Source organism: Nonomuraea sp. NPDC005501 (assembly GCF_040605905.1).
GTDB lineage: Bacteria > Actinomycetota > Actinomycetes > Streptosporangiales > Streptosporangiaceae > Nonomuraea.
Genome location: NZ_JBEXDT010000018.1, coordinates 1 through 57,671, shown reverse-complemented (window position 1 = coordinate 57,671; position 57,671 = coordinate 1). Strand labels below are relative to the sequence as shown.

At 71.8% G+C, this 57,671-nt stretch carries 45 protein-coding genes, 1 tRNA gene and 2 pseudogenes (1 of these 48 running past the window's edge); 35 read left to right on the top strand and 13 right to left on the bottom strand.

The features are described from left to right. The 3 genes in view from ABZS51_RS12600 to ABZS51_RS12590 are tightly spaced (at most 51 nt apart) and all read left to right on the top strand, a layout consistent with a single transcriptional unit that may run on beyond the window. On the top strand, window positions 1–638 hold the 3' portion of the coding sequence (locus tag ABZS51_RS12600; RefSeq protein ID WP_355439260.1) for a PIG-L family deacetylase. 181 nt of this gene lie to the left of the window's left edge; 638 of the gene's 819 nt are visible here — the last part of the coding sequence; the start codon falls outside the window, past its left edge; it ends in the stop codon at window positions 636–638. 49 nt (window positions 639–687) lie between these two features. Next, complete coding sequence (locus tag ABZS51_RS12595) at window positions 688–1,749, top strand: lysylphosphatidylglycerol synthase domain-containing protein (protein ID WP_355439257.1); 1,062 nt, start codon at window positions 688–690, stop codon at window positions 1,747–1,749. Window positions 1,750–1,800: 51 nt separating this feature from the next. Beyond that, entirely contained in the window at window positions 1,801–5,235 is a 3,435-nt protein-coding gene (locus ABZS51_RS12590; RefSeq protein WP_355439254.1) for a BTAD domain-containing putative transcriptional regulator, read from the top strand. Between the two features lie 8 nt (window positions 5,236–5,243). Here ABZS51_RS12590 and ABZS51_RS12585 read toward each other — a convergent pair whose 3' ends face one another. Beyond that, window positions 5,244–5,489, bottom strand: a complete 246-nt coding sequence (locus tag ABZS51_RS12585; RefSeq protein ID WP_355439251.1) for a hypothetical protein — start codon at window positions 5,487–5,489, stop codon at window positions 5,244–5,246. Window positions 5,490–5,719: 230 nt separating this feature from the next. Here ABZS51_RS12585 and ABZS51_RS12580 point away from each other — a divergent pair, with 230 nt between their 5' ends. Next, window positions 5,720–6,238, top strand: a complete 519-nt coding sequence (locus tag ABZS51_RS12580) for a VTT domain-containing protein (RefSeq protein ID WP_310717060.1) — start codon at window positions 5,720–5,722, stop codon at window positions 6,236–6,238. Between the two features lie 74 nt (window positions 6,239–6,312). Here the strand turns inward: ABZS51_RS12580 and ABZS51_RS12575 are convergent, their stop codons facing one another. Continuing rightward, window positions 6,313–6,504 carry a DUF1508 domain-containing protein gene (locus ABZS51_RS12575; RefSeq protein ID WP_355439247.1) on the bottom strand — a complete coding sequence of 64 codons (192 nt, stop codon included), beginning with the start codon at window positions 6,502–6,504 and terminating at the stop codon, window positions 6,313–6,315. A gap of 116 nt (window positions 6,505–6,620) precedes the next feature. Between ABZS51_RS12575 and ABZS51_RS12570 the strand changes: the two genes are divergently transcribed. From ABZS51_RS12570 to ABZS51_RS12555, 4 genes are all read left to right on the top strand, one after another. Next, complete coding sequence (locus ABZS51_RS12570; protein WP_355439244.1) at window positions 6,621–7,511, top strand: serine hydrolase; 891 nt, start codon at window positions 6,621–6,623, stop codon at window positions 7,509–7,511. A 108-nt stretch (window positions 7,512–7,619) separates the two neighbouring features. After that, window positions 7,620–9,008 (top strand): ATP-binding protein, encoded by a 1,389-nt coding sequence (locus ABZS51_RS12565; RefSeq protein ID WP_355439241.1) that lies wholly within the window; start codon window positions 7,620–7,622, stop codon window positions 9,006–9,008. Then, entirely contained in the window at window positions 9,005–10,201 is a 1,197-nt protein-coding gene (locus ABZS51_RS12560) for a tetratricopeptide repeat protein (RefSeq protein WP_355439238.1), read from the top strand. The genes ABZS51_RS12565 and ABZS51_RS12560 overlap by 4 nt, the downstream gene beginning before the upstream one ends. A gap of 309 nt (window positions 10,202–10,510) precedes the next feature. Further along, window positions 10,511–11,350, top strand: a complete 840-nt coding sequence (locus ABZS51_RS12555; RefSeq protein ID WP_355439235.1) for a hypothetical protein — start codon at window positions 10,511–10,513, stop codon at window positions 11,348–11,350. Window positions 11,351–11,410: 60 nt separating this feature from the next. On the opposite strand, the gene ABZS51_RS12550 is transcribed toward ABZS51_RS12555, so the two are convergent. Continuing rightward, window positions 11,411–11,668: a DUF4235 domain-containing protein gene (locus ABZS51_RS12550; protein ID WP_355439232.1), complete on the bottom strand. Its 258-nt coding sequence runs from the start codon at window positions 11,666–11,668 to the stop codon at window positions 11,411–11,413. Between the two features lie 361 nt (window positions 11,669–12,029). Here ABZS51_RS12550 and ABZS51_RS12545 point away from each other — a divergent pair, with 361 nt between their 5' ends. The 3 genes from ABZS51_RS12545 to ABZS51_RS12535 all read left to right on the top strand — a co-directional run bounded on the left by ABZS51_RS12545 (window position 12,030) and on the right by ABZS51_RS12535 (window position 15,851). After that, a complete protein-coding gene (locus ABZS51_RS12545; protein WP_355439229.1) occupies window positions 12,030–13,493 on the top strand; it encodes a multicopper oxidase family protein in 1,464 nt (487 codons plus the stop codon). A 43-nt stretch (window positions 13,494–13,536) separates the two neighbouring features. Then, window positions 13,537–14,151, top strand: a complete 615-nt coding sequence (locus tag ABZS51_RS12540; RefSeq protein ID WP_355439226.1) for an NAD(P)-binding oxidoreductase — start codon at window positions 13,537–13,539, stop codon at window positions 14,149–14,151. A gap of 89 nt (window positions 14,152–14,240) precedes the next feature. After that, window positions 14,241–15,851 (top strand): hypothetical protein, encoded by a 1,611-nt coding sequence (locus tag ABZS51_RS12535; RefSeq protein ID WP_355439223.1) that lies wholly within the window; start codon window positions 14,241–14,243, stop codon window positions 15,849–15,851. A gap of 83 nt (window positions 15,852–15,934) precedes the next feature. Here the strand turns inward: ABZS51_RS12535 and ABZS51_RS12530 are convergent, their stop codons facing one another. Further along, the gene (locus ABZS51_RS12530) at window positions 15,935–16,882 is read right to left on the bottom strand and encodes a helix-turn-helix domain-containing protein (RefSeq protein WP_355439220.1); all 948 of its coding nucleotides are present in this window, start codon (window positions 16,880–16,882) and stop codon (window positions 15,935–15,937) included. A 102-nt stretch (window positions 16,883–16,984) separates the two neighbouring features. On the opposite strand from ABZS51_RS12530, the gene ABZS51_RS12525 reads away from it, so the two are divergent. Further along, on the top strand, window positions 16,985–18,028 hold the full coding sequence (locus ABZS51_RS12525; RefSeq protein ID WP_355439217.1) for a saccharopine dehydrogenase NADP-binding domain-containing protein: 1,044 nt from the start codon (window positions 16,985–16,987) through the stop codon (window positions 18,026–18,028). A 341-nt stretch (window positions 18,029–18,369) separates the two neighbouring features. Next, window positions 18,370–19,077 (top strand): carbonic anhydrase, encoded by a 708-nt coding sequence (locus tag ABZS51_RS12520; RefSeq protein WP_355439214.1) that lies wholly within the window; start codon window positions 18,370–18,372, stop codon window positions 19,075–19,077. A 116-nt stretch (window positions 19,078–19,193) separates the two neighbouring features. On the opposite strand, the pseudogene ABZS51_RS12515 reads toward ABZS51_RS12520, so the two are convergent. Then, window positions 19,194–19,616, bottom strand: a pseudogene (locus tag ABZS51_RS12515) (RNA methyltransferase); the annotation flags it as partial. A gap of 37 nt (window positions 19,617–19,653) precedes the next feature. Then, the gene (gene fxsT, locus ABZS51_RS12510; protein ID WP_355439211.1) at window positions 19,654–21,960 is read right to left on the bottom strand and encodes an FxSxx-COOH system tetratricopeptide repeat protein; all 2,307 of its coding nucleotides are present in this window, start codon (window positions 21,958–21,960) and stop codon (window positions 19,654–19,656) included. A 754-nt stretch (window positions 21,961–22,714) separates the two neighbouring features. Between fxsT and ABZS51_RS12505 the strand changes: the two genes are divergently transcribed. Continuing rightward, on the top strand, window positions 22,715–23,215 hold the full coding sequence (locus tag ABZS51_RS12505) for a hypothetical protein (protein WP_355439207.1): 501 nt from the start codon (window positions 22,715–22,717) through the stop codon (window positions 23,213–23,215). A gap of 251 nt (window positions 23,216–23,466) precedes the next feature. Here ABZS51_RS12505 and ABZS51_RS12500 read toward each other — a convergent pair whose 3' ends face one another. Both ABZS51_RS12500 and ABZS51_RS12495 read right to left on the bottom strand, forming a co-directional pair. Then, window positions 23,467–24,363 (bottom strand): RNA methyltransferase, encoded by an 897-nt coding sequence (locus ABZS51_RS12500; RefSeq protein WP_355439204.1) that lies wholly within the window; start codon window positions 24,361–24,363, stop codon window positions 23,467–23,469. Beyond that, window positions 24,356–25,132: a DUF4184 family protein gene (locus ABZS51_RS12495; protein ID WP_355439201.1), complete on the bottom strand. Its 777-nt coding sequence runs from the start codon at window positions 25,130–25,132 to the stop codon at window positions 24,356–24,358. Before ABZS51_RS12495 ends, ABZS51_RS12500 begins: the two co-directional genes overlap by 8 nt. A 273-nt stretch (window positions 25,133–25,405) precedes the next feature. Here ABZS51_RS12495 and ABZS51_RS12490 point away from each other — a divergent pair, with 273 nt between their 5' ends. The 11 genes from ABZS51_RS12490 (at window position 25,406) to ABZS51_RS12440 (ending at window position 40,060) form a co-directional block, all read left to right on the top strand. Beyond that, entirely contained in the window at window positions 25,406–26,041 is a 636-nt protein-coding gene (locus tag ABZS51_RS12490; protein WP_355439198.1) for a hypothetical protein, read from the top strand. A gap of 133 nt (window positions 26,042–26,174) precedes the next feature. After that, window positions 26,175–27,950, top strand: coding sequence for a substrate-binding domain-containing protein (locus ABZS51_RS12485; protein ID WP_355439196.1), 1,776 nt, complete (start codon window positions 26,175–26,177; stop codon window positions 27,948–27,950). 140 nt (window positions 27,951–28,090) lie between these two features. After that, window positions 28,091–29,719, top strand: coding sequence for a sigma factor (locus ABZS51_RS12480; RefSeq protein ID WP_355439193.1), 1,629 nt, complete (start codon window positions 28,091–28,093; stop codon window positions 29,717–29,719). A gap of 295 nt (window positions 29,720–30,014) precedes the next feature. After that, window positions 30,015–30,383, top strand: coding sequence for a hypothetical protein (locus ABZS51_RS12475; protein ID WP_310716445.1), 369 nt, complete (start codon window positions 30,015–30,017; stop codon window positions 30,381–30,383). Next, window positions 30,380–31,507: a GNAT family N-acetyltransferase gene (locus tag ABZS51_RS12470; RefSeq protein ID WP_355439190.1), complete on the top strand. Its 1,128-nt coding sequence runs from the start codon at window positions 30,380–30,382 to the stop codon at window positions 31,505–31,507. Before ABZS51_RS12475 ends, ABZS51_RS12470 begins: the two co-directional genes overlap by 4 nt. Window positions 31,508–31,734: 227 nt before the next feature. Beyond that, entirely contained in the window at window positions 31,735–32,568 is an 834-nt protein-coding gene (locus tag ABZS51_RS12465; RefSeq protein ID WP_310716442.1) for a glycosyltransferase family 2 protein, read from the top strand. 17 nt (window positions 32,569–32,585) lie between these two features. Next, on the top strand, window positions 32,586–33,533 hold the full coding sequence (locus tag ABZS51_RS12460) for a glycosyltransferase family 2 protein (RefSeq protein WP_310716440.1): 948 nt from the start codon (window positions 32,586–32,588) through the stop codon (window positions 33,531–33,533). Continuing rightward, window positions 33,530–34,327 (top strand): polysaccharide deacetylase family protein, encoded by a 798-nt coding sequence (locus tag ABZS51_RS12455; RefSeq protein WP_310716438.1) that lies wholly within the window; start codon window positions 33,530–33,532, stop codon window positions 34,325–34,327. Before ABZS51_RS12460 ends, ABZS51_RS12455 begins: the two co-directional genes overlap by 4 nt. Then, window positions 34,320–35,636, top strand: coding sequence for a hypothetical protein (locus ABZS51_RS12450; RefSeq protein ID WP_355439185.1), 1,317 nt, complete (start codon window positions 34,320–34,322; stop codon window positions 35,634–35,636). Before ABZS51_RS12455 ends, ABZS51_RS12450 begins: the two co-directional genes overlap by 8 nt. A gap of 32 nt (window positions 35,637–35,668) precedes the next feature. After that, entirely contained in the window at window positions 35,669–38,785 is a 3,117-nt protein-coding gene (locus tag ABZS51_RS12445; protein WP_355439182.1) for a hypothetical protein, read from the top strand. Between the two features lie 42 nt (window positions 38,786–38,827). Next, window positions 38,828–40,060, top strand: coding sequence for a DUF418 domain-containing protein (locus ABZS51_RS12440; RefSeq protein WP_355439179.1), 1,233 nt, complete (start codon window positions 38,828–38,830; stop codon window positions 40,058–40,060). Here ABZS51_RS12440 and ABZS51_RS12435 read toward each other — a convergent pair. The 3 genes from ABZS51_RS12435 to ABZS51_RS12425 all read right to left on the bottom strand — a co-directional run bounded on the left by ABZS51_RS12435 (window position 40,051) and on the right by ABZS51_RS12425 (window position 43,304). Further along, window positions 40,051–41,367 (bottom strand): xylan 1,4-beta-xylosidase, encoded by a 1,317-nt coding sequence (locus ABZS51_RS12435; RefSeq protein ID WP_355439176.1) that lies wholly within the window; start codon window positions 41,365–41,367, stop codon window positions 40,051–40,053. The genes ABZS51_RS12440 and ABZS51_RS12435 overlap by 10 nt on opposite strands. Window positions 41,368–41,532: 165 nt before the next feature. Next, window positions 41,533–42,279, bottom strand: a complete 747-nt coding sequence (locus ABZS51_RS12430) for an SDR family oxidoreductase (RefSeq protein WP_355439173.1) — start codon at window positions 42,277–42,279, stop codon at window positions 41,533–41,535. Next, on the bottom strand, window positions 42,276–43,304 hold the full coding sequence (locus ABZS51_RS12425) for a phosphotransferase family protein (RefSeq protein WP_355439170.1): 1,029 nt from the start codon (window positions 43,302–43,304) through the stop codon (window positions 42,276–42,278). The genes ABZS51_RS12430 and ABZS51_RS12425 overlap by 4 nt, the downstream gene beginning before the upstream one ends. A 159-nt stretch (window positions 43,305–43,463) precedes the next feature. Here ABZS51_RS12425 and ABZS51_RS12420 point away from each other — a divergent pair, with 159 nt between their 5' ends. Together ABZS51_RS12420 and ABZS51_RS12415 are read left to right on the top strand one after the other, a co-directional pair. Next, a complete protein-coding gene (locus ABZS51_RS12420) occupies window positions 43,464–44,546 on the top strand; it encodes a GNAT family N-acetyltransferase (RefSeq protein WP_310716426.1) in 1,083 nt (360 codons plus the stop codon). After that, window positions 44,543–45,664 carry a DegT/DnrJ/EryC1/StrS family aminotransferase gene (locus ABZS51_RS12415; protein WP_355439166.1) on the top strand — a complete coding sequence of 374 codons (1,122 nt, stop codon included), beginning with the start codon at window positions 44,543–44,545 and terminating at the stop codon, window positions 45,662–45,664. Before ABZS51_RS12420 ends, ABZS51_RS12415 begins: the two co-directional genes overlap by 4 nt. A gap of 27 nt (window positions 45,665–45,691) precedes the next feature. Here ABZS51_RS12415 and ABZS51_RS12410 read toward each other — a convergent pair whose 3' ends face one another. Next, the gene (locus ABZS51_RS12410) at window positions 45,692–47,089 is read right to left on the bottom strand and encodes a PLP-dependent aminotransferase family protein (RefSeq protein WP_355439163.1); all 1,398 of its coding nucleotides are present in this window, start codon (window positions 47,087–47,089) and stop codon (window positions 45,692–45,694) included. A gap of 72 nt (window positions 47,090–47,161) precedes the next feature. Between ABZS51_RS12410 and ABZS51_RS12405 the strand changes: the two genes are divergently transcribed. From ABZS51_RS12405 to ABZS51_RS12370, 8 genes are all read left to right on the top strand, one after another. After that, window positions 47,162–47,800 (top strand): pyridoxamine 5'-phosphate oxidase family protein, encoded by a 639-nt coding sequence (locus ABZS51_RS12405; RefSeq protein ID WP_310716421.1) that lies wholly within the window; start codon window positions 47,162–47,164, stop codon window positions 47,798–47,800. A gap of 86 nt (window positions 47,801–47,886) precedes the next feature. Continuing rightward, window positions 47,887–50,361: a protein kinase gene (locus tag ABZS51_RS12400; protein ID WP_355439159.1), complete on the top strand. Its 2,475-nt coding sequence runs from the start codon at window positions 47,887–47,889 to the stop codon at window positions 50,359–50,361. Window positions 50,362–50,581: 220 nt separating this feature from the next. Beyond that, the gene (locus ABZS51_RS12395) at window positions 50,582–52,366 is read left to right on the top strand and encodes a serine/threonine-protein kinase (protein WP_355439156.1); all 1,785 of its coding nucleotides are present in this window, start codon (window positions 50,582–50,584) and stop codon (window positions 52,364–52,366) included. A 20-nt stretch (window positions 52,367–52,386) separates the two neighbouring features. Continuing rightward, the gene (locus ABZS51_RS12390) at window positions 52,387–53,766 is read left to right on the top strand and encodes a hypothetical protein (protein ID WP_355439153.1); all 1,380 of its coding nucleotides are present in this window, start codon (window positions 52,387–52,389) and stop codon (window positions 53,764–53,766) included. 64 nt (window positions 53,767–53,830) lie between these two features. Beyond that, window positions 53,831–55,033, top strand: coding sequence for an APA family fibronectin-binding glycoprotein (locus ABZS51_RS12385; RefSeq protein WP_355439150.1), 1,203 nt, complete (start codon window positions 53,831–53,833; stop codon window positions 55,031–55,033). Window positions 55,034–55,102: 69 nt separating this feature from the next. Then, window positions 55,103–55,696, top strand: coding sequence for an oligoribonuclease (gene orn, locus ABZS51_RS12380; RefSeq protein WP_310716412.1), 594 nt, complete (start codon window positions 55,103–55,105; stop codon window positions 55,694–55,696). 147 nt (window positions 55,697–55,843) lie between these two features. Beyond that, a tRNA-His gene (locus tag ABZS51_RS12375) sits at window positions 55,844–55,916 on the top strand. Window positions 55,917–56,073: 157 nt separating this feature from the next. Next, the gene (locus tag ABZS51_RS12370) at window positions 56,074–56,298 is read left to right on the top strand and encodes a helix-turn-helix transcriptional regulator (protein WP_310716411.1); all 225 of its coding nucleotides are present in this window, start codon (window positions 56,074–56,076) and stop codon (window positions 56,296–56,298) included. A 1,285-nt stretch (window positions 56,299–57,583) separates the two neighbouring features. Here the strand turns inward: ABZS51_RS12370 and ABZS51_RS12365 are convergent. Then, a pseudogene (locus ABZS51_RS12365) lies at window positions 57,584–57,671 on the bottom strand ((Fe-S)-binding protein); the annotation flags it as partial.

Here is a 57,671-nt window from a genome sequence, read left to right as displayed (position 1 = left end):
AGGAGCTGTACGAGTCCGCCGCGCTGCTCGGGTGCGCCCGCGTGGAGTGCCTGGGCTACGGCGACTCGGGCCTCAGCCCCAAGGGCGGCGTGGCCGACGAGCGGCCCGACAACGCCTTCATCGACGCCGACTCCGAGGAGGCCGCCGGCAAGCTCGCCGCCATCCTCCGGGAGGAGGAGGCCGAGCTGCTGTCGATCTACGACCCGGCGGGCGGCTACGGCCATCCCGACCACGTGCAGGTCCACCGGGTGGGGCGGCGGGCCGCGGAGATCGCGGGCACGCGGATCGTGCTGGAGGCGACGGTCAACCGCGACCCGCTGGTCAGGCTGCTGCGCCTGGCGGGCAAGGTCTACCGGTTCCCGCCGGAGTTCGACGTGCGCACGTTCGAGAGCGCGTACTCGCCCGGCGAGGCCATCACCCACCGGGTCAACGTCCGGAAGTACACGAGACAGAAGCGGGCGGCCATGGCCGCGCACGCCTCCCAGGCGAGCGGCGGCGACGGCGACCGCACCCTGGCCGTGCTGCTGAAGGTCCCCGGCCCGCTCTACCGCCTCGTGTTCGGCACGGAGTGGTACGTCCGCCGCGACGTCCCGGCCGGCACCCGCCTGCGTCATCCTCTGGACCCGTGGCCGAGTTGACACCTGCGGATGATCCGGGTCGCGTCCCCTACCGGCAGACTGGGGTGCGATGAAGAACAAGTGGCTCCAGATCGCCCTGTCCACGCTCTCGCTGGCGCTGGCCGTGGTGCTCGTCGTGTACCTCCCGCAGATCGTCCGCGCGCTGACCGGCAAGCCGGTGTCCTGGCACGAGATCGGCGCGCTGTTCGCCACGCTCGGCCCCGGCATGATCGCGCTGATGACCGCGCTGTGGCTGCTGAGCCTGCTCGCCTACACGTTCGTGCTGACCAACTCGCTGCCCGGCCTCGGCCACACGCGGGCGCTCACGCTGAACGCGGCCGGGAGCGCGGTGAGCAACCTGCTGCCGTTCGGCGGCGCGGCCGGGGTGGCGCTGACCTTCGCGATGACCCGCGGCTGGGGGTTCGCCAACCGCCCGATCGTGGTGATGACGCTGGTCAGCGGCATCTGGAACACCTTGTTCAGGTTCATCCTGCCGGCGGTCGGCATCATCGCGCTGCTCATGGCGGGCGAGGTGCCCAACCACACCGTGGCGCGGGCCGGCTGGGTGGGCGCGGTGTCGATCCTGGTGCTGTGCGCGGTCGTGGCGGCGGCCCTCTACTGGGACCGCGCCGCCGACCTGCTCGGGCGCGGCCTGGACGCGCTGGTCCGCCTGCTGCGGCTGCGCTTCCACGCCTCCGAGGCGCTGCATCGGCTGCGCGCCGACACCGCGGACATCGTCCGCACCCGCTGGCTCGGCCTGTCGGTGGGCATGGTGTTCTTCCTCGGGTTCCAGTGGGCGATCATGGCCGTGTGCATGCTGGCCACCGGCGCCTACCCCGGCCTGGCCCAGTCGATCGCCGTCTTCGCCCTGTCGCGCGTGCTCACCAGCGCCCTGATCACCCCCAGCGGGGCGGGCATCATGGAGGGCGGCGTGGTGCTCCTGCTCACCAGTGCCTTCGGGGTGGATGCGGCTCCGGCCACCGCGACCGCACTGCTGTTCGGCTTCTGGACTTACACTGTCGAGATCCCGTTCGGCGGTCTCGCCCTGGGCGCGTGGGCGCTGCTGCGCAGGCGTGACGGCCGAGGCACCGCCACGGAGCCCCCGTCCACGATCTCGAAGGCCTCCCCGTGACCATCCGAAACGAAACAAAGACCTTGTGCGTGATTCGGAAGCATGCATAGCGTGGCGGCTGACATGGTGGCGTTCCGGGTTCTGGGGCCAGTCGAGGCGTACGAAGACGACGAACTCGACCTCGGCGGGTTGCGGCAGCGGGCCGTCCTCGCCCGGCTTCTCGTGGCCAGAGGTCAGGTCGTCCCCGTCGACACGTTGCTGTACGACCTCTGGGATGACGACACGGCCAAGGGAGCCCAGTCAGGGCTCCAGGTCTACATCTCGCGGCTGCGCCGCGTGCTGGAGCCGGGCCGTCCCCGTGGCGGACCCAACCGGCTGCTGGTCACCGTCGCCTCCGGCTACGCGCTGCGGGTGGCGCCCGACCAGGTGGACGCGCTCACGTTCGAGCAGCTCGTCCGCGCCGCCGGCGAGCACCTGGAGGAGGCCGACCCGCAGTCGGCGCGCGGCCGGCTGCAGAAGGCCCTCGGACTGTGGCGCGGCACCCCCTACTCCGACTTCGCCGACCAGCCGTGGGCCGAGGCCGAGGTCCACCGGCTGACCGAGCTGCGCCTGGTGGCCCGCGAGCGCCACGCCGACACCGGCCTGCGCCTCGGCCTGCACGCCGAGACCGTGCCCGACCTGGAGGCGCTCACCACCGAGCACCCGCTGCGCGAGGAGGGCTGGCGGCTGCTCGCCCTCGGCCTCTACCGCTGCGGCCGGCAGGGCGACGCGCTCGCGGCTCTGCGCCGGGCCCGCGGCATCCTGGCCGACGAGCTGGGCATCGACCCGGGGCCGGCGCTGCGCAAGCTGGAGTCCGACATCCTCGCCCAGTCCCCCGAGCTGGAGCTCGCCACGGTGGCCCGGCCGCCGCGGCCCGTGCCGGTCGGCGACACCTGGCCGCCCCGGCCCGCCGCCGCGGTCGAGCCTCCGCCGCTGGAGCCCGAGCCGTTCGTCGGCCGCGACGCCGAGCTGGCCCGGCTGACCACCGCCGCCGGCCGTACGGGCCGGTTCCAGGTGGCGATCGTCACCGGCGTCGCGGGGGCGGGCAAGACGACGCTGCTGCGCCAGCTGGAGAGCCGGCTCGCCGGCGACGGCTGGATGACGGCCTCGGGCGCCTGCCCCGACTCCAGCGCGACGCCGCCCGGCTGGGCGTGGGTGGAGATCCTGCGCTCGCTGGTCGGCCGCACCGGCGCGGGTGAGTACTCCCAGCTTCTCGCCCCGCTGCTCGACGACGCCGCGCCCGATCCCGACGACGACGAGGTGTCCGGCGGCTTCCGCCTGCACCGGGCGGTCGGCGGTTACCTCGCCGGGGTGGCGCGGCGCGCGCCGATGCTGCTGACGCTGGAGGACCTGCACTGGGCCGACGACCAGACGCTCGCCCTGCTGCGCGCGCTGCCCAGCCTCCTGGCCACCAGCCGGGTGATGCTGGTCGTGACGTGCCGTGAGAGCGAGCTCGACGACGGGCAGTCCGACGTGCTGGCCTCGCTGGCCCGGCTGGGCCCGCTGCGCGTGCAGCTCTCGGGGCTCGACCCGAAGGCCGTGGCCGAGCTGGTGAGGGCGACGTGCGTACGCGAGATCGACGAGGACGCGGTCGAGTCGATCGTGGAGCGCACCGCCGGCAACCCCTTCTTCGTCCGCGAGACCGTCCGGCTGCTCGACTCCGAGGCCGCCGCCGACCGGGCCAGCGCGACCGAGGTGCTGTCGCGCGTGCCGTCCGGCGTGCGCGACGTGCTGCGGCGGCGCATCTCGCGTCTGCCCGCCGGGGCGCAGCAGATCCTGCTGCAGGCCGCGGTGATCGGCCGGGACGTGGACGTCGATGTGCTGGTCGACGTGGCCGGCGACATCGAGCGCAGGAGCTCGCGAGGAGAGGGCGACGGAGGAGCCGGCGACGAGCGCGGCGGGCGCGGTGACAGCACCGACGCCGTCGTGGAGGCCGTCGAGGCGGCGTTGCTCGCCGGGCTGGTCACCGAGCCGGGCCCGGGGCTGCTGCGGTTCGACCACGACCTCGTACGCGACACGATCTACTCCGACGCGTCGCGGCTGCGCCGCACCCGGCTGCACGCGGCGGTCGCGGCCGTCATCGAGCGGCGGACGCCGTCCGACGTGGCCGCGCTCGCCCATCACTACTTCCTGGCCGACGCCTCGGAGAAGGCCGTGCACTACGCCGGGCTGGCCGCCGAGCAGGCCGAGCGCCGCTTCGCCCACCGGGAGGCGGCGACGCTGTGGGAGCAGGCCATCGCCGCCTTCAACCGCACCGGCGGTGACACGCGCGACCGGCTGCTGCTCATGCTCCACCGGATCAAGGCGCTGGCGCTGTGCGGCGACATGACGGCCGCCCGGCTGCTGCGCCGCGAGGCCATGGACGCCGCGCTGCCGCTGGGCGATCTGGAGATCACCGCCCGGGTGGCGGCCTCGCTGGCCGTCCCCCACAAGGGCATGGCGCGCGACTTCACGCGCACCGCGTGGGAGATCGTGGACGTCACCGAGAAGGCGCTCATGGAGCTGCCCGAAGGTGAGCAGACCCTGCGCGCCAGCCTCCTCACGACCCTCGCGCTGGAGCTGGAGGGGTCCTCCTCGCCCGAGCGCGGGCGGCAGGCGTCGCTGGAGGCGCTGGAGCTGGCCCGCCAGAGCGGGGACCCGGTGCTGCTGGCCGCCGCGCTGAGCGGGCGGCTGCGCCAGTCGTACGACATCCCGGCGGTCGACACCCGCGAGAGCATCGGCAGGGAGCTGCTGGAGGTGGCCCAGCGCTCCGGCCAGATGGCCACGCAGGCGCTCGCCCACCTGGTGCTGCTGGAGTGCGCGGCGGCGCGCGGCGAGTTCGCCGTGGCCGACGAGCACGCCGCCGCCGCCGACCGGCTGGCGCGGCAGTACGACCTGTCGGCGCCCGCCGCGGTGTGCGCCTGGTACTCCGGGCAGCGGATGATGATCGCCGGCGACTACGCGGGGGCCGAGCGGACCTACCGCGAGGCGGCCCGCATGACGGCGCGCGCCGGCATGCTGGAGGGCCGCCAGGACCTGCCGCTGATCACCACGTTCTGCCTGCACCTGGTCGACGGCCGCGCGGCCGAGACCGTCGAGCTGCTGTCCGAGGCACACCAGCGGGGCGCCAAGTGGACGCTCGACGCGTACGCGCTGGCGCTCGCCTCCGCCGGGCACCAGGCCGACGCCAAGGCGGTGGCCGCCGTCCGGCCGCCGGTCCGGCCGGACTTCCTGTACGAGCTGGCGATGACGTGGCGGGCGCTGGCCGGGATGCTGCTCGACGACCGGGAGCGGATGGTCGACTGCTACGACAAGCTCGTGCCGTTCGCCGACCGGATCGCCGGGGCGGGCACCGGGGTGGTGGCGCTGTGGCCGGTCGCGCTGACGCTCGGCGACCTGGCGCTGCGACTGGGGCAGCCGGAGGCGGCGCGCGACCACTACGTCAAGGCGCTGGAGGTCGCGGAGCGGGTCGGCGTGCGGCGCTGGGTCGAGGCGGCCCGCCGGTCGGTCGACGGCTCGGGCGTCTGACCGGCTCGTCAGCGGGCCGGCGACGCCGGCGTGATCCCGCCACTCGCCCGCTCGTTGCCCCGGCCGGTGATCGGCCCGGTGACAGGTGTCGCGCGGGCCGAAAGGGTCACGGTCTGCTCGCCCCGGGCGGTGGTGCTCGGGGTGTCGTGGGCCGCGAATCCCACGTACGCGGCGGTGAAGGCGAGGGTCGCCACGAACAGCTTGGCCGTGTGCGCCGCCCCGCTGAGCAGGACCGCGGCACTTGTCTTCCACATGATCGTGACTCCTGTTCGCACACTACAGGTGTACGCGCGAGCGATTGAGGAGTGGTTGCCGATGGCTTGCACCTTCCGCACGGCCGGAGTCGCCTCGTGGGCGCGCGGCGGGCAGGCCGATGTGGCAGGGTCGGAGAGGGTGGCGGCCGGGACCGCCTGTGGCGGGCACGGCGGAGCGTGAACTAAGGTTAGCCTGACCTTTGTACGATCTGGGATGGTGATGTAACGCTATGTCGCGTCCGGCGCTCGCCGTCCCCTCCCCCACCGAGCCGTTCTGGCTCGGCCTGCCGTACTGGCTGGTGGGAGCCATCCTGATCGCGGCCCTCTTCGGGGCGTTCCAGGTCTACTACTGGGTCGGGCGCAGGCTCGGCGAGCGGCTGTACGACTCGCGGATCGGCGTGCGGTTGGGCCGCGAGCGCATCGCGAAGGTCGAGCGGATCGTCGAGCGGTGGGGCGCGCTGGCCGTGTTCGGCTGCTTCTGGGTGCCGATGCTGCGGCACACGCTGCCGTGGGTGGCCGGGGCGCTGCGCGTGTCGTATCCGTGGTACCTGGTGGCGAGCGCGCTGGGGTGCCTGACATGGGCGCCGATGTGGTGGTTCGGACTGACGGCGCTGGTGTGGGGCTGGCTGCGACTGGCCGCCGCGTCGCCGGTGACGGCCGTGGTGGTGGCCGTGCTGGCGGTGGCGGGCGTCGTCGCCTTCACGCTCCGGCGTCGCAGGAAGCGCGCCGCCAAGGCCCTCGTGTCCTGAGCCCGCACGTGTCCTGAGCCGCACGTGCCCTGAGCCGCACGTCGCCGGGGCCCTGCGCCAGGCCGGGCCCTGCGTCAGGCGGGGGCGTGGGTGTGGTCCTCGACCGTGGCGTCCGGGGCGATCCGGCGGACCGACTCGATCCCGTTCACGCAGGCGGCCTTCGTCGCGAACCCCTCCCCGACCGCGACCGTCTGCCCGTTCCCCGCGATCAGCGCGAAGCGGAATCCGCCTGTCTCGTCCCTGCTGATGACATACCTGCCCGCCATGACGCCCCCGTTCGCCATCGTCCGTAACGGCGGTTTACCCGTCACTGGTCCTTGTTGTCGCGTCTTTGAGACCTGGTTCGGCAAACGGAGCATTGATCACCTGGGACCATATCGCCATGCGTATTGGGGGTTTCATCGGCTCTGCCGCTCTCGTTCTCGCCCTGGGGGCCACCTCTCCCGCGCCCGCGGGCGCCCTGCCGGCGTCCGCGGTGCAGCCCGCCGCCATGGCCAGTACCGTGGCCGTGTCCGTGCCGAAGGTGGGGGCCAAGACGGCGTACGTGGTGGACTCGGCCGGAACGGTGCACTTCGGTAAGCGCCAGACCAGCCGGGTCCCGGTGGCCAGCCTGGTCAAGGTCATGACCGCGTACGTGGTGCTGCGCGAGGCGCAACTGACCGACACGATCGAGATCACCGCGACCGACGTGCGCCACGCCACGAGCAACGGCGCCACCACGGCCGCGCTGAAGAAGGGCGAGCGGCTGACGGTCCGCGACCTGTTGTACGGGCTGATGCTGCCGTCGGGGGCGGACGCGGCCAACGCGCTGGCGCGCAGGTACGGTCCGGGGACGACCGCGTTCGTGGCCAAGATGAACGCCCAGGCCAAGCGGCTCGGCCTCCAGAACACCCGCTACACCAACCCCGACGGCCTGCCCACCCCGTCGAAGGGCGGCTACTCCACGGCCGTGGACCAGGTGAAGCTCGCGGAGACGGCGCTCGGCGACGCCACGTTCAGGACGGTCGTGGGCAGCGCGGTGCACCGGGTGGCCAAGTCCGCCGTGCACCGGGCGCACACCTGGCGCAACACCAACAAGCTGCTCCAGCAGGCCGACGGGGTGCTCGGTGTCAAGACCGGCTACACGGACGCCGCGGGGTTCTGCCTGCTGTTCGCCGGGGAGCGCAGCGGCCGCGAGGTGGTCGGCGTGCTGCTCGGCGACCAGGACGCCCGCCGCTTCACCACGGCGGAGCAACTGCTCGACTACGCGGGCGAGCAGATCGCCGGCGGCTGACCGGCCCCCGCTGATTCGTCCCACGTGGTCCGTTGATCGGTGGGTTCGGTAGCCTGACGTGCTCAAGGCATCCCGGACGCAGACCGATCGACAGAAGGGACCGCGCGCGTGCTCGACGACGCCGGACTCCAGGCGCTCCGCGAAGCGGCGCGTTTCTCGCCGGACAACCTTCCTCTGCGACGGCACCTCGCCGACCAGCTCCTGGGTAAGGGGTACCTCGCGGAGGCGGAGGCCGAGTACCGGGCGGCCCTGGTGCTGGCGCCCGGGGACCCGGCGATCGCGGCCGGGCTGGCCGAGGCGTTCGTCCGGCAGAGCGCGTACGGGCCGGCGCTGTCCGTGCTGGAGCCGTTCCTCTCGACACCCGGACACGCGCCCCGGCTGGGCGTGATCGCGGCCAGGGCGCTGCTCGGCGAGGGCGACGCGCACGGCGCGGCCCGCCGCTACCACGAGGCCGTCTCCCGCGACGCCTCGCTGGCCGACGCCGACCTCGCGGCCCGGCTGACGCCCCAGCCGGCAGCCCCGGCGGGGACCCCCGTGGGGACGTCGTGGGGCGGCCCTCCGGCCGGGCCCGCGCACCAGCCCGTGCAGCCCCTGCAGCAGCCCGTGGGCGGGCCGGACGCCGCGCAGGTCGAGCGGTCCGCGATCTCCTTCGCGGACGTGGCCGGCATGGAGGCCGTCAAGGAGGCACTGCGCGTCAAGCTGCTGCTGCCGATCCAGCAGCCCGAGCTGTTCAAGGCGTTCGGCAAGCGGGCCGGCGGCGGCGTGCTGCTGTACGGCCCGCCGGGCGCCGGCAAGACCCACCTGGCGCGGGCCGCCGCCGGCGAGCTCGGCGCGGCGTTCGTGAACGTCGGCCTGTCCGACGTCCTCGACATGTACATCGGCTCCAGCGAGCGCAACCTGCGCGGCATGTTCGACCTGGCCCGCCGTCACCGGCCGTGCGTGCTGTTCTTCGACGAGGTCGACGCGCTGGCGGCGCGCCGCTCCGACATGCGGCAGGCTCACACCCGCCAGCTCGTCAACCAGTTCCTGGCCGAGCTCGACGGCGTGGACCAGCACGCCAACGAGGGCGTCCTCGTGCTGGCCGCGACGAACGCCCCCTGGTACATCGACGTGGCCTTCCGCCGCCCGGGCCGCTTCGACCAGCTCGTGTTCGTGCCGCCGCCGGACCTGGCGGCCCGTGCCGCGATCCTGCGGATCCTGTGCCGCGACAAGCCGCTGGCGGAGATGGACTTCGAGGCGGTGGCGCGGGTCACGGACCTGTTCGCCGGCGCCGACCTCAAGGGCGTGGTGGACCGGGCGGTGGAGGCCAAGCTGCACCAGTCGATCAGCGCGGGCCGGCCCATCCCGCTGTCCACCGCCGACCTGCTGGCCGCCGCGCAGGCGGTCAGGCCGGCGGCCGTGCGCGAATGGCTGGGAACCGCCCGCAACTACGTGATGCACGCCAACGACTCGGGCGCCTGGGACGAGCTGATGCCATGGATCAAGCAGGTCCGATGACCATGCCGTCCGCGCCCGTCGCGGGCGCGATCCAGCGGGCCCGGGCCCTGCTGGAGCTGTCCCGCCCCGCCGACGCCGAGCGGGAGCTGCGCGGCGTCCTGGCCGAGGCCCCGGAGCACGCGACCGCGCACGCCTACCTCGCCGTCGCGCTCGACGCGCAGAACAGGGGGGCCGAGGCGGTCGCGGAGGCGCACGAGGCCGTGCGGCTGGCGCCGGAGCACTGGTTCACGCACTACATCGCCGCCCAGGTTCACCGGGGCGCGAACCGGCTGCCCGAGGCGGTCGCGGCGGCGCGGGCGTCCCTGGCCCTCTCCCCCGAGGAGGCGCTGACCTGGGAGGTGCTGGCGCGGGCGCACCTGCAGGCCGGCCAGTGGCGGGATGCGGCCGAGGCGGCCGGGCGCGGGCTGGCCGTCGCACCCGAGGAGTCCGATCTCGCGAGTCTGCTGGCGCTCGCCCTCAGCTCGCTGGGCGACGCCGCCCGGGCGCGGGAGACCGCCTCGCGGGCCGTGGCGCTGAGCCCCGAGAGCCCGCTCGCCCACCTGGCCTACGGGCAGGCGGCGTTGGCCGCCGGCGACCCGGGGGAAGCGGCGTCGGCCTTCCGGGAGGTGCTCCGCCTGAATCCGGGCTTCGACACCGCCCGCGGGCTGCTGCTGGCCGCGCTCAAGCAGCGCAACCCCGTGTACCGGGTACTGTCGCGGCTGCGGGAGAGGTTCTTCGGCCGGGGGTGGCTGGTGCTGCTGCTCCCGGCGATGCCGGGGCTCATCGCCGCGTTCGTCCTCATCGCGCTGCTGCACTGGGGGGCGTGGGTGGCCGAGGCGTTCACCACGGTGCGCCTGGCGCGAGGCAAGACGACGAGGCTGCTGTTCGCGAGCGGCGACGCGCGGCAGGCGGCGCTGTGCTGCGGCCTGCCGGTCGCCGGCGCGGTGGTGCTGACGCTCGGGGCGGCGACGGGCCTGGAGGCGGTGGCGACGGCGGGCGGCGCGGTCATGGCGCTGGTCACCCCGGTCCAGGAGGCCGGGCACACCGGCTCACGGCGCGCCCGCAAGCTCCTGTACGGCTGGTCGGCGCTGCTCGCCGTGGCCGTCGCCGCGTCCGTGCCGCTGTCGTCGGCCCCGATGGCGCTGCTGACGGCGTACGCGGCTCTGGCGACGATCTGGATCGCGGCCGGAGTGCGACGCTTTCTCGGCACGTGACGGGAAATTCCACCCTTCGCCCTTTATTCCGTTTTTAGGGCCGCAAAGGCGCACCACGAATGCCGTCAATCGGGCATTGCGCGTCACGCAATACCGGCAATGACAGGATGCGCCGCCCGTTGACGCTTTTTCACCTTTACTTTCCCTGTACGGGGAATTCCGATTCGGCGTGGCGGCATGGGATGGCTCGCGGCAACTGTAAGCATCTTTACCATCACGCTGGGATGTCTCAGCGTGCGCAAGTGGGCCTTTCCGGCCAATGGATTGTCCGCGGCCATCCGCCGCGTTCCGAGAGGAACGGTACCTCTGATGTTCACCAGTTCCCGAACCACCGAGACCGCCACCCGGCCGGTCAAGGCGCTGTTGATGCTCGCCACGGCCGGAAGCCTGTCCGTGGTGCTCGCCGCGGGCCTGTCCGTCCCGGCGCTGGCGTCACCGCCGAAGGACAAGCTCAAGAAAGCCGTCAGGCAGGCCGTGTCGTCGCATCAGCACAGCAAGCGCGGGACCACCGACACGGTGGACTCGGACGGCACGGACCCCGCGGTCACCGCGTTCACCACGGACGACGATGACGACGACGATGACGACGCCGACGACAACACGTCGACCACCACGACGCCCATCAAAAGGCATCTCAACCGCCACATCCACCTCGCCGGAGCCGGGGACGACTGCAACCGGGGCACCTTCTTCAAAATCCACTCTCTGGAGCCGAGGCACTTCTACATCCCGCGCACCCGCTTCGTCGACGGCCCCGGCGGCTCGATGACGGTGAGCGTCCACCGGGAGCACGAGGTGCTCGCGTTCGTGGAGGCGGACTTCGCCAAGCTCAGGTCGGTCAGCAGGACGATCACGCCCGACACCGTGATCCGCACGCTCACGAGGACCGTCACGCCGCACCTGGAGAAGCGGCACATGGTCTTCAGCGGCCACGACTACACGCAGGACATCAGCAAGGGCAAGTACGGCAACATGTGGTACCGCGTCTTCGGTTACCGCGTCCACTTCGGCGTCCGCGCCCGGCTCGACAGTTGCAAGGTGCTCAACGTCACCAACGGAATCGCCGACATCCCGTCCCGCGTGGAGGGCTGGCGGTACTGGGAGACGGACAAGCCCAAGTTCCACGGCCACGTCCTGTCGCAGAAGTAACCGGTCCTCACAGCGACCAGCCGGCCGCGCTCCCAGGACGGGGGCGCGGCCGGCGCTCTGTCAGCTCTTCCCCTCGACCGCCCGCTGCCGGAAGGTCTGCGCGCCGGCGCGATGCACGGCGGCCTTGACCAGGCCGAAGATGGCGCCCTGAATCGCGGCGGCGGCGAGGACCTCCGTCCAGCCGCGGGCCAGGTCGCCCGCGTCCGGTGCGTCCTCCTGACCCGACGCCAGCTTCCACACGCGCTTGAACAGCCCGGCGGCCAGGGCTCCACTGAGCATGCCCATTCCGAGCGATGTGGCTTTCTCCACAGGTTTCATGTCATCTCCTCCCGACGGTGTCTGCCTGTGCCCCGTGTCACGGTCCTAAACGCGCGTACGCCGTCTCCTGGACACGCTCGGCCCGGCAGGGAGCCGAACCATTGATGGCGCAATTCCCGGTCAACCCCGATGAGCCGCTCCCCGCCGTGCCGTACGCGGAACTACTCCCGGCGGCGTAGCCGAGGCCACCGGATGATCCCTGTGAGGTAGCGGGAGAAGACCTCGCTGTGGGATGCCCCCAGCCGATGGCCGGACGACGATAGCGGGCCATGGGAACTCCATTCCGATATGTCCACGGGGCCACGTGGCCGGCCACCGGGCTGCTCGCCGTCGTTTCCCGCCGTGCCGAAACGGCGCCCGCATGACGATGACCCGACGGCAGGCGCTGCGGCTGCTCGGCCTGGGCGCGGCGGCGCTGACCGTCCCGGGCTGCTCGCTGCTGGGCCGTACGCCGTCGCCCAGGCTGCTGGTCGGCGGGGCGCCGCTGCCCGAGCCGTACACGGTGCCGCTGCCGCTGCCCGCGGCGGCCAGGCCGCACAGGACCGACGCGACCACCGACTACTACGAGCTCGTGCAGCGGCCGGCCGAGGCGGAGATCCTGCCCGGCCTGCGCACCCCGATCTGGGGGTACGACGGGCAGTTCCCCGGGCCCACCATCCGGGCGCGCAGCGGACGCCGGACCGTCGTCCGCGTCACCAACAGACTCGGCGTCCCGACCGTCACCCATCTGCACGGCGGCCACACCCCGCCGGAGTCCGACGGGTATCCCACCGACCTGGTCCAGCCGGGCGCCCACCGCGACCACACCTTCCCGCTGGAGCAGCGGGCCGCCACGCTCTGGTACCACGACCACCGCATGGACCACGCCGGGCCGCAGGTCTGGCGGGGGCTGGCCGGGTTCTTCCTGGTGGGCGACGAGGAGGAGGCGGCGCTGCCGCTGCCCGCGGACGAGCGGGACCTGCCCCTGATGATCTGCGACCGCTCCTTCGCCACCGACGGCACCATGCCCTACCCCACCCGCGGCGACGCGCCCGGCGCCCGGGAGGCGTTCATGGGCGGTGTGCTCGGCGACGTCATCCTGGTCAACGGCGCGCCCTGGCCGCGGCTCGGGGTGGACCGTGCCCGGTACCGGCTGCGGCTGCTCAACGGCTCCAACGCCCGCACGTACGAGCTGGGTCTGTCGCCGGGCGGCACGCTGACGCAGATCGGCAGCGACGGGGGGCTGCTCGCCGCGCCCCGCTCCCTGCGGCGAGTACGGCTGGCGCCGGGCGAGCGGGCGGACGTGATCGTCGACTTCGCCGCCCACCGCGTCGGCGACCACGTCGAGCTGCGCAACCTCCTGGAAGAGGGGCCGCAGGCGCGCGTGATGCGCTTCACCGTCGAACGGGACGCCCGCGACGACTCGGCCGTGCCGAAGACGCTGTCACGCGTCGAGCCGCTGGACCCGGCCAAGGCCGCGGTGACCCGCGACTTCACGTTCACCAGCGGCAGCATGCACGGCGGCACCGGCTGGCTGATCAACGACAAGCCCTTCGACGCCCGCCGCGTCGACGCCCGCCCCAAGCTCGGCCAGACCGAGATCTGGCGGCTCACCAGCGACGTCTCCCACCCCGTCCACCTGCACCTGTCTCCCTTCCAGGTGCTCTCCGCCGGCGGCGAGCGCCCCGCCGGGCCGCCCGAATGGAAGGACACCGTCGAGCTGCGGGAGGCGCAGACCGTGGAGATCATCACCCGCTTCACCGGCTACCGCGGCCGGTACGTCCTGCACTGCCACAATCTCGAACACGAGGACATGGCCATGATGAGTACCTTCGAGGTGATCTGATGCCCGACTTCCACGCCCTCCTCACCATCCGGACGGTGCAGCCATGAGAATCGCGATCATCGGCTCCACCGGGCGTACCGGCCGGCACGTCCTGGCCGAGGCGCTCCGGCGCGGCCATCAGGTCACCGCGTTCACCCGTGACGCCACCGCCCTCGCCGGGAACCCGGAGCCGCACGCCGTCGTCGAGGGCGACGGCCGCGACCCGGACAAGGTCCGCGCGGCCGTGGACGGCGTCGACGCGGTGATCTCCATCATCAACGGCGGCGGCAAGCGTGACCCGCACCGGGCGGCCCAGGCCACCCGGACCATCATGCGGGCCATGGCCGGGACGGGGACACGGCGGCTGGTCGTGACCACGCCCTACCCGAACGTCGCCCGCCGGCCGTACCTGGTCCTCTGGCTGCTGCGCCGCCTGCTGGCCACGCCCTACGCCGACGCCCACGCCCTCGAACAGGCGGTCGCCGCGAGCGACCTGGACTGGACCATCGCCAGGCTGACCAGGCTCACCGACGGTCCCGCCGCCGGCTCCGGGCTGGTCAGCCACGGCCTGCTCGCCAAGCCGCGAGCACTGACCCGGGCGGACGTGGCCACGACCCTGCTGGACATCGTGCACGACCCTGGCCTGAGCCGCGCGGCCGTCAACATCTGCGGCCGCTGAGCCGCGGGGCGGACGGGCGTGGATCGACCGGGCGAGCAGCCCGTTCGGAGTGAGCCGATCGTCGCGCCCGCCTAGGGCATGATGGCCGCATGGCGGTGACATCGACCAGGGGCGGCGCCGTACAGCCGAGTGCCGAGACCGCGAGGCGGCTTCGTGACGCCTTCGCCGCGGGTGACCTCCTTGATCTGCGCGTCGGCGACCGGACGAGCGCCGATGACCATGACCCTGGGACATGGTCACCGGCCAGGGTCGTCGCCGCTGACGTCATCACCTCCTTGCTGCTCGGGAAGGTGGACGCCGAGCCGGGGCAGGTCCCCCAGCTGTTCCTGGCCGGGGCGCACATCGTGGGCAGGCTCGACCTTGACGGCGCCGAGGTCGCCCACCGGCTGCAGCTGATCGACTGCGTGCTGGAGCAGGAGCTGCTGCTCAACGACGCACGCACCCGCACGATCGTCCTGGACGGGTGCCGGCTGCCGGCGTTGAACGCCGAGATGGCGAGGATCGACGGGAACCTGGTGCTCGCCAGATGCGTGGCCTCCAAGCTCGCTCTGCTCGGCGCGCGGGTGGATGGGATTCTCGCGCTCAGCGGGTCGAGGATCGAGGGCGTCGACGGGGTCGCGATACAGGCGGACGGGCTGACCGTCTCCAACGATCTTTTCCTGCGCGAGGGGTTCCGAGCCGCGGGGCGGGTGTGCATGCCGGGCGCCGTCATCGGCGGAGACCTCGCGCTGTCGGATGCGGAGCTGACCGGGCCGGACATCTCTCTGAACGCCGGCACCGCACAGGTCAAGGGCCACCTCTGGCTGGGGCCCACGCTCACCGTCGCAGGTGAAATCACTCTGCACTACGCGGCCGTCGAAGGGCGGGTCCACATCGAGGAAGCCAGGCTGGGCGGGTTCGGAGCCACTCGCGCGCGGTTCGGGACCGACCTGTTCGTGGCCGCGCACGCGCGATGTGGCGGCGCGCTCACGCTGACGGGGGCGAGCGCGGTGGGCCGGATCGACCTCGAACTCCTGGAGCTCACCGACGGGGCGGCCCTGCTGTGCCAGGAGGTCCAGGCGGGGGTGCTGGAGCTGCCGCGCCGCATGACCGGGCCGCTCGACCTGACGAATGCCCGGATCGGCGTCCTGAAGGGCGTGCGCCCGCCGTGGCCGGACAGGGTGTCCATCGGCGGTCTCACCTATGACTCCATCGACCCGGTACACCCGGCCTCGAAGCAGATCGACTGGTTACGCCGCAATCCGTCGGGCTACCAGCCGCAGTCGTACGAACAGCTCGCCGCCATGTACCGGCGGATCGGGCACGAGAGGGACGCCCGTGCGGTCCTCCTGGCCAAGCAGCGCGACCGCCGCAGGACATTGCCATGGGTCGAGCGCGCGGCCGGGTTCGTCCACGACATCACCGCCGGGTACGGCTACCGCTCCTGGCTGGCGGCCCTCTGGCTGATCGCGTTCCTGGCGGCGGGCACGGCCTACTTCCTCGGATCTCCTCCGCCGCCGCTCAAGGCCGGCGAACATCCCGACTTCAACGCCCTGGCCTACTGCCTCGACCTGATCATCCCCGTGATCGACCTCGGCCAGGCCAAGGCATGGAATCCGCACGGCCTCGACCAGCTCGTCTCCTACGTGCTCACCCTGGTCGGCTGGCTGCTCACCGTGTCGGTCGTCGCGGGCGTCACCAGGGTCCTGGTCCGGGACTGACGCTCTTACGTTCGGCCAAGCAGAAACGCGTCACAAGGAAGTGCTCACAGTGACAAGAGGCCGAACCAGCGAGGACCGCGGCCTCACGCCCGGAACGTCCGGCGGTAGGCGTCCGGTGGTACGCCGATCGTGCGGTGGAAGTGGCGGCGCAGTGTCGTCGCCGTGCCCATGCCCGCGGCCGAGGCGATGGTGTCGACGCTGTCGTCCGTGGTCTCCAGCAGCTCCTGCGCGCGGCGGATCCGCTGCGTCAGCAGCCACTGCAGCGGAGTGGTGCCGGTCACCGAGCGGAAGTGGCGGGCCAGGTGGCGCGAGCTCATGTTCGCCTGGCGGGCCAGGTCCTCCACGGTGAGCGGCTGGTCCAGCCGCCGCATCACCCAGGGGAGCAGCTCGGCGAGGGGATGGCCGTCCTGGGCGGGCACCGGTGTGGTGACGAACTGCGCCTGGCCGCCGGCCCGGTGGGGCGGCACGACCAGGCGGCGGGCGACCACGTTGGCGATCGCCGAGCCGTGGTCGCGGCGGACCAGATGCAGGCACAGGTCCATGGCCGCGGCCTTGCCCGCGGACGTGAGCACGCTGCCGTTGTCGACGTAGAGCACGTCCGGGTCGACCTGCACCCGGGGATGGCGCGCGGCCAGCTCCTCGGTGTGGGCCCAGTGCGTGGTCGCGCGCAGCCCGTCCAGCAGGCCGGCGGCGGCGAGCACGAACGCGCCCGTGCACAGGGAGACCACTCGCGCGCCTGACTCGTGGGCCGCCCGCACCGCCTGGACAAGGTCGGCCGGCGGGTCGTCGTCGACGTCCGCCAGGGCGGGGACGATCACGGTGCCGGCGCGCGTGAGCAGGTCGAGCCCGCCGTCCGGCTCCAGCAGGAACCGGCCGACCCGGACGGCGTGCGCGCCGCACACCGTGACGTCGTACCAGGGCCCCGGCAGGGCGGCGGGGGCGGAGCCGAAGACCTCGTAGGCCAGGGCCAGCTCGAAGTGCAGCATCCCGTCGGTAGCGGCGACCGCGACGGAGCGCGGGAAAGGGCTCATGTCGGAAATTGTACGGGTCGTGTCGTTCCAGACACTGGGCCGCGATGGGGCAACTGGGACAGGATTTCCCCCGTGACAACGTCGAGCACGCGGGGAGCAGACATGGGATCGGTTCGGAACGTGGCGGTGTTCGGCGCCTACGGGCACACCGGGCGGTTCGTGGTCGCGGAGTTGCGAGAGCGCGGATACGTCCCGCTGCTCCTCGGCCGGGACCAGGACAAGCTGCTGGCGCTGGCGCAGGCCTGGCCGGGGCTCGAGGCGCGGCGCGCGTCGGCCGAGGATCCGGCCTCGCTCGACCGCGCGCTGGACGGCGCGGTCGCCGTGATCAACTGCGCCGGGCCCTTCGCCACGACCGCCGCCCCGCTGGTCGAGGCGGCGCTGCGCGCCGGCATCCCGTATGTCGACGTGGCGGCCGAGATCGAGGCGAACCTTGACACGTTCGATCACTTCGCGGAGCGCGCCCGCGCCGCGGGCGCCTTGGTGATCCCGGCGATGGCCTTCTACGGCGGCCTCGGCGACCTGTTGGTCACCACCGCGATGGGCGACTGGACGGCGGCGGACGAGGCGCACATCGCCTACGGCCTGAGCAGTTGGCACCCCACTGCCGGAACGCTCGCTTCGGGCACGGTCTCGGGGCAGCGACGGGGTGGCCGCCGTGTCCGCTACACCAGCGGACGGCTGGAGTACCACGACGACGCTCTGCCGACCCTGGAGTGGCCCTTCCCGGCTCCGCTCGGCCCCCAGAGCGTCATAGGGGAGTTCACCATGGCCGACGTCGTCACCGTTCCGAGCCACCTGGCCGTCCCGGAGGTGCGCACCTACATGACCGCCAAGGCGGCCGCGGACCTGTCCGCTCCCGACGCCTCGGCACCTGCCGCCGTCGACGGGCGCGGCCGCTCGGCGCAGACCTTCGTCGTCGACGTCCTCGTCCGCTCCGGCGGCAAGGAACGCCGCGTGGCCGCCGCCGGTCAGGACATCTACGCCATCAGCGCGCCGCTCGCGGTGGAGGCCGTCGACCGCATCCTCACCGGCCGGACCAGGACCACCGGCGTCGCCTCCGCGGGCGCGGCCTTCGACGCCCCGGACTTCCTCCGCGCCCTGTCCTCGCACCTCTCGCTGCACGTCCCGCTCGACACAGCCGGCTGACCGGTGACCCGCGCCGGGTATCCGGACCGTACGCCAGGGTCGGCGGCCACCAGCGCCGCGCCGTCGGCCACCCGGCCGCTCTCGCCACGGGCCAGGCACGTCACCGCGTGCCCCCGCCCGACCGCCTGCCGCGCCACCTCACGGCCCAGCCATGCCGTCCCGCCCAGGATGAGAACATTCATGCACGCACTCAACCACCTGCCACGACATCTTCCGCGGCTGATTCGCAGGGGGCGTAACGGACGCCGGACGCGAACACGGCGTGCCTGAATGTGATCACTGTTACATGTTCTGGCGCGGCGCCACGGGTCGGCGCATACTCCTGTTCCATGCCAAATCACATGATCAACCGTCGGGCGCTGCTGCGCGCCGGCATCATGGCCGGAGGCCTCCTGGCCGGTGCGACGTCCGCGGGCACCGCCGTCCTCGCCCAGACCGCTCAGCGGTCGTACGACACCGCTCCGGACCAGCGGCCATCCACTCCGGATCAGGCGTGGGCGACCCTGCGCGAGGGCAACCGCCGCTGGGTGACCGGCACCACGACGCACCCGCACCAGGACGCCGCCCGGCGCAAGGAGGTGGCGCAGAAGCAGGACCCGTTCGCGGTCGTGTTCTCGTGCATCGACTCGCGCGTCGCTCCCGAGTTAGTCTTCGACACCGGACTGGGCGACCTGTTCGTGGTACGGACGGCCGGGCAGACCATTGACCCGCTGGTGACAGGCGCCGCCGAGTACGGGCCGGCGGAGCTCGGCACCCCCCTTGTCGTCGTGCTCGGCCACCAGCGCTGCGGGGCGGTCACGGCCGCCGCGGAGTCCCTGCACGAGCACAAGAGCCTGCCCGGCGAGCTGAGCACGATCGCTTCATCGCTGCGGTCGGCCTACACGCGTTCGGGCGGCGACGTCGACAAGATGATCCGCATCAACACCGTCGACGTCGTGAACCGGCTCAAGAAGGACAAGCTCTTCGCTCCTCGCATCGCCAAGGGCAAGCTCAAAGTCATCGGCGCGTACTACTCGATCGACACCGGCGAAGTCACCCGCCTCGTCTGACGTGCGTCTCCGGCACCGCGTCCTTCGGGGCGATCAGTCGCGGGCCGGCGGGAGGGCGTGGACGATCTCGGCGGAGCGGCGTGGCCAGGCCATGGCGTACAGGCACAGCATGCGCGCTATGCCCGCATCAGGCCGTGGCAGGCGATCGCGGCCGCGGCCACCACGTTGAGGGAGTCCACCCCCGCCTCCATCGCCCGGGAGCTCATCGGGATGCACACCGCCTCGTCCGCCTCGGTCAACCACCGCGACGACAATCCGTCCCCCTCCGACCCCAGCAGCAGCGCCACCCGATCGGCCATCTTCACCTCATCGAGCGAGGTGACCGACTGGTCGGGCGTCAGGGCCAGCGTCCGGTAACCCGCCTTCCGGATCACCTCCAGCCCGGTGAACCAGTTGTCCATCCGCGCGTACGGGATCGAGAACACCGCCCCCATCGACACCTTCACAGCACGGCGGTAGAGCGGATCGGCGCACCGGGGCGACAGCACGATCCCGTCCACTCCCAGAGCGGCGGCGCACCGGAAGATCGCGCCGACGTTCATGCAGGCATCTTTCCTGCGATCCCTGCACTCCTGGCTATGTCCGAGTACGTTCCGACCAGTAGATGAGGTCGTGTCGGTTGGCCAAGCTGGACGAATGCTCGACGCCTAGAACTCGCTCCCGCACAGGAAGCAGGGCGGCAAACTGGTCTCGAGCAGCCGCGGCGTTCCCTGCCTCTCCCGTCCAACGCGCGAGTTGGTGCCGGGTGGCTAGGGTATGGCGGTGCTCGGCGCCCAGGATGCGTTCGTATAGGGGAAGCAGTGCGGAGAACTGATCACGAGCACTAGCCGCATCCCCCGCCTCCCCTGTCCAGTAAGCGAGGTTGTGCCGAGTGACGAGCGTGGACGGATGCTCGACGCCCAGGACGCGCTCGCGTATGGGGAGCAACTCGATCAGTTGGTCGCGCGCCGCGGTTGCGTCTCCCGCCTGTCCCGTCCAGCGGGCGAGGTTGTGCCGGGTGGCCAAGGTGGACGGGTGCTCTGCGCCTAGGACGCGCTCACGTATAGGGAGAAGGGCGGCGAACTGATCTCGCGCCGCGGTTGCGTCACCTGCCTGCCCCGTCCAGCGGGCGAGCTGGCTTCTAGTGATCAACGTCTCTGGGTGCTCCACACCTAACAGGCGCTCACGTACGGGGAGCAGGGCGATGAACTGGTCGCGAGCGGCGATTGAGTTCCCGGCCTGTCCAGTCCAGTGGGCGAGCTGGCTTCGAGTGGCCAGGGTGCTGGGGTGCTCTGTTCCTAGAACCCGCTCGCGTACAGGGAGAAGGGCGGCGTACTGCTCGCGAGCGCCGGCAGTGTCCCCAGCCTCGCCCGTCCAATGAGCGAGGTCATGCCGGGCGGTCAAGGTTTCCGTGTGCTCGGTGCCAAGGACACGTTCGGCTACAGGAAGTAGGGCGGCGAGTTGGTCACGGGCGGCGGCGGGGTTCCCCGCCTGCCCCGTCCAGCGAGCGAGACTGCACCGGACAGACAGAATGTGTGGGTGTTCTGGGCCAAGGTTCGTGACCTCGCTGTCATGTATCTGCTGGCACAGAGCCTTCGCGGTGCGGTAGTCCCCACTGAAGCCGAGGAACTGCGTGATGGCAGAGAGGGCAGGTGAGCTGAGGGGTAGGACGGCACTGGCGTGCGGCAGTAGTTGGGCGAAACGTAGCCATGTGCCCGGGTCCTCCGGCCTTTGGGGCAAGGCGGCTGCGAGGAGAGCGGCTGCGGCGCGCCGCCAGATGTCGCGCTGGCTCGGGGTGAGTTGGTCGAGAGTGACAGCCTGGACCAGGCGGTGCACCGACACCGTTCCGCCAACCGGTCTGCTGATGAGGCAGAAGCGGCGCAGTGCAGTGACCGCTGCGTTTATCGCCAGGTCGCCGTAAGGCAATGGGAGCGGCTCGCCGATGCCATCACTGCCGCTGGCGAGCAGGCCTTGGAGGCTGGGCTGGCTGATCGGCGTGAGCAACAGCCGGTAGGGGATAGCCTCCGGCGCGTAGCAGGCCAGCAACCGCAGCAGCGCGATCGCCTGCGGGCTGGTCTGGGCCAGGCGGTCAATGGCCAGCTTCCAGGTAGAGGCGACTCGCTGCTCATAACCCCACGCATGTCCCTGGTCGAGCAGATCGGCGCGCCTGTCGCGCAGCAAGCTCAAGTAATCGGCCAGCGTGATGCCCGAGTCGGAGATGTAGGCGCCAGCCTGTTCGAGCGCCAGTGGTAGAGCACCCAACTCATCGACCACGGCGGCAGCAGCAGCCTCGTCATGCTGGCCACTGCGATCGAGCAGGAAAGCCGCGGCCGGCGCTGCGTCCAACATCGGCAGTTCCATGCCGTGCCGCGGAGGCCAGTGGCCGGAACGGCTGGTGATCAGGACGTGTCCGTTGCCGGCGGGTGGCAGAAAGGCTCGCAGAGCTTCGGCGTCGGGGGCATTGTCGAAGATGAGCAGCCACCGGCAGGGACGAGCGGCCAGCGCGGCATGGACTTGGCGCACCGGATCGGCCGTCTCACCAGGCGGGCGCAGCCCGAGTAGCGCGGCCAGATCGGCGAACGCGGCCGACAACACTGCCTCATCCTCCGCGGCGACCTGCCATACCAGCTCATAGGCGTACTGGTAGCGGTGGCTGTACTCGACGACCAGGCTTGTCTTGCCGACCCCGCCCAACCCGTGCACAGCAATGGGAAACGGTAGAGCCTCGGCAACCGACAGCTGCTCGTAGAGCTCAGCTAGGACCTCATCACGACCGGCTAACTGCGGTGGACGCGGAGCCAGCCGCACCGGACGGGTATCCACTGCCTTCCGCGGTGGCAAATACACATTTCCTACCGCGCCCACGAAGCCGCCGGTGATCGCAACGGCTTTGTCGCCGGTCATCGGCGGAGCTGTCACCGAGCCGACAACGGCGATGGACCGAGCGCCTTCGGCATGCACACTGCCGGAACCACTGGCCCGAGCCGACACGCCTACTTGGCCTATCACCATGCCACCAGGCGAATGGCCGCCGACCGCTGGCGAGCCCGCCTCTGAGGGTGATGCCGACGGCGGGGCATCTGGAGAAGGCCCAGAAGCGCGTAACTGCATCCACAACGCCGCGCCGCCCAACAACGCACCGACCGCCATGCTGACCACACTGGCCCGCTTGTCCAGCACGTCCAGCACCTCTGGCGGAAGGTGCAGGGGGTCGGCGAAGAAGAAACCAACTAATCCGGCCACCACTGAGCCCAATGACACCGCCGCCCCAGCCCGCGCTAACGTATGCCGCCGGCCCCGCCGCACCGGCGCGCCCTCAGGAGTCTTTTCCGGGAAAGAAGCCGCCACCATTCCAGCGTGCCGCCGAAGCAAGCCGTTGCCCAGGATTTATCGCGAAGCCGCTATCCGTAGCCGCAGTCCGCGCCATGGACGCATGAGCGCCGATTACCCATCCGATAGTCCGTCCCTACCAATGCCTCTGCACGTCTTTCAGAGTCATATATGAGCGTCCATAATCGGCTCCGGAGCGTCACTTCGCCGCACCCCCAAAACAAGAGCCGCTTCCCCGAGATCGAAAGGCTTCGGCACCCCCTGGACCCATCTCGCCGTCGGATAGATCATGACTATCAAACGATCTTCTATGGAACTAAGGAGGACCATGATGCCGAAGATCAGGTCAACGGGACGAGCAGTGGCCCTGGTGACGGCGAGCATGCTGGCCGGGGGCATGCTCACGGCCGGCGGAGCGGCCCTGGCCACCGCCATGAACGAGGCGCCGATCAACGCCTGCGTCACCACTTCAACCGGCGCCCTGCGCATCGTCCCGCCTGGAACAGCGTGCGAAGAGGGCGAAACCGCGCTGGACTGGAGCCGGCAGGGTTCGCCTGGACAGCTCGGCATATTCACGATCAAGGGTCCGGGAACCAGGATCGCTCCCGGGGAAACAGCTCACCTGCGGGCTGACTGCGGCGACGGGAACTACGCGATCTCCGGCGGGTACTTGGGCGAGCGGCCGACGGCGCCCATAAGCGTCTTCGCCAACACGATCGACAACAATGACACCAGCGCATGGCGAGTCAGCATCATGAACCACAGCGAAACTACGACCTACCCCTTCGTGACGTACGCCTCATGCGTGCCACTTCCAGCTACTCGATGAAGATGTCTGTTCCTCGCCGGTGAGCCTGCCCACCGACATCTTGTCGATCATGTAGCGCAGGAGCCGGTCGGAGGCTGAGTCGTTGACTGTCCGGCACGGCCGGGCGGTCAACGTCACAAGGCACGTCGTACGAACCACACAGGCGTCTCCGCGATCAGCCGGGAACCGGTCGTCAACAGTCACACCTCGGCAAGGCTCACTGCACATCCGACCGCACGGCCCGTTCAGGCACGCACCCTCTACGCTCCGAGCTACAACCGGGCACCGCCTCGCATAAGCCCGTGGCAGGCGATGGCAGCCGCAGCCACCACATTGAGGGAGTCCACCCCAGCGGCCATCGCGGCTGGGCTCATCGGGATGCACACCGGCTCATCCGCCTCCGCCAACCACCGAGACGACAACCCATCACCCTCCGAGCCAAGCAACAGCGCCACCCGATCCGTCAGCTTGACGGCATCTATGGGTGTAGCGGCCTGATCGGGAGTCAGGGCGAGTGTCTGGTAGCCCGCCTTTCGGATCTGCTCCAGCCCCGTGAACCAGTTCTCCATCCGCGCGTACGGGATCGAGAACACCGCCCCCATCGACACCTTCACCGCCCGCCGGTACAACGGATCAGCGCACCTCGGAGACAGGATGATCCCGTCCACTCCCAACGCGGCAGCACACCTAAATATGGCGCCGACGTTGCTGTGATCAACAAGGTCCTCCAGCACAAGGATCCGCCGAGGGTGTTGTTCTGCGACCTCCACATTGGAGTGGTCGACCAGGTCCTCCAGGACGAGGACGCGCCTGGACGGGTCACCGGACGCCCCGGCCAGGACGGCCGCCATCGAGGGCAGCGGGAGGCGGGCCATCGAGGCGAGGGCTCCTCGGTGCACCGGGAAGCCCGCGATGCCCTCCATGACCTCGTCGCTCACCACGTACACGAGCGCGTCGCCGAGCACGTCGGACAGCGGCTCCAGCCAGCGGCGCGTGGTGAGGACCGAGCGGACCGGGTAGCCGGCGCCGATCGCGCGCCGGATGACCTTCTCCCCCTCCGCCAGGAACAGCCCGCGCTCGGCCTCCAGGCTCTTGCGCAGCTCCACGTCCCGCAGCCGGGTGTAGTCGGCCAGGCGCGGATCCGCCGCGTCGGTCACGTACTCAAGCACGTTCCGATACTGCCATGAGCCGCGTGACCTGCCAGACCAGCGCGTACCCGAGGAGCACCACGCCCAGGCCGACGATCGTGCCCGCGCCGACCTTGGTGATGACGCTGGGCACGCCGAGCTCCGGCGACGGCGGGTCGACCACCGGCCACAGGAGCGCCCCGGCGATCGTGCCGACCGAGGCCGCGCCGAGGACGTAGAACCGCACGGCGGGCCTGACGCGCAGCCGCGCGGGCGGCACGACGGCGGGGATGCGCGACAGGCCGCGCCAGGCCCACCACACGACCACGGCCAGCCCGACGACCGACGAGACGTACTGGAGCAGCCGGAACAACCTGATCACGCCGAAGACCGACACCGCGAGCCAGTCGCCCCAGCGGGGCGGCGCGGTGGAGTGGGTGAAGGAGTCCCACAGGACGTGGGTCCCGGCGCCGACCAGCGCTCCCATGACGATGGGCAGCACCCGGAAGCTGCGCCACGACGGCAGGAGCGTGGCGGCGCGCCCCGCGAGCCCCGGCGGCAGGAGGGTGATCAGCGGGTCGCGCACCACCAGGTGGAACAGGGCGAGCAGCGCGAGCACGGCGGCGATGTCGATGGTGAGCACGCCGCGCAGGGAATGCCAGTCGGTGTAGTCGGGCAGGAACGGCAGGAAGATCGGCAGATCGGGCACCATGGCGCCCATCGCCAGCGCCCACGGGTCCAGCACCTTGCGGACGCGCGGCGACGACACCAGCGGGAGCACCGCCGCGATGTGGCTCGGCGTGAACGGCACGGCCTGTCAACCCCTCCCCCTCAGTCGGCCCCCATCAGTCGCCCCGCGCAAGAGACCGCACAGGCGCCCCGGACAGGGCCGTAATCGAGCCCTGAAGCGGACCCGTGACCCGCGGCGACCCGTGAAGTGATCCCCGCAACAGCCCTCCGGTAATCGATCATTGAACATCACCCGACCGACCTTTGCCGCTCGCCTTCGGGATTACTTGGGGTAACGGATAAGGTACGTACCGCTGCCGACGGCCGGACGACGTCGGGGATTCGGGAGGTCAAGGTGCCTGACCAGCGGGTTCACGCGCATCCGGCCGCGTCAGCAGAATGGCTGCGTGCGGCCCGGTCGGCGCGGGCGCTGTCGGTGGCGACCCTGGTGTGGCTGGGCCTGGAGAGCTCGCTCGGCCTGTGGGCGGGGTTCCGGGCGCACTCGGTCGCGTTGATCGGCTGGGGGATGTCGGCGCTGGTCGAGGGTGCGGCGAGCCTCATCGTGGTGTGGCGGTTCACCGGGTCGCGGACGTTGTCCGAGGGCGCCGAGCACCGGGCGCGAAAGGCGTTGGCGGTGAGTTTCTGGGTGCTGGCGCCGTACCTGGTCCTCCATGTCGCGTACGACCTGGACATGGGCCACCGGGCGGTGCCGACGGCGCTGGGGATCGCGGTCACGGCGGTGAGCCTGGTGAGCATGCCGGCCCTGGGGCTGGTCAAGCGCCGGCTGGCACGGCGGCTGGCGTCCCCCGCGACCGCCGGCGAGGGCACGCAGAATCTCATCTGCGCGGCGACGGCGGGCGGCGTGCTGGCCGGGCTGTGGCTCAATACGGTCGGCTGGTGGTGGGTGGATCCGGTCATGGCGGTGGCCCTGGCGGCCGTGGCGGCGCGGGAGGGTCACCGGGCCTGGCGTGGTGACGGATGCTGCCACTGATCTGACACTCCGTAGTATCCGCACCAAAAGGGCTGTTTTGCCACAGTAAGCGCACCGAGTATCGTTCCGGAGGTATTGCGGAGCATCTCCGGTCAGGGTCTCCGGAAGGTCTCAACACACCAAAGAGGACATCGTGGGGCGACACCGCACAGACGAGTTCGATGGCGGCTACCAAGCCCAGGAACCCGCTCCCCGCCGGCGATCCGCCGCACGGGGCCGGGGCAGGGTGCTCGTCCCGCTCGCCGGGGCCGTCGCCCTGGCCGTCCTGCTCGGCGTCGCCGCGTTCGTCATCTTCAACCGCGACCACGACTGCTCGGCGGGCAAGCTGGCGCTGCGCGTGGTGGCGACCCCCGACATCCAGCCGGCCCTGAGCAAGGTCGCCGGCACCTACAACAAGGCTCTGCACTCCATCGACAGCCGCTGCGTCGAGGTGACGGTCACCAAGGAGGCCGCGGCCCGCACGGCCAACGCCTTGGGCGCCGGCAAGGCGGCGGCCGACCTGTGGGTGGCCGACTCCAGCCTCGCGGTGGCCAGGCTGCGCAGCGAGCCCGCGGGCGCCGCGCTGCCCGAGCCGTCCGGCTCGGCCGCCGTGTCGCCCGTCGTGCTGGTGACCGCCAAGGCGTCGGCCGAGAAGCTCGCCGGCAGCCTCCAGCCGAGCTGGGCCGGCATGATCGCGGCGGCGAACGTGGCCAACCCCGACGGACCCGGCAAGAAGGTCCGCGTGCTCGCCCTCGACCCGCAGAAGAACTCCGCGGGCATGGCCGCGCTGATCGCCGCCGCGGGCTCGGCCAAGAAGGCGGGCCAGGACAAGGCGCTCGTGGGGGCGCTGAAGGAGCTGTCGGGCCAGATCGTCGCCGACCCCGGCGCGCTGCTGGCCAGCCTCACCGTGAAGTCCGGCAGCAAGGTGCCGGTCGGCGTCGCCTCCGAGCAGAACGTCTACAGCCACAACGCGAAGAAGCCCGACGCGCAGGTGGTGCCGCTCTACCCGGCCGAGGGAACGTACAGCCTGGATTACCCGATGCTGGTCCTGTCCAAGGACGCGGAGGTGCGCAAGGCGGCGGCGGCCTTCCAGAAGGAGCTGACCACCGAGTCGGCCCGCCGGACGCTGCGCGACCAGGGCTTCCGTACACCCGACGGCAAGGGCGGCGACGCGCTCGCGAAGGACAAGGGCTTCGTCTCCACCGCGCCGCGGGCCCTGGCGCCGCCCGACGCCAAGACGGTGGCGAGCATGGCCCAGACCTGGTCGAGGCTGAACCTGGGCAGTCGCCTGCTGACCCTGCTCGACGTCTCCGGCACCATGGCGCTGCCCGTGCCGGGCACGAACCTGACCCGCATGCAGGCCATCTCCCGCATCGCCACCGAGGGCCTCGGCCTGTTCCCCGCCGACTCGGAGATCGGGGTGTGGGCGTTCTCCACGCACCTCGACGGCCAGGGCAAGGACTGGCGCGAGATGGTGTCGGTGGGGCCGCTGAGCCAGACCGTCGACGGCCGGCTCCGCAAGGAGGCGCTGGCGGCGCAGTTCGCGACCGTGCAGGCCAAGGCCACGGGCGACACGGGGCTGAACGACACGCTCAAGGCCGCCTACACCGAGATGACGAAGTCGTACGCGGAAGACAAGATCAACACGATCGTGATCCTCACCGACGGCGCCGGCAACGACGACCCCGACGGCGGCGTGGGCAACGCGGAGCTCCTGTCGTACCTGAAGAAGACGTACAACCCGAAGCGGCCGGTCAGCATCCTGCTCATCGCCTTCGGCCCCGACGCGCCCAAGGGCAAGAAGCAGATGGACGCCCTGGCCAAGGCGACCGGCGGCGAGGCGTACGTCGCCGAGAACATCCTCCAGGTGCGCGACTTCTTCCTGCAGGGCATGGAGCGCCGTCTGTGCGCTCCCAAGTGCGACGGCTGACCGTCACACCGGCACCTTCCGCCCCTGTCCTCCCAGCTCATGCCCGTTCGGCATGGGCGGGCGAACGCGGGTCAACCCGGCCGCGCCAGGCGGCGTCCTAGGCGCGTGGGGGTCACACGCGAGCCGCGGGGAGGGTATTCGTGCCTGGATGGCCGACTGTCGACCGCGCCGGGGATCACCGGTTGGCGGACGCGCTGCGGCGCGGCGACCACGGCGCTCCGGCCGAACTCTACGACGCGTACGGCGTGCGGCTGCACGACTACGCCTGCTCGCTGACCGGTGACGGCCACAGCGCCGCGGGGGCCGTGCACGACGCGCTGGTCACCGCGTACGGCCGGGTGGACCGGCTCAAGGACGAGGCGCGGCTGCGCGCCTGGCTGTACGCGCTGACCAGGGTCCAGGTGATGGCCCGGCTGGCGCACCGGAGCGGCGCCCCGGTGCGGGGCGTCGCGGAGCCGTCCGTGGACGAGCCGGACGACCCCGAGCTGGCCGCGCTGGTCCACGACGCGCTGGTCGAGATGGACCGTCTCGACCGGGAGACGCTGGAGCTGTCGCTGCGGCACGGCCTGACCCCGGCCGAGGCGGGCACGGTGCTCGGCCTGACCTCGCGCCAGACCGCCACGCGGCTGCGGCGCTCCCGCGACCACCTGGAGAACGCCGCGGCGGCCGTCGTCCTGGCCCGGGTGGGACGCGCCCACTGCCCCGACCTGTCGGCGATGCTCGACTCGTGGGAGGGACCGCTGACCCCGCTGCTGCGGCGCCGGCTGTCGAGGCACATCGGCGGCTGCGAGGTGTGCACCGAGGGACGGCACGGCAAGGTGGCCGGCGAGCGGCTGCTCGACAAGATCCCCGTGGCGTTCCCCCCGCTGTCGCTGCGCCGGCGGTTCATCGCCACCTGCCTCGCCCCCGAGCGCGGCGAGGCCCGCACGCTGATCATGGACAGGGGCGAGAGCTTCGACCGCGACGGGTTCCCCGTCCTGGCCGGCCACCGCTCCCGGCGGCGCTCGCGCGGGCTGGCGCCGGTGGTCATCGCGGGCGCGTGCGTGCTGGCGGGGACGGGCGCGGTGATCGTGGCGAACGCGGCCACAGGCGGCACGATGTTCCAGGGCGCCCCGTCCGCGACGCAGGACGCCGGGGCGAGCGCCGTCCCCACGCCGGGACGGGCGGAGACGGAGCCCGCGGAGCCGGACGACCTCCAGGACGGGCCGGAGGACGCCGGGAACCCCACGCCGGAGCGGACCCCGGCGGCGGACCCGCGTCCGTCCGGGACGACCCCGCGCCCGGCCGCCACGGGGGCCACCACCCGCCCGGCCACGACCCGCACCCGGCGCCCCGCGGCTGGCGCCCGGCTGAGCGCCGTGTGCCCCGGCGAGCTGGACGGGTCGGCCAGGGTGGGCCTGCGTGCCCGCAACGCCGCCGTGGTCTGGAACGCGAGCGCGTCGACGGGGCTCGACGTGTTCCCGTCGGCCGGGTCGATCAGGGCGGGCGGCTCGGTGGCGGTCTGGGTGACGGTGAACGACCCGGACACGGCGGGCGGCGGCACGGTGTCGTTCACCTCGAACGGCGGGCGCGTGAGCTGCCGGCTGTCCTGGGAGGGCCGGAGCCAGGTCTCGGAGCCGCCCTCCACCGGCGAGCCGACGCGGTCGCCCGAGAGCACGCCACAGCCGAACAACCCGCCCGGCAATCCGCCCGGCGACCCGTCGGACGACTTTCCGGACGACCCGTCGGGGACGACCGCGCTGGCCGAATCACCGGCAGGACTGGAGTGACGGACCTTACTACGGCGAAAGGCATGGATTGGTAGATCCATGGCAATGACAAACTAGGATAAACCGGGCCCTGACTCGAAGATCGGGCCATCTATAGGGCATCCTGGTGTGCTTGGGGACCGCACCGGCGCCGGAAGAGTACTGATCCGTGTGCCCTATGTCACGGGGAAAAGTCGCCCCTCCGGTAAACCGGAGTGCGTCACCAAGCGTCGGCATTGACGTGTCCATGGACGGATTGGTCCCATGAAATGCGATCAATCGCGCCTTTGCCCAGCCAGGACCGGGAGAACGGTAAATGATCAAGCACCGCCGAGCGCTCGCGTGGCTGCTCGGACTCGCGTGCGTCGCAGGCGCCGTGATCGCGTTGTTCGACATCGAGACACCGCTGCGCCCGTTCCTGATCTCGCTGTTCCTGCTCGTGGTCCCCGGAGCCGCGGTCGTCGGGCTGTTGCGAGATCGTGACCCGCTCGCCGCGCTGTCGGTGGGCGCCGCGGCCAGTCTCGTGGTGAACGTTCTTCTCGCCCAGGCCATGCTCCAGTTCGACGCCTGGTCTCCCCGGGCGGGGGTGGCGACGATCGCCGTGCTCGGAGGGTTCATGTACGTGCTTCGCGTGTTGTACCGGGGGAAGAACATGCAGACCGAACAGGGGGCCAGGACCAAGTGAAGATCACGGTGGTCCGCCCGGGCGAGCTCGGAGACTCCGAGAGAGCCCGCTGGCGCGAGTTGCAGAAGGCCGACCCGAGCCTGGACAACCCGTTCCTGTCCGTCGAGTTCGCCGTGGCCATGGACCGCTTGAGGGACTACGTGCGGGTCGCGGTGCTCGACGACGGCACCGGCATCGTCGGGTTCTTCCCGTACGAGCGCCACAGCTTCGGCATCGGCAAGCCGCTCGGCGGCTTCCTGACGACCTGCCACGGTCTGATCTCGGTTCCCGGCCTGAAGGTGGACGTGCGCGCGTTGCTGCGCGCGTGCAAGCTCACCGTCTACGACTTCGACCACCTCGTGGCGGGCCAGCCGACCTTCGCGGCCTACGAGTCCGACGTCCGGCCGGCGCCGGTCATGGACTTCACCGAGGGCTTCGACGCCTGGCTGGAGCAGGTCAGGACCAACTCCCCCAAGAACCTGAAGACCGTGCGCTACAAGGAGCGCAAGCTCGGAAGGGAGCAGGGTGAGCTGCGCTTCGAGTACGCCTCGGCGGACCCGGAGGTGCTGCGCGTCCTGCTCGGCTGGAAGTCCGACCAGTACCGGCGGACGGGCCGCGTCGACCGGTTCGCGCAGCCCTGGATCGTCGAGCTGATCGACCTCATGCACGCGGAGCGGTCCGCCGACTTCGGCGGCGTCCTCACCATGCTGTACTCGGGCGAGGAGCCGGTCGCCGGCCACTTCGGACTGCGTACGGCCACCACCCTCGTCGGCTGGTTCCCCGCCTACGACACCGAGTACGCGCGATACTCGCCGGGCATCGTGCACCACCTCCGCATGGCCGAGGCGGCGGCCGAGGCCGGCCTGCTCATGGTCGACATGGGCAAGGGCGGCAAGGAGTACAAGGACTGGCTCAAGAGCGGCGAGCTCTACGTGTCCGAGGGACGGGTCTCCCGGCCCTCGGCCGCGGCGGCCGTCCACTGGATGGGACGAACTCCTTTCAACAAGGCGCGAACAATCGTCATGGATCGGCCGTCTCTCTATAGGGCAGCCGACCGTGTCCTCAAGGGGTTCGGCCGGGTTCGCAGCTCGATCCAGCAGGAGCAGTCCAATGCGGTAGTCAAGGAGCCCACGGGAGCGCGCTAGCGCCCCCGCCTCCGGCACAGCAGCACGGCAGCAGAGCAGCACAGCGGCAGCACAGCACCAGCACCAGCACCAGCACCAGCACCAGAGCAGCAGCAGAGCACCCGTAGGCACCACCCTCACTCCACAGGACCCCGTGCGCCGATCACGGATCGGCCGTTCCCCACAGCACCCGGGAACGGCCGGCCCAGGCTCGCGTGGAGGCGGGTCCCGGAAGGATTTACCTCACCATGAGTCCCGAGAGCACCAAGTACAACGGCAAGGCGCAGATCACCCCTCTGCGCTCGATGCCACCCATCGAGCGGTTCACCCCCATCACACCGCACATCGCCATCTCGCCCACCGTCAGCGTGGTCGTCCCGGCGATGAACGAGGCCGAGAACCTCCCCCACGTCTTCGCCACGCTGCCCCAGTGGATCGACGAGATCGTCCTCGTCGACGGCAACTCGGTGGACGACACGGTCGAGGTGGCCAAGCGACTGCGCCCGAACGTGAAGGTCGTCACGCAGACCGGCCGCGGCAAGGGCGACGCCCTGGCCGCCGGGTTCGCCGCCTGCACGGGCGACATCATCGTCATGATCGACGCCGACGGCTCGACCGACGGCCACGAGATCATCTCGTTCGTCGGCGCGCTGGTGACCGGCGCCGACTTCGTCAAGGGCTCGCGCTACGCGGCCGGCGGCGGCAGCGACGACCTGACGTTCAACCGCAAGTTCGGCAACAAGGTGCTCACCGGCCTCGTCAACATGATGTACGGCACCCAGTACACCGACCTCTGCTACGGCTACAACGCCTTCTGGGCCCGCCACCTCGACGTGCTCGACCTCGACTGCGACGGCTTCGAGGTGGAGACCCTGATGAACGTCCGCGCCGCCAAGGCCGGGCTGAAGGTGCACGAGGTGCCGAGCCACGAGCGCTGCCGCATCCACGGGGAGAGCAACCTGCACGCCGTCCGCGACGGCCTGCGCGTGCTCAGGACCATCCTGCGTGAGCGGCGCCGCAAGCCCACGATCCCGCAGCCGAAGCCGGCCGCCGCCCCCGCCGCTGACCGGGGCGTCGCCTGACCAGCACAAGAAGAGGGATGACAGTGAGAACGTCTGTCGTCATCTGCGTCTACACCGAGGAGCGGTGGGAGGACATCAGGCAGGCCGTCGAGTCGGTCGAGCGGCAGAGCCGCCCGCCACACGAGCTGATCCTGGTGGTCGACCACAACCCGGACCTGCACCTGAAGCTCAAGCAGGCGAATCCACAGGCCATTGTGGTGGAGAACTCGCACGAGCAGGGGCTGTCCGGCGGCAAGAACACCGGCGTGGCCACGGCCACCGGTGACATCGTCGCCTTCCTCGACGACGACGCGGTCGCCGACCCGGGCTGGCTGGAGGCTTTGGAGGAGGGCTTCCAGGATCCGGCCGTCGTCGGCGTGGGCGGACGCACCGACCCACTGTGGGCATCGCGGCGCAGGCCGCGATGGTTCCCCTACGAGTTCGACTGGACCGTCGGCTGCACCTACCGGGGCATGCCGGCGGTCCGCGCGCCGATCCGCAACGTGATGGGCGGCAACGCGGCTTTCCGCCGCGAGGTCGTCTCCGAGGTGGGCGGCTTCCACAGCGGCATCGGCCGCAGCGTCCAGGGCCGCAAGAGCAGGCCCCTGGGCTGTGAGGAGACGGAGTTCTGCATCAGGCTGAGCCAGCGCAAGCCCGGCTCGGTCATGCTGTACGAGCCGCGGGCGGTGATCGGGCACAAGGTGTCGGCGCAGCGTGAGCGCTTCGCCTACTTCAGGTCCCGTTGCTACGCCGAAGGGCTGTCGAAGGCGCTGGTCACGCGCGAGGTGGGCACCCAGGACGGGCTGGCCAGCGAGCGCGCCCACGCGATGAAGACGCTGCCCCTCGGCGCGCTGCGCGGGCTGGGCGAGGCGGTCCGCGGCGACGTGGGCGGCCTCGGCCGCTCCGCCGCGATCGTCATCGGCCTGGCGTGGACCACCTGGGGGTACGTGGTCGGGTCCGCCCGGCTCAAGGGAGCACGCTCGTGATCAGGGTGCCCGTCCTCATGTACCACTCGGTGACCGACAGTCCCAACGAGGAGACCCGCCCTCACTCGGTACGCCCCTCCGATCTGGAGGAGCAACTCGCGTACCTCGTGGAGGGCGGGTTCACCCCGCTGACCTTGGGCGATCTGGTCGCCAGGCTGAACAAGAACACCGGTATGCCCGTCAAACCAGTCGTGGTCACCTTCGATGACGGCTACGCCGACTTCCATGCACACGCGCTCCCGCTGCTGGAGCGCCACCGCTTCCCCGCCACGGTCTTCCTGACCAGCGGCTGGGTGTCCGACGCGGGCGCCGACGCGGCCGGCAGACCGCTGGACGACATGCTGAGCTGGGGTCAGGCCCGGGAGATCGCCCAGACGGGCATCGAGATCGGCGGCCACAGCCACAGCCACCCGCAGCTCGACCAGCTCCCCACCGAGGAGCTGCGCCAGGAGCTGCGCCGCAACAAGGGCCTGCTGGAGGAGAAGATCGGCGCGCCGGTCGCCACCATGGCCTACCCCTACGGCTACTCCAGCGCGCGGGTGCGCCGCGAGGTGCGCAAGGCCGGCTACTTCGCCGCCTGCGCCGTGAACAACGCGATCGCCGCCGACCGGCACGACATGCTGGCCATCCCCCGGCTGACGGTGGGCCGGCACACCACCATGGGCATGTTCCGCCGCGCCGTCGAGGGCAGCGCCGTACCCCTGATCTACCTGCGCGAGCGCGTCCTCACCAAGGGCTACGCGGTCGTCCGGCGGACCAGGTACGGCCTGCAGCGGGTGCGCGGAAATGTCTAGCGTCTGGCGGAAGGTGCTGCACGACCTGCGCAGCCCCCTGTTCCGCAACGGATACGCGCTCATGGCCAACACCGGGATCACCGCCACGCTCGGCATGGGCTACTGGCTGCTGGCCGCCCACTACTACACGCCCGAGGAGTTCGGCCGCGGGCAGGCCGTGATCACCGCGATGCGGCTGTTCGCGTCGCTGACCGCGCTCGGCTTCGTCGGCGCGCTGGCGCGCTTCCTGCCGCTGGCCGGCCGCCGCACGCCCGAGCTGGTGCTGCGCGGCTACGGCCTGGCGGCGGCGACCGGCGGGGTGGCCGCGGTCGGCTTCCTGCTGACCCTCCCGATGTGGGGGCGCACGTACTCCGCGCTGGGCGGCTTCGGCCCCGGGCTGTTCTTCCTCGGGGCGGTGCTGGTCTGGGCGGTGTTCACGCTGCAGGACGTGGTCCTGACCGGGCTGCGCAGGGCCACCTGGGTGCCGCTCAACAACCTCGTCTTCGGTTTGGTCAAGATGGGCCTGCTGGTGGCGCTGGCGGGCGCGCTGCCCGAGGGGGGCATCTTCGTCTCCTGGATGGTGCCGACCGCGCTGGCGCTCATCCCGGTCAACTGGTTCATCTTCTCGGTGGTCATCCCCCGGCACGTCAAGGAATCCGCCTCCGTCGCGGCGCCGCCGCGGCTGCGCGAGGTCGGGCGTTTCCTGGCCGGCGACTTCCCCGGCACGCTGTCGATCCTGGCGATCGTCTACCTGGTGCCGGTGGCCGTCGCGACGCAGGTGGGCGAGGCCACGTTCGGCCGGTTCTCGATGGCCCACACGCTGGGCTGCATGATCGAGCTGCTGGCGATGAACATGGCGGTGTCGCTGACCGTCGAGGGCTCCTACGACCGGGCGCAGCTGGCCGAGAACTGCCGGCGGGCGCTGCGCCGCGCGTTCATGATCATCACACCGATCATCGCTGTGACGGTGCTGGGCGCGCCGCTGATCCTGATGATCTTCGGGTCGGAGTTCGCCACCGAGGGCACGACGCTGCTGCGGCTCATGGCGCTGGCCGTGCTGCCGCGGGTGCTCATCGAGGTCTACCTCAGCTCCCTGCGGGCGCGGAGCGAGGCTCGGGCGCTGGCGCTGGTGCAGATCGGACTGGCCGCGCTCGTGCTGGTCTCCATCGGGGTGCTCTTCCCGTTCGCGAATGTGAACGCGGTGGGGTACGGCATGCTGTTCAGCGAGCTGCTGGTGGCGTGCCTGATCTTTGGAAAGCTACGTAAAGTTCTCAATTCCGGCGAAACAGGACAGCCTCACGTCGCCCAGGGGTCGCACGGGGCCTCATGATGGTCAACGTGAGGCAACGGGACGGCGATGGAATGACAACCGGGTTCACAGGCTCCTCCGAGCTCGACGGCGAGACGGAGGAGGAGCCGGGCGCGCCCTTCGATCCGGACGCCACGGGTGTCATCCCGCGGATCGTGCTCGACCTGGGCTCCCCCGACAGCGACGCCTCAGCGGGCGCGCCGGGGGACGCCTCAGGGGACGCGTCGGGGGACGCGTCGGACGCGGAGTCCGAGACCGAGACGGACGAGGCCGAGACGGACGAGGCCGCGGACGCGGCTCCCGGCACGGACACGGACGCGGACGCGGCTCCCGGCACGGACACGGACACGGACGCGGCTCCCGGCAAGGACACGGACTCCGCCGCGCGCGCCGGGGACACCCATGGCGCTCAGGACGCCGAGGGCGCTCGGGACGCTGACGACGGGGACGCGGACGCGGACTGGGAAGAGGACGAGGACGGGGCCGACGCGGACACGACCACGGCGATCCGGCTGCCCGCGGCCTTCCGCGTGGGCGGCCCGCCCACGGTCCCCGACGTCACGGCCGCCTCCCGTGCCGTCGCGTCCTCGCCCGCGAAGCCCTCCCCCGCGAAGCCCACCGCCGGGGACCGCACCACCGAGGACCGTCCCACCGGGGACCGCACCACTGAGGACCGCACCACTGAGGACCGTCCCGCCGAGGACGGCACCGCTGAGGACCGTCCCGCCGGGGACCGCGCGGCCCAGGACGGCGCCGCCGAGGACCGCCAGGCTGAGCCGCCGGTCGCACCGCCCACCACGCCGTTCCGAGCGGCGCCCCGGCAGAGCGCGCCGTCCGCCCCCGCAGCGTCCGCGGCCCCCGCCGCGCCGGCCACGCCCGAAGCGCCGGCCGCTACGAGCGCGCCAAGCGCACCGAGCACACCGAGCACACCTACCGCGCCGAGTACGCCGGAGCGGGACGAGGCGCGGCCGAAGCCGGCCCCGCAGCGCGCCGCGACCGGCGGGGCAACGGCGGCCGGCGGGTTCGGGGCACGGCTGAGCGCGCTGATGAGCAGCGCGCCCAAGTGGCTGCCCGCCCTGCTCACCGTCGAGGGCCTCATCCTGTACGTGCTCGCCCTGCGCGTGCCCCCCGGCCCGCTGCGCGGCGTGGACCCCGCCAACGTCAACGGTCTCGGCCTGATCGCGGCTCTGCCCGCCAGCGCGTTCGCCGCCATCCTCATCATGCTGGTGGCGTTCTTCGTCACGGTCGCCCAGTCGACCGACCGCAAGTTCCTGCTGCTGTTCCAGATCGCCACGATCACGTTCGCGCTGCACGGCGCGGGCGCCCTGGTGGCCACCGAGCCGCGCTTCCCCACGGCCTACATCCACGCGGGCTTCGTCGACTTCATCGGCCGCACCGGTGAGACGGCGATCAGCATCGACGCGCGCATGGGCTGGCCGGGCTTCTTCGCGCTGTTCGCGTTCGTGACCAAGGCGGCCGGCATCACGGACATGACGCCGATCCTGATGTGGACGCCGCTGCTGTCCAACCTGCTCTACCTGCTGCCGTTCGTGCTCATCCTGCGGCAGGTGGTGGCGACCACGCGGGCGCGCTGGTTCGCGGCGCTGCTGTTCGTCCTCGTGCAGTGGATCGGCCAGGACTACTTCTCGCCCCAGGGCTTCACGTTCGCCCTGTATCTGGCGTTCGTGGCGATCCTGTTGCGCTGGTTCGGGCGGGTGGAGCCGCGCACGAAGCCGGTCCCTGAGAAGGGGCTGCGCAAGTGGCTCGGCCGTCTCGACGCCATGACGCCGGGCGAGATCGCCAACACCGGCACCTACCGCGCCGACAAGCTGCTCATGCTGACGCTGCTGCTGGCGCTGTTCTTCGCTTCGACGGCTTCGCACCAGATCACGCCGTTCATGATGCTCGGCGTCATCACGGCGTTCCTCATCTTCAAGCGGACGTCGCTGACCTGGTCGCTGCCGTTCTTCCTCGGCCTGGTCGTCCTGGCCTGGATCAGCTACGAGACCGTGGGCTTCTGGGCCGGCCAGATCGACGCGATCTTCGGCGGCCTGGGCAGGATCTTCGACAATCTCCAGCGCAACACCGGCGACCGGATCGCGGGCAGCGACCCCGCGCACGCGATGGTGCTGAAGGCGCGGCTCGGCATCCTGGTCGTGATCCTGTCGCTGGCCGCCGTCGGCCTGCTGCGCCGGCTGCGCCGCGGCGTGTTCGACCGCGCCTCGCTGATCCTGCTGTGCGTGCCCGTGCTGGCGCTGGGGCTGCAGAGCTACGGCGGCGAGATCGGGCTGCGCATCTACCTGTTCGCGATGCCCGGCGCCTGCCTGCTGGCCGCGTACGCGTTCTTCCCGAACCTGCCCTCGGACAGCGCGGACGTGCGCGAGGAGACCGTGCCGATCCGCAGGCGGAACGTCCGCTTCAACCCCGAGCTGACCCGGAAGCTGTCGGTGCTGCTCGCGGCGTTCTTCGCCGTGCTGTTCGCGATGGCCTTCCTCGTCGCCCGCTACGGCAACGAGAAGTTCGAGCGGGTGACCAGCGGCGAGGTCGCGGCCATGCACTACGTGTACGAGCACGACAAGCCGAGCGCCCGCGTGGTGTACCTGGTGCCGAAGGTGGGCCCGGAGGTCACGCCCACCATGCCGTGGGGCGAGAAGGACGTGGAGCTGGTCAACTTCTCCGGCCAGGTGCTGGTCTACAAGGACCCGGCCAACATCTCCGGCGCGCTGGAGAAGCTCAAGGCGAGCCCGCGCAACACGTTCCTGGCGGTGACCCGCGGCCAGGTGAGCTACCTCCAGCTCAACGAAGGGTTCCCCGAGGGCTGGCGGGAGAAGTTCCAGGCGGCGCTCGAAGCCTCGCCGGAGCTGAAGAAGGTGTACTCCAACGAGGACGCCGCGCTCTACACGCTGAAGAAGTTCGTCAGGGGCACGGAGATCCCCGATCCCCAGCCGTACAAGGGCCGGGGCGACCCCACGTCGCCGTGGACGCCCGTCGGCCTCGCGGCGCTGGCCGTGACGTGGCTGACGCTGTTCGCCTACGAGGTGATCCGGCTGCACGGGCCCACGCGGGCGCCCAGGGCGCGTAAGCGGCTGCTGTTCGTCGCGGTCCCGGCCTTCGTCATCGCGGTGGGCGTCATAGCCGAGCGCTTCATCTACATCGCGCTAAATAACTGAACTCACAGGAACCTCTCAGGTTATGCGGGATGATGATCCGTGATGACGGCACAACGGGCAGACGGCGCCATGCGGGACGCGCGGGCGTCACGGATCACCTCGGTCGACGCCTTGCGCGGCTTCTCGCTGCTCGGCATCCTCCTGGTCAACATCGCCTTCCTGGCCTCCGGCTACCGGATGGCCGGGATGGCGGAGCCCGCGTTCCACTCCTCGCTCGACTGGGGCGTGCGCTGGAGCGTGACACTCCTCCTGGAGAACAAGTTCTACCTGCTGTTCTCCTTCCTGTTCGGCTACAGCTTCACGCTGCAACTGGACTCCGCGGTGCGCCGGCGCATGCCGTTCACGCCGATGTTCCTGCGGCGGGTGGCGGGGCTCTTCGTGATCGGGCTCGTGCACGCCGTGCTGCTGTTCCCGGGCGACATCCTCACCACGTACGCCGGGGTGGGGCTCGCGCTGCTGCTGCTGCGCAAGCTGTCGCCGAAGAACGCGGTCATGCTGGCGGTCGTGCTGACCAGCCTGCTCGCGCTGGGCTTCGTGTTCCTGGCCGGGCTGGCGGCGCTGGGCCTCGACACGGCGGGCACGGTGTCCCACGGCGTCGCCGAGGCCATCAAGTCGGACCAGTCGCTGGCCGGCTCCGCCGTCGACATCGTCTCCGAGCACGTGCGCAAGCTGTCGCTGATCGTCGTGCTGCGCCTGCTCTTCCAGGGGCCGGCCGTGCTCGCCGCCGCGCTGATCGGCCTGGCGGTCGGCAAGCTGGGGCTGCTGCGCGACCCGTCCGCGCACACGAAGGCGCTGCGGCGGCTGCAGTGGGCCGGCTTCACGGTCGGCCTCGCCGGCGCCGCCGTCTACACGATGTCGGCCTGGAACGGCTCGGTGCACAAGTTCCTCGGCGAGGCGCTGGACCTGGTCACCGCGCCGCTGCTGGCCGCCGCCTACGCCGCCACGTTCCTGCGCGTGCTGCCGCACGTGCCGCGCCTCGCGAGCGCGCTGGCGGCGCCCGGCCGCATGGCGCTGAGCAACTACCTCGCCCAGTCGCTGATCTGCGGCCTCATCTTCACCGGGTACGGCCTGGCGCTGGTGGACCAGGTCAGCCCGCCGGTGGAGGTGCTGATCGCGCTGGTCATCTTCGCGGCGCAGGTCGTCTACAGCCGGTGGTGGCTGCGCGGGCACAGGTACGGCCCGGTGGAGTGGCTGCTGCGCTACCTGACGTACTGGAGCCGGCCGGGAAGGATCGCCGGGGCCGCCCCGGCCGTGCAGAGCCCCGCTCAGCCCTGACCGCGGCCGCTCCACCTGATCTCGTACGGCTTGAGCGTCACCTGCTTGCCGTCCACGGTGGCGGTGACGTCGGTGGCGGCGCTGTTGACCATGACGACCTGCTGGGCCTGCGCCAGGACCTTGACCCGCGCGTCGGACGACTGGACCTGCTCCAGCGCCACCCCGGCGGGGAACCAGCGGGTGAAGCCGCTGAGCAGCCCGGCCATGGGCATCTCCCGGCCGTCGGCGTCCCACACGCAGCCGTGGCACTCGCGGGCGCCGCTCTTCTGCTGCGGGTTCCAGTAGAGGGCCGTCGTGACGCCGCCGCGCGCGAACTCCATCATGGTGGCGGCCTGCAGGGCGGTGCGCCTGGCCTCGCTCCAGCCGGAGTTCTGCGGCTCGTTGTACCACTCGGCCCACCAGACGGGCATGTCGTTGCTCTTCTTGCGCAACCACGAGGTGATCGCGCCGAACTTGGCCTGCGCGGCGAAGTCGTCGGGGATGTTGCCCTTCTCGTTGGTCATGGACGCGCCGTCGACGACGATGAAGTCGGCGCCCTTCTTGTGCTGGATCCAGTACTCGATCGCGTCGAGGGCGCGCTGGTCGACCGTGCCCCACGGCCCGCTCAGCTCGGAGGGGCCGGGGTTGGCACTGGTCTCGATCGGCACGTAGGGGCCGCCCACCTGGATGTCGCCGTCGACGCGCTTGAGAGCGTCGTAGACCTTGTTGTACATCTCGGTGTAGCCCTCGGCGTCCCACCGGTTGGTCGTGGGGTCCCAGAAGCCCTTGAACTCGTTCCAGACCATGTAGTGCTTGACGGTCGGGTACTGGCGGGCGACCTTCGCGGCGAGCTTCGCGTAGTCGTCGAAGTGCTCACGCTCGGGCGCGACCGTGTGGTTCTTGCTCCAGTCGGTGCGGCCGGCCTGGCCGCCCTTCATCCAGTCGGGCGCGCAGCACAGCGTGATGACCGGCGTCCCGCGCGAGGAGGAGATGAACTTCATCCGCCGGTCGAGCTGGGCGAGGGCGTACTGGCCGGGGCTCGGCTCGGGGTTGCCGACGCCCCAGCCCATGATGTGCTGGTTCTGCAGGAGCGGGACCCGGCCCAGGATGCCCCTGGCCTGCTCGGCCACGGGGCGGGGCGCGGTGTCGGCGCTGTACTGGGTATGGGTGACACCCCAGCGCGGCCAGTTGTCCAGCTTCGGCGGGGGCTCCAGGCTGGGCGGGGGCTGCGACGGGCCGGCCTCGGCCACCTCGCCGCCCTTGTACCCGTCCCGCGAGCCGCGCGTCCCCGCGTACACCATGATCCCTGCGACGAGCAGGACCGCCACGATGCCCGCTCCCACGGCGAGTGGCCACGGCGACCGCCTGCGGGCATGCCGACCATCGCTGGGAATCACGGGAACCTCCACCCTCACGCGTGCACGGTGACCGGATGCCACAGCATCCGTGCCTATAACCGTATCTATGCCACTTGCAGGCTACTTGCCGCCGACTCAGAGCGCGGGCGGCCGCTCGCCGCCCGCCGGACCGGGGACGCCCGCATAACGGTACGGCACCGGTTGCCGTCCGGGCTGCACGACGAGCAACGTGCCGGGATCGGCGTAGCAGGCGCTCTCGACCGCGGCGGCCACGTCCTCGGCGGTGAGCAGCGGGAAGCCGGCGTTCAGGAAGGTCTCCCGCTCCTCGGCCACCAGAGGGGTGTCGGTGAAGCCGGGGCACACGGCGCTGATGCGGACGCCGTCGGCGGCGAGGGGCGTCGCGAGCGCCCGGACGAGGCCGATCACGGCGTGCTTGGTCATCGTGTAGATCGGGTCGCCGTCGTAGCCGACGAGCCCCGCGAGCGAGGAAGTCACCACGACCGCGCCGCCCCCCGAGCGCCTGAGCAGCGGCAGGGCGGCCACGACGCCGAAGACGACGCCGTCCACGTTGACGCCGAGCGCCGTGCGGTAGCGCGCCGCGTCGAACGCCCCGAGGTCGATCCCGGTGGCGATGCCCGCGTTGAGGTGGACCACGTCCAGCCTGCCGTACCGCTGCTCGGCGAGCGCGACGGCGTCGCGGCTCGCCTGCTCGGTGCTGACATCGGCGGCGAGCGCGACCCCGCCGGTCTCCTTGGCGAGCCGCTCGGCGCCCTCCCCGTCGAGGTCGACGAGGACGCACCTGGCCCCGCCGGCGGACAGCCGCCGCGCGACCGCGGCTCCGATGCCGCTCGCCGCTCCGGTGATCAACGCGACAGTGCTCATGACGGCTCCAGCATGCGGTGGGCGCGGGCGATGAGGACGGGCACCGCGGAGCCGATCTCCTCGAACCCCTCCCCCACGGTCTTACCCTGGCGGAACCGGGCGTGGATACCCTCCACGATGACCGCCAGCTTGAAGTTTCCGAAGGCGACGTAGAAGCCGAGGTCCGGGATGTCCCGGCCGGACGCCTTGGCGTAGTGCGCCGCGAACTCCGCCGCGCTCAGGAAGCCGGGCGCCAGCGTCACGTCACCGGCCACCGGGATCGAGGCGCGCTCCTCGTCACCCGGGTCCTGCCAGTAGGTCAGCGTCAGCCCGAGGTCGGCCAGCGGGTCGCCGAGCGTGGACATCTCCCAGTCGACCACGGCCATGATCTCGGGCTCGGGCGCGAGCCGGACGAGCGTGTTGTCGAGCCGGTAGTCGCCGTGGACGAGCGTGCCCGCCGACGCGGGCGGCAGCCGGTCGCGCAGCCGGGTCACCAGCCGGTCGTACTCGGGCAGCTCGGCGGTCTTCGAGCGCTCCCACTGCTGGCACCAGCGGTCGAGCTGCCTGGCCAGGTAGCCGTCGGGACGGCCGAAGCCGTCGAGGCCCACCTCGCGGTGGTCGACGGCGTGGATGGCGGCCAGCACCTCGGCCAGCCGCTCCGACAGCCGCCGCGCGTGCTCCGGCTCGGGCTCGCCGAGCTCCTCCTTGGTGCGCACGGCCGCGCCCTCGACGTGCCCCATCAGGTAGAACGGCGCGCCGATGACGTCCTCGTCGGCGCAGAACGCGACCGGCTCGGGCACGGGGACGGGCGTCGGGGCGAGGGCCGAGATCACCCGCCACTCCCGCCGCATGTCGTGCGCCGTCGGCAGCACGTGGCCCAGCGGCGGGCGGCGCAGCACCACGCGCCGGTCGCGGCCCTCGACGAGGTAGGTCAGATTGGACCTGCCCCCCGAGATCAGCGACACTGAAAGCGGCTCACCCGTGTCAGGCACGTGGTCCGCCATCCATGCGCTCAGGCGGGGCAGGTCGATTCCGGGGACCGTCATGGACACACATTAGAACGCCACTCGGTACTGAATGCCAGCTTAGAGTTGTGTAACGTTCCGGACCTGCGTCAATGACTACTGGTAGCAACGGTTAACCTGTCCCTTGCACGGTGTACCCTCCACGCTCGACAGCACACGGCATATCGCCAGTAGGAGCCCATGCGCGTCTCACTTGCCCACCCCCGTGACCTGGGCGCACCGGAGCTGAGCCGGTGGCGAGCGCTCCAGGAGGCGCATGCGGGGTTCGACAACCCCTTCCTGTCGCCGGAGTTCACGATCGCCGTCGGCGAGTCGCGCGACGTGGTGCGCGTCGCGGTCATCTACGACGGCGCCGACATCGTGGGGTTCTTCCCGTTCGAGCGACATCCGCTCGGCATCGGCAAGCCGGTCGCCGCGGGGCTGACCGACGCGCAGGGCCTGGTCCACGCCAAGGACGTCGAGATCGACCCGCACCGGCTGCTCCGGCTGTGCGGGCTCTCCGTCTACGAGTTCGACCACCTGGTCGCGGATCAGCCCATGCTGGCCGCCCGGCACGAGAGCCACCCGTCGCCCATCATCGACCTGCGCGACGGCCATGAGAAGTACATCGCGTTCCTGCGGGAGCACTCCGGCAAGACGTACAAGTCCACCCTCGCCAAGGAGCGCAAGCTCGAACGCGAGGCCGGAGAGGTCCGCCACGACTACGCGATCACCGACGTCGAGCCGCTGCACACCCTGATCGGCTGGAAGGCCGAGCAGTACCGCCGCACCGGCCGCACCGACCGGTTCGCGCACCGGTGGATCGTCGAGCTGGTCGAGCGGCTGCACGCCACCCGCACCGACCAGTTCGCGGGGGTGCTGGACATGGTCTACGCCGGCGGCGTGCCGATCGCCGGGCACTTCGGCCTGCGCACCCGCACCACGCTCGTCGGCTGGTTCCCCGCCTACGACACCGCCTACGCCAAGTACTCCCCCGGCCTCATCCACCACCTGGCCATGGCCGAGCAGGCGGCGGCGTCCGGCGTCGAGGTCATCGACATGGGGCGCGGCCAGAAGGAGTACAAGGACAAGCTGAAGAACGGCGAGTTCCGGGTCGCCGAGGGCCGCGTCGCCACGATCGGGCCCGCGGCCGGCGTCCACTGGCTGATGCGCGTGCCCGCGCGCAAGACCCGCGCCACGGTCCTCGCCAACCCCGTCCTGCACCGCACGGCCGACCGGGTCCTCAAGACCTTCGGCCGGCTGCGCACGGCCATCCAGCCGTGAGGCTGCTCGCGGAGCGGACCGGACGCCACTGCCTCCTGCTTCCCTCCAACCGCCTCGGCCTCTACCTCGCGCTGCGCCACTGGTGCGTGCCCGGCCAGCGGCTGCTCATGTCGCCGGTCTCCGCCGACGAGATCCTGTTCCTGGTGATCGCCGCCGGCCTGCGGCCGGTCATGGCGCCGCTGTCGCCGCGCGACGGCAACATCGACACCGGCCGCGTCGACCTGTCCACCGTCGACGCGGTCCTCACCACCAACATGTACGGCCTGCCGGACCGGGTCGGCGCCTTCGCCGGGAAGATCCTCATCGAGGACCTCGCCCACGCGCTGGAGACGTCCGTCGACGGGCGCCCGCTCGGCACCTTCGGCCAGGCCGGCGTCTACAGCCTGTCCAAGCACTGCGGCGCCGGGTCCGGCGGCGTGCTGGTCGTGGCGGGCGAGGACGACTTACGCGCCCTCGAACAGGCCCGCGACCTCGTCCTGGAGCCGGGCTCCTGGCGGGCGGAGCTGCTCGCCGTGACCACCTCCGCGGCCCGGCGCGCCGCCCTCCGCCTCGACCTCGTCCGCCCGGCCCTCCGGCTCGCCCGCCTGCTGGGGCTGCAGGAGGAGCGCCTCGGCTACCGCATCGAGCTGCGCGGCGACGAGCTGGCCCGCACCATGAAGCACGTGCCCGAGCTGGCGCCGTTCGACCCGTGGGTGCGTGCCGACCTGCACGACTACCGGGTGCGCAAGGGACGGATCGCCCGGCGCTACCAGGAGGCCCGCCTGGCCGGGGTGGCCGCCGAGCGGGAGCGGCGGATCTCCGGGGTGCGGATGCTGGCCGAGCTGCCCACGGTCGCCGAGGGCGTGCGCGACCACCTCGACCAGCCGCTGTTCCGGGTGCCGCTGCTGGTGCACGACCGCGACGCGGCCATCGCCGCGCTCGAACGGCACGGGGTGGCGGTGGGCTACCTGTACGACCCGCCCTACGACGACTACGCGCCCGGCTTCACCGAGCCGTCGCCGTACCCCGAGGTGGCCCGCTGGTGGGCCCGGCACGTGCTGCCGGTGGACCCGGTCCACGCGACCCGGGCGCTGCCGGTCGTGCGCCACCTCGCCCCGGCCCCGCCGCCGCCCGTCTGACCCCGACCCACCCTGTCCGGCCCCCGATCAGCCCGTACGGATGAGCTCGGCCAGGACGTGGCAGGCGCGGCGCACGTCCGGCAGGGAAGCCGAGCCGTACCCGATCACCAGCCCGAGCGGCGCGCCCGGCGTGTGCCAGTGCCGTTCGGGCACGTCGAGCAGGACACCCCGCTCGGCGGCGCGCTCCACCACCCGCCCGATGGTGTCGTGGGGCAGCTCGGCCAGCACGTGAAGCCCCGCCGTGTCCCCGCGCAGCCGGCAGACCGGGCCCAGGATCTCGACCACGGCCGCGCGGCGGCGGGCGTACTCCAGGCGCATGCGGCGCAGGTGGCGGTCGAGATCGCCGCGTTCGAGCAGGGTGGCGACGGCCTGCTGCACCGGGCCGCTGGTGCGGTCGGCCACCGCCAGGCGCAGAGCGGCGATCCGGTCCACCAGCTCCGGCGGGCCCACCAGCCAGCCCACGCCGACGTCCGGCGCCAGCGTCTTCGACAGCGTGCCGAGCAGCACCACGCGCGACGGGTCCAGTCCGTACAGGGCGGGCAGGGGGCCCACGTCGTAGCGGAACTCGGCGTCGTAGTCGTCCTCCACGATCATCGCGCCGCTGCGCCGCGCCCAGGCCAGCAGCCGCTCGCGGCGCGGGATCGGCAGCCGGCCGCCCAGGGGGTACTGGTGGGCGGGCGTGGTGTACAGGAGGCGCAGGTCGCCGGGCAGGCCGTCCACGACCACGCCGTCCTCGTCCACCGGGCAGGGCACGACCTCGGCGCCCCGGGCGGCGAACACGGTGCGCGCCACGTGGTAGCCGGGGTCCTCCACGCCCGCGCGGGTACCGGCGCCGAGCAGGGCGAGCGCGCACAGGTCGAGGCCGTTGCCGGTGCCGCGGGTGACGAGGATGTTCTCCGGCCCGACGGCCACGGCCCTGGCCCGTCTCAGGTGCCCGGCCAGCAGCTCGCGCAGGCGCCGCAGGCCGTACGGGTCGGGCGAGTCGCCGGGCGGAAGGTCGGCGGCCCTGCGCCAGGCGCGCTTCCAGGCGGCGTCGTCGTAGTCGCGTACCCACGGCCTGCCGGGCCTCAGGTCGATCCCCTCGGACGGACGGGGACTCGCCGCCGGGACGGGCGTACGGGCGGGGGCCGGAGCCGAGGGCGGGAGGCCGATCCGGTCGGCGGCCTCCTCCAGGGCGGCCACGAAGGTGCCGGACCCGTGCCTGCCCTCCAGCCAGCCCTCCGCGTACAGCTGCTGGTACGCCTCCGTGACGACCGTGCGGCTCACCGCGAGCTGCGCGGCCAGCCCGCGCGAGGACGGCAGCCGCTCCCCGGCCGCGAGCGTGCCCGCCAGCATGGCCCGGCGCAGCCACCCGGCGAGCTGCGACGAGAGCGGCACGGGCGAGTGCCGCTCCAGAGAGACGGGCAGGTCGAGCAGGCTGCGCACGGAAGTGGTCTCCAGGAAGGCGGGAATAGTGGCCCTACAGGATAGGTCCACTCGCGGGTTAGCGTCGTGCCCATGCTCTCCACCACGCCCCGCACCACGCTCGGCCGCTCGAAGGAGCGTGGCAGCGCCGACCGGAACGACCTGTACGAGGTGCTGGACGCCGGCCTCATCTGTCACCTCGGCGTCGTGGCCGACGGCCACCCGATGGTGGTGCCGACCGGCTACGGGCGCGACGGCGACACCCTCTACCTGCACGGCTCCACCGGCGCCCGCTCCCTGCGCGCCGCCGAGGGGGCCGAGGTGTGCGTCACGGTGACCCATCTGGACGGGATCGTGCTGGCCCGGTCGGTGTTCCACCACTCCGTCAACTACCGCTCGGCCGTCATCTACGGCACCGCCCGCCTGGTCACGGACGACGACGAGCGGCTCACCGGGCTGCGCGTGCTGACCGAGCGGCTCGCCCCCGGCCAGTGGGACTACGCCCGCCGCCCGAACCGCAAGGAGCTGGCCGCGACGGCCGTGCTCGCGCTGCCGCTGGACGAGGCGTCGGTCAAGATCCGGCGCGGCGGCCCGGTCGACGAGGACGAGGACCACGGCCTGCCGGTCTGGGCCGGCGTGCTGCCCCTGGTCACGTCGTGGGGCGCGCCCGTGCCGGACCCGCTGCTCCGAGAAGGTATGGATGTGCCTGTTCACATCGGCGGCCGTCGGTAGTTCCATGAATCCAGAGCCACCTGGCAAACCAGTTCGCTAGATCACGCGTCTCATCAGGTGGGCCGGCTCCTGATGGGAGAGGCAAAATGGAGTGGAGCGCTCCCGGTTATACGGAAGTCAAGCAGCTCGGGTCGGGCGGCAGCGGCAGAGTCGTGCTGGCCGTGCACGACGAGACGGGCGTCAGGGTCGCCGTCAAGTACCTCTCCGAGGAGTTACGGCGCGACCCCGAGGCGCTCGCCCGCTTCCAGTCGGAGGCGCGCCTGCTGGTCACGCTGCGCGACCCGCACATCGCCACGATGTGGGAGTACGTCCAGGACCATGACGGCGCCGCCATCGTGATGGAGCTGGTCAACGGCGTGTCGCTGCGGGCGCTGCTGCGCGAGAACGGCACGACGGGGCCGGAGGCGGCGCTGACCGTGCTGAAGGGGTCGCTGCTCGGCCTCGCGCGGGCGCACCGGCTGCGCCTGGTCCACAAGGACTACAAGCCGGAGAACGTCATCGTCCGCGACGACGGGGTGAGCAAGCTCGTCGACTTCGGCATCGCCGTGCGGGAGGGCGCGACCGCGCGGCCCGAGGGGACGCCCCCGTACATGGCTCCCGAGCTGTGGGCCGGCGCCCCCGCCTCACCCGCGACCGACGTGTACGCGGCGACGGCCGTCTTCTTCGAGTGCCTGACCGGTCACCGGCCCTACCGCTCGACCGAGCCGAGCGTGCTCGGCTACCAGCACGTGTACGCCCCGATCCCCGTCCAGGACGCGCCCGAGCCGGTGCGCGAGCTGCTCATGCGCGGCCTGGCCAAGGACCCGGCCGACCGGCCGCGCGGCGCCGAGGCGTTCGTAGCGGAGCTGGAGGAGACGGCGCGGGCCGCGTACGGCGACGACTGGGAGGAGCGCGGCAGGCGGCGGCTGGCCGGGCTTGTCGCGCTGCTCGCCCTGCTGCTGCCCGTGCCCGAGACGCCGCCCGCGCAGGCGAGCACGTCGCTGGCCCGGACGGTCTTCCGCGGCGGGCACGAGCTGGGGCGCACGGTGGCGCGGGCCGCCCGGCACAACGCGGTGCGGCTGGCCATGGGCGCCAGCCTGGCCGTCGTGGTGGCCGTCGCCGCGGTGTTCGTGCTGGCGAGCCGGGACCGGCTGCTGCCCAGGCCCATAGACGTGGCGGCCGCCGCGCCGAGCGACTCCGCCGGGCCTGCCGAGCTGGTGTCGCCGCCCGCCACACCGGTGGGCGCCACGGAGAGCGCGACCCCGGAGCCGGCCGTGTTCCCGCCGGAGAGCACCGGGCCGGCCGTGATCGTCCCGGCGACCAGCGACGGTCCCACGCCCACGGCCACACGCGGCCGGACGCCCACGCCTCTGCCCGCGCGTACCACGCGGCGGCCCACGCCCCGGGTGACGGTCACGCCGCCGACCACCCAGCCGCCCACCACCCGGCGACCCACGACATCCCGGCCGACCACGCTTCCCCCCACCACGCTTCCCCCCACCACGCTTCCCCCGACGACGCTTCCTCCGAGCACGCCGGCCCCCACGCCGGTGCCTGCGACCTCGGTGGCGGCGCTCGCCCTCGGCGGCCTCACGGTGAACGAGGACGCCGTCGCCGCGGCCACGGTCACGATCCGCGCCACCGGCGTCGCGCCCATCGGCGCGAGCGCCACCTGGGCGGTGGCGGGCGAAACCGTCCACACCCAGCGGCTGCGGCTCAGCGGCCGCACCACCTACACCCGCGCGCTCAGCCACACCCTGGCCGAGCGTCCCTGCGGCAGGACCGTCACGCTGACCGTCGCCACCACGCCCGCCGCTCCCGGAGGGGCCAGGACCACCACGCTGAGCGTCCCGCCGTGCCCCACGACCGTGACGGGTCTGAGGGTGTCGCTGGACATGTCGCCCTCACCGGGCACCGGCGCCTCCGCGCGCGTCCGGGTGACGACGAGCGGCACCGGGGAGGTGCCGGTGCAGGCGAGATTCGCGGTCAACGGGGACACCGTCGGCACCGCGACCGCCACGCTGGGCGGCCGCACCTCCTACAGCCGCACGTTCGGGCAGGGCTTCAGGACCAGGCCGTGCGGGGCGACGTTGTCCGTGACGGTCACGGCCGGCGGTGAGCAGGCGAGCGCTCGCACGCGGGTGACGTGCCCGCCGGGGGTCCGGCGGGTGTCCATCGCCCGGGCCACGGTCAACGGCCGGGGCGCGGCCGTCGCGGTGGTCACGGTCTCGACGGTGAACGACCGCCCGGTGCGGCTGGCCGTCACGTTCTCGGCCGGGGGCAGCCAGCACACCGAGCAGCTCACGCTTTCGGGTGACACGTCGTACACCCGCACGCTGAGCCACGCGTTCGGCGAGCTGCCGTGCGGGGCGCGCTGGGCCGTACGGGCGGCGACGCGGCCGGGCGCGGCCGGGGGCGGCGACGAGGCGAGCGGCTCCACGCCGGAATGCCCGCCGGAGGAGGAGCCGTCCCATGACCCCGACCCGTCCACGGACCCGCCCGGCTCCGGCCCGCCCGTGACGCCCTCACCCCGCCCGGACGAGCCCACGACCGACCAGCCGGCACCCGGCGAGCCCGGCTGACCCGGGAACGGCCTCTCCGAGCCCCCGCCATCCGTGCCGGCACCCCGGTCCCAGCCGCGCGAGACACCCGGGACCGGGCCGAGAATGGGCGCGTGGCGGGGTGGCGAGGTTGCAATTTCCGGCTTATCGGGATAACCGGGCCCAGAAAACGCTTGCCGCTGGTTAAGCTACGGTTCGTTTGTTCAGGGTGGGGGCCCATAAATGTGCAGAGGAGACAGTTATGCACGGTGGTGGGCAATGGGAGGTCCCCGGTTACCACGCCGTCCGGGAGCTGGGCAGCGGGTCCGCCGGCCGGGTGGTGCTGGCGCGGCGTGACCACGACGGCGCCGAGGTCGCCATCAAGTACCTTTCCGACGAGCTCCGGGCCGACGTGGGCTTCGTCGCCCGCTTCCGGCACGAGGCGCGCCTCCTCGGCACACTGCGCGGCCCGTACAACGCCCGCCTGATCGACTACGTCGAGGCAGGCCCCGGCGCGGCCATCGTGATGGAGCTGGTGAACGGCGTCTCGCTGCGCCAGCTGCTCCGCTCCGAGGGCCCGACCGGGGCCGAGGCCGCGCTGGCCGTGCTGAAGGGCTCGCTCAAGGGCCTGGCCGCCGCGCACGCCATCGGCGTGGTCCACCGCGACTTCAAGCCCGAGAACGTCATGGTCCAGGCCGACGGCGCGAGCAAGCTCGTCGACTTCGGCATCGCGGCGCGGGCCGGCGAGCAGGCGAGCGCCGCCGGCACCCCGCCGTACATGGCGCCCGAGCAGTGGTCGGGCGCGCCGGCCGCGCCCTCCACCGACGTGTACGCCGCCACCGTCGTGTTCTTCGAGTGCCTGACCGGCACCCGCCCGTTCCGCGGGTCCACCATGGCGGCGCTCGCCCGGCAGCACCAGAGCGCGCAGCCGCCGGTCGACGAGGTTCCCGCCCCGCTGCAGGGGCTGGTCCGGCGGGGCCTGGCCAAGGACGCCTCCGAGCGGCCGCCGTCCGCCGAGGCGTTCCTGACCGAGCTGGAGGCCGTCGCGGCCGAGGCGTACGGAGCCGGCTGGGAGGAGCGCGGACGCCGGCGCCTGTCGAGCCTGGCCGCGCTGCTGGTCGCGCTGTTCCCGACGCCCCTCGAGGTGCCGGCGGAGGCGCAGACCTCGCTCGCCGAGACGCGCTTCCCCGAGCCGTCGAAGCTGCTGGCCAGGCTGTCGTCGAAGATCCTCATCGGTACGGCATGCGTCGCCGTGGTGGTCGGCGTGGCGCTGGTGGCGGTCAACGTGTTCGACGGGAACACGACCCTGCGGGCGCAGATCACCCCGGTGACGCCCACCGCGGACTCCCCCGCGGCGGGCGAGCCCGGCATCGGCGACCCGTCGGACGACCCCTCGGAGGAGCCGACGGAGGAGCCGACGGAGGAGCCCACCGGGGAGCCGTCGGACGACCCGGCGCCCTCCGCCGAGCAGACGCCGACGACCGGGCCGACCGCGACCGCCGCGCCCGTGGCGACGAGGACCGCGACGCCCACGCCCCGCGCCCGCCGCACGCCCCGGACGACGCCCACCCCGACGAGGACGCGGGCGACGCGGGCGACCAGGACGCCGACGCCCACCGCGTCGGACGAGCCGCGGGTCCTCGGCACGCTCGACGACCAGGACGGCGCCACGACCGCGCCGCGGCCCTCGTCGCCCCCGGCCACGAGCCCGCAGCCGACGTTCACCACGCCGACCCGTACCCCGCCCACCCAGACGAGCGAACCCACCCAGACGACCCAGCCTTCACAGACGACCCAGCCGTCCTCGACCCGAGGCGGCGACGGAGGCAACGGAGGCGGCGAGGGCGACCCCACCCTCGGCGGGCCCACCAGGGGCGACGGGGAGCCGACCGGGGGCGGCGGCGAGATCCCGCGCGTGGCTCCGGCCGACGAGCGGGGCAGCGCGGCGGGCGTGCTGCTCGCGACCGGGCTGGTGACGTCGGGGGCGGTTCCGTTCACACTTGCGGTCAGACGCCGCGTGGCGGGGCGGCACCGGAGCAGGCGCTGACAGCGCCGGGGGGCGGCGCGATGGAGAACGCCAGGGACGGCATCGCCGGATTCCGGCTGACCGAGCACACCTGGATCACCGAGGTGGGCAACTGGATCGACGCGATCGCGCCGGACGGCCGACGGGCCGGGGCGCTGCTGTTCGACCCGAGGGTGGTCGGGCTGCCCGGCGTCCGCGACCGGGTCGTGGCGGCCGTCCTGACCGACCAGCGGCTGGTGCTGGGCGGGCTCGGCGGCCTGATCCCGGTGGCGGACGTGGTGGCCGCCGGGGAGCAGGTGTGGCTGCTCACCGCGCAGGCGGTCAGCCCCACGCTGTCCGACCTGCTGAACGCCGATGCCTTGGACGCGGGCGGCGCCGCGTCGGTGCTCGCGGAGACGGCCCAGACGTTGCTCACGCTGCACGCCGCGGGGGTGGCGCACGGCTCGCTGCACCCGGGGACCGTGGTCATCGCGGCCGACGGCGGGGCCCTGCTGTCGGAGCGTGGGCTGAGCGACGCCATCCGGGGCCAGGCGTCGCCGCCGGCGCGCGACGCCGAGTCGTGGGCGGCGCTGGCCCGTGGGCTGGCCGCCTCGGTGCGGGACGCGCCCGGAGCCGTCGAGCTGTTCGAGCGGGCGGCCGCCACGGCCACCACCCACGGCCTGGCCGCCGCGCGCGACACGGTGCTGTCCGGGCGGGGCGCGCTGCCTGGCGGCATGGTCAGCCGTGACGGGCTGGCCCAGGCGGCCCGCGGACGCTCGGCGTTCGCCCAGCCGCCCGTGCGGGCGCTGCCGTACCCTCCGGAGCCGGTGGACGAGGGCGACATCGTCACGCTCCTGCGTGTGCCCGGCCGCTCCCCGGCCCCCTACGGCGGGCCCGCCGAGAGCTCGGCGGCGATGCGGTTCGGTCCCGGCGTGGAGACGCGGCAGGACAGGTCGGAGACCACCGCGGAGCGGATGTGGCGCGAGGGCAAGGAGGAGCAGACCGTCCGGGGCGGCCGCGCCGTCCGGGCCTCACGGGCGCGGCGCCGCCGCACGGTCCTCGCCGCGGCGCTGTTCGCGGTCGTCATGGCGGGCGCGATCCTGGCCTGGCTCAAGCTGGGCGGCGCCGGACCCGAGCTGGCGGTCGCGTCGGTGGACGTCGCCGGCCCCAGGAAGCCGCAGGGCTGCGACAGCGCCGTGGTGATCACCGGCACCATCGTGACCAACGGCGGCACGGGCGAGATCCAGTACGAGTGGCGCAAGAATCTCGACAAGGAGGTGGTCAGGCGGACCCTGCGCACCACCGCCGACCAGACCTCCTACCAGGTGCCGCTGAGGTGGGCGCTCAAGGGCAGGAGCACGGTCAAGGCGACGGCCACGTTGCGCGTCCTGTCGCCGGGCCCCGTGCGCACCGACAAGGCGAGCTTCACGTACAAGTGCTGAGGTGCGGTCGGCGACACCGCCGCCGACAATGCATATCAATGCGGTTCTTACTAATCTGGCCAGCATGACCACGCAGACCCCCGCGGGCTGGTACCCGGACCCCTACGGATCGCCCCAACTCCGTTGGTGGGACGGCGCCCAGTGGACCGACGCGACGCATCCTCAGGAGCCCGGGGCGGCGCCACAGCAGCAGCCGCCCTCGGGGTCGCAGCCCGGCCACGACTGGTCGGCCACCCCGGCGAACCCGACGCTCCAGTACGGCCAGCCGGCCTTCGCCCCGCAACCGTACGCGCAGGGCGACCAGCCCGGCCCCGGACAGCAGGGCGGCCCTGGACAGCCGGGCGGCCCCGGACAGCCCGGCGGCCCCGGACAGCCTCCTTACGGCTCGCCCCAGCCCACCCGGGTGCTGCCCACGTACGGGCACGAGGGTGGCCCCTACGGGCAGCAGCCGGGCGGTCAGGCGCAGTGGGGCGGCGCGCCGCTCCCCGGCCCGGGCTTCGGCCCGCCGCCGAAGCAGCGCAACCCCATGCCGTGGGTGTTCGGCGGCCTGGCGGCGCTGGTCGTGGTGGCGCTCATCGTGGTCGCGGGCATCTTCCTGGTGAACCGGGAGGGCTCGTCGGTCGCCTCGTCCCCGACCTCCGGGCCGACCGGGACCGAGGCGCCGTCCGATCCGCCGTCGGAGTCGCCGACCGGGCCGCCGCCCAGCTCGCAGCCCGCCGAGCTGCCGCAGCCGCAGGACGGCCGCGTCACCGACCCGCTGGCCGGCCTCTCGTACTCCGTGCCCGAGGGCTGGACGGTGCCGGACGTCTCCGAGGTCACCAGCACCGATCCCACGCAGCAGAGCTGGTCGAGCGGCGTGCAGAAGGTCGCCCAGGAGAAGTACCAGGACGAGAGCGACTGGATCGGCAACATCTACACGGGCCGCCTGAACGACCTCTTCCCCTACGAGGGCAAGCAGAGCCTCGGCCTGACGGCCAAGGCGGTGTACGTCGACTTCGGCAAGTACTACCAGCTCCAGCACACGACCAAGATCCTTCAGGACAAGGCGATCAAGGTCGGGGGCAAGGACGCCTGGCTGCTGCAGTTCCAGCTCGACTTCAGCAAGATCTCGAAGCAGAAGGGCTACAAGTGGAACAAGGAGAACGGCGCCATCGTGCTCATGGACCGCGGTGAGGGGGAGCGCCCGGCCCTCTTCTACCTGTCCGTCCCCGACAATCTCGGGACCAATGTGGCCGCCCAGGTTCTCAGCTCACTCAAGCCTGCCTGACGCTTGGCACTAGTCTGGTCCTGAGAGCAAGCGGCGGGTGTCTCCGAGCCGCTTGGGCGAGGAGAACGAATGAGTGACGTGCTGGTCTGGATCGACTGCGAGATGACCGGGCTGGACCTTGGCCGTGACGCGCTCGTCGAGGTGGCGTGTGTCATCACCGACAGCGAGCTCAACCAGCTCGACGAGGGCGTCGACGTGGTCATCAAGCCGCCGCCCGAGTCGCTGGAGCAGATGTCGCAGGTGGTCCGCGAGATGCACACCGCTTCGGGGCTGCTGCCGGAGCTCGCCGGCGGGGTGACGCTGGCGGAGGCCGAGTCGCTCGTGCTCGACTACATCCGCCGCCATGTCCCCGAGCCGAAGAGGGCGCCGCTGTGCGGCAACTCCATCGGCACCGACCGCACGTTCATCTCGCGTGACATGCCGGCGGTCGACGCGCACCTGCACTACCGGATGATCGACGTGTCCTCCATCAAGGAGCTGGTGCGCCGCTGGTACCCCCGCGTCTACTTCGCGGCGCCGGAGAAGCAGGGCGGGCACCGGGCGCTGGCCGACATCACGGAGAGCATCAGGGAGCTGCGTTACTACCGCGCGGCGGTGTTCGTGGCCCAGCCCGGCCCCGACTCGGCGACGGCGCGCACACTGGCCGAGCGCGTCAGCGGCTGACCCGGGGACGACCGGGCGCACCTGCGGCCGACCAGGGAGGCGGGCCCGCGGGTGAGGGGACGCACACGTGTCGGCGCGCCGCTGATGGCGTAAAGACTCCCGAACACCGCTACACTTTTCCTGTGCCGCCTCGCGGGGCGGCTCATGGTGGGTGTAGCTCAGTTGGCAGAGCGCCAGGTTGTGGTCCTGGATGCCGAGGGTTCAAGTCCCTTCACTCACCCCGCACGCGAAGGCCGGTCCCACGGGACCGGCCTTCGCCGTTTTCTCCTTGTCGTCCCCAAAGCAGGACAATGCGAGCTATGCTCACTGTCTACCGCTAACGCCGGAAGCGCGGGGGCATCGGCGATTCTGACCGTCTGCGCGCCCCCGGAGGCCGGATGAGAGTCGACGACGCAGCGTTCGATAGCGTGTTCACGTCCTTGAGCAAGCGCGAGGCGGAGGTCATGGACCTGATCGCCGCGGGTCAGTCCAACGGCCAGATCGCGCGGCGTCTCTTCCTCAGCGAGAAGACGGTCAAGAACCACGTCAACCGCATCTACGCCAAGCTGGGCGTGGACTCGCGCGTCACCGCCATCGGCCTCTGGCTGTCCCGCAACGGCTGACCCCGGGCACGCCCGCCCCTCCCGGGATCGCCGCCCACCTTCCACGACCCCGCGCGACCCGGTTCCGGCGCCACGCGGGAGTTTTCACATGCCCGCTTTTCCGGTCGTGCCCGCCTTTCCCACCGTTCCCCCTTTTTCCATTCGTACGGCCTTTCGCGCCTTTTATCGGTACATAGAACGACCCGAAAGGCGGACGCCCGGGTTAGGGGGATGAAGGGTAAAAGAAGGGCACATGGCCGCCAGTCACGCGCCGGACGACCGCGAACGCGGGACACTTCGGATGAGACGGCGAATACGCGAAACCCCTTGCGGGTCCGGCCATCGCGGCAGCGTCAACGGCCGGCGAACGATGCCTGATCGTTCGGTAAGGCTCGTGTGCCGCGCGGAGCGTCCGCGGACCCGGCACATATAACGGGTTCCGTAGTGAACATGTCGCCGGCTATTCCCGCTCGCCATGTTCTATGGCCCGCACTACCGTCTCGGGGAGTCCGAAATGGCACAAAAAGTCAGGAAATCAATATTCGCGGCCGTGGCGGTAGGAGGTGGGATCGCCTTCGGAACCGCGGGGCTGGCCACAGCCGTCGCACACACGGCCGCCGCCGCGCAGGCCACCACCGCCGCGCAGGCCGGCACGGCCGTGCGGGTGCCGCTCCTACAGCCGCCGTACCCGCCGTGCCCTCGCGTGGACGCCGACGTCGACGTCTGCCTCAACAACAACAATGTCAGCGACAACGACAACGCCGCCACGTCCGACGCCGTCGCCGTCGCCGTCGAGGAGAGCGAGGAGGAGCAGGCGGTCACGGACTCCACGACCGCCGATCAGTCGTCCGGTGAGGTGGACCTCGGGGACTTCAGCCAGCTCGACGTCCTGTCGAACACCCCGGCGCCCCAGCCCATCGCCGACCTCGTACCGGGCTCGGCCGCGGAGTGCGACGAGATCTGTGACAGCGCGAGTGCGCTGGCGGCCGACGGCGGCGATCCGGGGCTCGTGGCCGACAGCAGCACGGCCGAGGAGCTGGCCGACCCCGACGCGGGCCTGATCGACGGCCTGCAGGACGACAACGCCGACGACTCCGACGAGACCGACGACGACGAGACCGACGACGAAGTCACCCCGACGCCCACACCGAGCGACATCGACAAGAACTTCACCGTGGACCTCGGCCCGTGGGACGACGGCCCGTGGGACGGCCCCCACGGCCACGACGGCGGCTGCTTCGAGGTGGAGTGCTGGAAGAAGGAGGCCGCCGAGCTGCCGATGACCGGCACGGACGTGCGGCGCGGCGGGGAAGTCGACGTCGCAGCCCAGCCGGCGCAGCAGGGACACGACGGCCTTGCCGGTGCCGGGGAAGAGCGTGTCGTTCACGCACGTG

Excerpts from the sequence above, each read along its gene's own strand:
- ABZS51_RS12595 (WP_355439257.1), top strand. The coding sequence starts at position 688 with ATGAAGAACAAGTGGCTCCAGATCGCCCTGTCCACGCTCTCGCTGGCG.
- ABZS51_RS12585 (WP_355439251.1), bottom strand. The coding sequence starts at position 5,489 with ATGTGGAAGACAAGTGCCGCGGTCCTGCTCAGCGGGGCGGCGCACACG.
- ABZS51_RS12580 (WP_310717060.1), top strand. The coding sequence starts at position 5,720 with ATGTCGCGTCCGGCGCTCGCCGTCCCCTCCCCCACCGAGCCGTTCTGG.
- ABZS51_RS12575 (WP_355439247.1), bottom strand. The coding sequence starts at position 6,504 with ATGGCGGGCAGGTATGTCATCAGCAGGGACGAGACAGGCGGATTCCGC.
- ABZS51_RS12570 (WP_355439244.1), top strand. The coding sequence starts at position 6,621 with ATGCGTATTGGGGGTTTCATCGGCTCTGCCGCTCTCGTTCTCGCCCTG.
- ABZS51_RS12560 (WP_355439238.1), top strand. The coding sequence starts at position 9,005 with ATGACCATGCCGTCCGCGCCCGTCGCGGGCGCGATCCAGCGGGCCCGG.
- ABZS51_RS12555 (WP_355439235.1), top strand. The coding sequence starts at position 10,511 with ATGTTCACCAGTTCCCGAACCACCGAGACCGCCACCCGGCCGGTCAAG.
- ABZS51_RS12550 (WP_355439232.1), bottom strand. The coding sequence starts at position 11,668 with ATGAAACCTGTGGAGAAAGCCACATCGCTCGGAATGGGCATGCTCAGT.
- ABZS51_RS12545 (WP_355439229.1), top strand. The coding sequence starts at position 12,030 with ATGACGATGACCCGACGGCAGGCGCTGCGGCTGCTCGGCCTGGGCGCG.
- ABZS51_RS12540 (WP_355439226.1), top strand. The coding sequence starts at position 13,537 with ATGAGAATCGCGATCATCGGCTCCACCGGGCGTACCGGCCGGCACGTC.
- ABZS51_RS12535 (WP_355439223.1), top strand. The coding sequence starts at position 14,241 with ATGGCGGTGACATCGACCAGGGGCGGCGCCGTACAGCCGAGTGCCGAG.
- ABZS51_RS12530 (WP_355439220.1), bottom strand. The coding sequence starts at position 16,882 with ATGAGCCCTTTCCCGCGCTCCGTCGCGGTCGCCGCTACCGACGGGATG.
- ABZS51_RS12525 (WP_355439217.1), top strand. The coding sequence starts at position 16,985 with ATGGGATCGGTTCGGAACGTGGCGGTGTTCGGCGCCTACGGGCACACC.
- ABZS51_RS12520 (WP_355439214.1), top strand. The coding sequence starts at position 18,370 with ATGATCAACCGTCGGGCGCTGCTGCGCGCCGGCATCATGGCCGGAGGC.
- fxsT (WP_355439211.1), bottom strand. The coding sequence starts at position 21,960 with ATGACCGGCGACAAAGCCGTTGCGATCACCGGCGGCTTCGTGGGCGCG.
- ABZS51_RS12505 (WP_355439207.1), top strand. The coding sequence starts at position 22,715 with ATGATGCCGAAGATCAGGTCAACGGGACGAGCAGTGGCCCTGGTGACG.
- ABZS51_RS12475 (WP_310716445.1), top strand. The coding sequence starts at position 30,015 with ATGATCAAGCACCGCCGAGCGCTCGCGTGGCTGCTCGGACTCGCGTGC.
- ABZS51_RS12465 (WP_310716442.1), top strand. The coding sequence starts at position 31,735 with ATGAGTCCCGAGAGCACCAAGTACAACGGCAAGGCGCAGATCACCCCT.
- ABZS51_RS12460 (WP_310716440.1), top strand. The coding sequence starts at position 32,586 with ATGACAGTGAGAACGTCTGTCGTCATCTGCGTCTACACCGAGGAGCGG.
- ABZS51_RS12450 (WP_355439185.1), top strand. The coding sequence starts at position 34,320 with ATGTCTAGCGTCTGGCGGAAGGTGCTGCACGACCTGCGCAGCCCCCTG.
- ABZS51_RS12445 (WP_355439182.1), top strand. The coding sequence starts at position 35,669 with ATGACAACCGGGTTCACAGGCTCCTCCGAGCTCGACGGCGAGACGGAG.
- ABZS51_RS12440 (WP_355439179.1), top strand. The coding sequence starts at position 38,828 with ATGACGGCACAACGGGCAGACGGCGCCATGCGGGACGCGCGGGCGTCA.
- ABZS51_RS12430 (WP_355439173.1), bottom strand. The coding sequence starts at position 42,279 with ATGAGCACTGTCGCGTTGATCACCGGAGCGGCGAGCGGCATCGGAGCC.
- ABZS51_RS12425 (WP_355439170.1), bottom strand. The coding sequence starts at position 43,304 with ATGACGGTCCCCGGAATCGACCTGCCCCGCCTGAGCGCATGGATGGCG.
- ABZS51_RS12420 (WP_310716426.1), top strand. The coding sequence starts at position 43,464 with ATGCGCGTCTCACTTGCCCACCCCCGTGACCTGGGCGCACCGGAGCTG.
- ABZS51_RS12405 (WP_310716421.1), top strand. The coding sequence starts at position 47,162 with ATGCTCTCCACCACGCCCCGCACCACGCTCGGCCGCTCGAAGGAGCGT.
- ABZS51_RS12400 (WP_355439159.1), top strand. The coding sequence starts at position 47,887 with ATGGAGTGGAGCGCTCCCGGTTATACGGAAGTCAAGCAGCTCGGGTCG.
- ABZS51_RS12395 (WP_355439156.1), top strand. The coding sequence starts at position 50,582 with ATGCACGGTGGTGGGCAATGGGAGGTCCCCGGTTACCACGCCGTCCGG.
- ABZS51_RS12390 (WP_355439153.1), top strand. The coding sequence starts at position 52,387 with ATGGAGAACGCCAGGGACGGCATCGCCGGATTCCGGCTGACCGAGCAC.
- ABZS51_RS12385 (WP_355439150.1), top strand. The coding sequence starts at position 53,831 with ATGACCACGCAGACCCCCGCGGGCTGGTACCCGGACCCCTACGGATCG.
- orn (WP_310716412.1), top strand. The coding sequence starts at position 55,103 with ATGAGTGACGTGCTGGTCTGGATCGACTGCGAGATGACCGGGCTGGAC.
- ABZS51_RS12370 (WP_310716411.1), top strand. The coding sequence starts at position 56,074 with ATGAGAGTCGACGACGCAGCGTTCGATAGCGTGTTCACGTCCTTGAGC.